56 protein-coding genes and 2 pseudogenes (2 of these 58 only partly in view) are annotated in these 56,749 nt (G+C 63.0%); 28 read left to right on the top strand and 30 right to left on the bottom strand.

Annotated features, from left to right (window positions below; translation table 11 throughout):
• Nucleotides 1-154 carry the 5' end (the start) of a response regulator transcription factor gene (locus V1280_RS46350; RefSeq protein ID WP_334538005.1) on the bottom strand. 527 nt of this gene lie to the left of the window's left edge, so 154 of the gene's 681 nt are visible here — the first part of the coding sequence; it begins with the start codon at nt 152-154; the stop codon falls past the left edge of the window.
• Between the two features lie 328 nt (nt 155-482).
• On the opposite strand from V1280_RS46350, the gene V1280_RS46345 reads away from it, so the two are divergent.
• From V1280_RS46345 to V1280_RS46330, 4 genes are all read left to right on the top strand, one after another.
• Nucleotides 483-1,031: a DUF2147 domain-containing protein gene (locus tag V1280_RS46345; RefSeq protein WP_334538627.1), complete on the top strand. Its 549-nt coding sequence runs from the start codon at nt 483-485 to the stop codon at nt 1,029-1,031.
• Between the two features lie 290 nt (nt 1,032-1,321).
• The gene (locus tag V1280_RS46340) at nt 1,322-2,221 is read left to right on the top strand and encodes a MipA/OmpV family protein (protein WP_334538004.1); all 900 of its coding nucleotides are present in this window, start codon (nt 1,322-1,324) and stop codon (nt 2,219-2,221) included.
• 6 nt (nt 2,222-2,227) lie between these two features.
• Nucleotides 2,228-2,992 (top strand): hypothetical protein, encoded by a 765-nt coding sequence (locus V1280_RS46335; protein WP_334538002.1) that lies wholly within the window; start codon nt 2,228-2,230, stop codon nt 2,990-2,992.
• Nucleotides 2,993-3,019: 27 nt separating this feature from the next.
• Nucleotides 3,020-3,397 carry a DUF2147 domain-containing protein gene (locus V1280_RS46330; protein WP_334538001.1) on the top strand — a complete coding sequence of 126 codons (378 nt, stop codon included), beginning with the start codon at nt 3,020-3,022 and terminating at the stop codon, nt 3,395-3,397.
• 95 nt (nt 3,398-3,492) lie between these two features.
• Here V1280_RS46330 and V1280_RS46325 read toward each other — a convergent pair whose 3' ends face one another.
• The 13 genes and pseudogenes from V1280_RS46325 to V1280_RS46275 all read right to left on the bottom strand — a co-directional run bounded on the left by V1280_RS46325 (nt 3,493) and on the right by V1280_RS46275 (nt 15,430).
• Entirely contained in the window at nt 3,493-3,792 is a 300-nt protein-coding gene (locus V1280_RS46325; RefSeq protein WP_334538000.1) for a PRC-barrel domain-containing protein, read from the bottom strand.
• 93 nt (nt 3,793-3,885) lie between these two features.
• The gene (locus tag V1280_RS47065; RefSeq protein ID WP_442895211.1) at nt 3,886-4,590 is read right to left on the bottom strand and encodes a TOTE conflict system archaeo-eukaryotic primase domain-containing protein; all 705 of its coding nucleotides are present in this window, start codon (nt 4,588-4,590) and stop codon (nt 3,886-3,888) included.
• On the bottom strand, nt 4,511-5,107 hold the full coding sequence (locus V1280_RS47060; RefSeq protein ID WP_442895210.1) for a TOTE conflict system archaeo-eukaryotic primase domain-containing protein: 597 nt from the start codon (nt 5,105-5,107) through the stop codon (nt 4,511-4,513). Before V1280_RS47060 ends, V1280_RS47065 begins: the two co-directional genes overlap by 80 nt.
• Nucleotides 5,108-5,292: 185 nt before the next feature.
• Nucleotides 5,293-6,054 (bottom strand): SDR family NAD(P)-dependent oxidoreductase, encoded by a 762-nt coding sequence (locus V1280_RS46320; protein WP_334537999.1) that lies wholly within the window; start codon nt 6,052-6,054, stop codon nt 5,293-5,295.
• 21 nt (nt 6,055-6,075) lie between these two features.
• Complete coding sequence (locus V1280_RS46315; RefSeq protein WP_334537998.1) at nt 6,076-7,815, bottom strand: nitrilase-related carbon-nitrogen hydrolase; 1,740 nt, start codon at nt 7,813-7,815, stop codon at nt 6,076-6,078.
• A 14-nt stretch (nt 7,816-7,829) separates the two neighbouring features.
• Nucleotides 7,830-8,820 (bottom strand): annotated as a pseudogene (locus tag V1280_RS46310) (acetamidase/formamidase family protein).
• A 31-nt stretch (nt 8,821-8,851) separates the two neighbouring features.
• Nucleotides 8,852-9,572, bottom strand: a pseudogene (locus V1280_RS46305) (ABC transporter ATP-binding protein).
• 1 nt (nt 9,573) lies between these two features.
• Nucleotides 9,574-10,290 carry an ABC transporter ATP-binding protein gene (locus V1280_RS46300; RefSeq protein WP_334537997.1) on the bottom strand — a complete coding sequence of 239 codons (717 nt, stop codon included), beginning with the start codon at nt 10,288-10,290 and terminating at the stop codon, nt 9,574-9,576.
• A complete protein-coding gene (locus V1280_RS46295; protein ID WP_334537996.1) occupies nt 10,290-11,354 on the bottom strand; it encodes a branched-chain amino acid ABC transporter permease in 1,065 nt (354 codons plus the stop codon). The genes V1280_RS46300 and V1280_RS46295 overlap by 1 nt, the downstream gene beginning before the upstream one ends.
• A gap of 15 nt (nt 11,355-11,369) precedes the next feature.
• Nucleotides 11,370-12,242 carry an ABC transporter permease subunit gene (locus tag V1280_RS46290; RefSeq protein WP_280710845.1) on the bottom strand — a complete coding sequence of 291 codons (873 nt, stop codon included), beginning with the start codon at nt 12,240-12,242 and terminating at the stop codon, nt 11,370-11,372.
• A gap of 113 nt (nt 12,243-12,355) precedes the next feature.
• On the bottom strand, nt 12,356-13,597 hold the full coding sequence (locus V1280_RS46285; RefSeq protein WP_148771648.1) for an urea ABC transporter substrate-binding protein: 1,242 nt from the start codon (nt 13,595-13,597) through the stop codon (nt 12,356-12,358).
• A gap of 10 nt (nt 13,598-13,607) precedes the next feature.
• On the bottom strand, nt 13,608-14,273 hold the full coding sequence (locus V1280_RS46280) for an ANTAR domain-containing response regulator (RefSeq protein WP_334537995.1): 666 nt from the start codon (nt 14,271-14,273) through the stop codon (nt 13,608-13,610).
• A complete protein-coding gene (locus tag V1280_RS46275; protein WP_334537994.1) occupies nt 14,270-15,430 on the bottom strand; it encodes a transporter substrate-binding domain-containing protein in 1,161 nt (386 codons plus the stop codon). The genes V1280_RS46280 and V1280_RS46275 overlap by 4 nt, the downstream gene beginning before the upstream one ends.
• On the opposite strand from V1280_RS46275, the gene V1280_RS46270 reads away from it, so the two are divergent.
• From V1280_RS46270 to V1280_RS46165, 22 genes are all read left to right on the top strand, one after another.
• Nucleotides 15,422-15,649 carry a hypothetical protein gene (locus V1280_RS46270; protein ID WP_334537993.1) on the top strand — a complete coding sequence of 76 codons (228 nt, stop codon included), beginning with the start codon at nt 15,422-15,424 and terminating at the stop codon, nt 15,647-15,649. The two genes, V1280_RS46275 and V1280_RS46270, sit on opposite strands and share 9 nt — an antisense overlap.
• A gap of 384 nt (nt 15,650-16,033) precedes the next feature.
• Nucleotides 16,034-16,810 (top strand): ABC transporter ATP-binding protein, encoded by a 777-nt coding sequence (locus V1280_RS46265; protein WP_334537992.1) that lies wholly within the window; start codon nt 16,034-16,036, stop codon nt 16,808-16,810.
• Nucleotides 16,807-17,529: an ABC transporter ATP-binding protein gene (locus tag V1280_RS46260; protein WP_334537991.1), complete on the top strand. Its 723-nt coding sequence runs from the start codon at nt 16,807-16,809 to the stop codon at nt 17,527-17,529. The genes V1280_RS46265 and V1280_RS46260 overlap by 4 nt, the downstream gene beginning before the upstream one ends.
• A gap of 2 nt (nt 17,530-17,531) precedes the next feature.
• Nucleotides 17,532-18,446, top strand: coding sequence for a branched-chain amino acid ABC transporter permease (locus V1280_RS46255; RefSeq protein ID WP_334537990.1), 915 nt, complete (start codon nt 17,532-17,534; stop codon nt 18,444-18,446).
• Between the two features lie 3 nt (nt 18,447-18,449).
• Entirely contained in the window at nt 18,450-19,523 is a 1,074-nt protein-coding gene (locus V1280_RS46250; protein WP_334537989.1) for a branched-chain amino acid ABC transporter permease, read from the top strand.
• Between the two features lie 28 nt (nt 19,524-19,551).
• On the top strand, nt 19,552-20,739 hold the full coding sequence (locus tag V1280_RS46245) for an ABC transporter substrate-binding protein (RefSeq protein WP_334537987.1): 1,188 nt from the start codon (nt 19,552-19,554) through the stop codon (nt 20,737-20,739).
• A 90-nt stretch (nt 20,740-20,829) separates the two neighbouring features.
• Nucleotides 20,830-21,558 carry a LamB/YcsF family protein gene (locus tag V1280_RS46240; protein WP_148771639.1) on the top strand — a complete coding sequence of 243 codons (729 nt, stop codon included), beginning with the start codon at nt 20,830-20,832 and terminating at the stop codon, nt 21,556-21,558.
• A 36-nt stretch (nt 21,559-21,594) separates the two neighbouring features.
• Nucleotides 21,595-21,837 carry an acetyl-CoA carboxylase gene (locus V1280_RS46235; protein WP_148771638.1) on the top strand — a complete coding sequence of 81 codons (243 nt, stop codon included), beginning with the start codon at nt 21,595-21,597 and terminating at the stop codon, nt 21,835-21,837.
• A 16-nt stretch (nt 21,838-21,853) separates the two neighbouring features.
• Nucleotides 21,854-23,254: an acetyl-CoA carboxylase biotin carboxylase subunit gene (locus V1280_RS46230; RefSeq protein ID WP_334537986.1), complete on the top strand. Its 1,401-nt coding sequence runs from the start codon at nt 21,854-21,856 to the stop codon at nt 23,252-23,254.
• Between the two features lie 43 nt (nt 23,255-23,297).
• Complete coding sequence (locus tag V1280_RS46225) at nt 23,298-24,173, top strand: 5-oxoprolinase subunit B family protein (protein ID WP_334537985.1); 876 nt, start codon at nt 23,298-23,300, stop codon at nt 24,171-24,173.
• Entirely contained in the window at nt 24,163-25,140 is a 978-nt protein-coding gene (locus V1280_RS46220) for a biotin-dependent carboxyltransferase family protein (protein ID WP_334537984.1), read from the top strand. Before V1280_RS46225 ends, V1280_RS46220 begins: the two co-directional genes overlap by 11 nt.
• A gap of 227 nt (nt 25,141-25,367) precedes the next feature.
• Nucleotides 25,368-26,333 (top strand): LysR family transcriptional regulator, encoded by a 966-nt coding sequence (locus tag V1280_RS46215; protein WP_334537983.1) that lies wholly within the window; start codon nt 25,368-25,370, stop codon nt 26,331-26,333.
• Nucleotides 26,334-26,461: 128 nt separating this feature from the next.
• Nucleotides 26,462-27,421, top strand: coding sequence for a helix-turn-helix domain-containing protein (locus tag V1280_RS46210; protein ID WP_334537982.1), 960 nt, complete (start codon nt 26,462-26,464; stop codon nt 27,419-27,421).
• A gap of 164 nt (nt 27,422-27,585) precedes the next feature.
• Complete coding sequence (locus V1280_RS46205) at nt 27,586-29,610, top strand: hydantoinase/oxoprolinase family protein (RefSeq protein ID WP_334538626.1); 2,025 nt, start codon at nt 27,586-27,588, stop codon at nt 29,608-29,610.
• A 3-nt stretch (nt 29,611-29,613) separates the two neighbouring features.
• Nucleotides 29,614-31,575: a hydantoinase B/oxoprolinase family protein gene (locus V1280_RS46200; RefSeq protein ID WP_334537981.1), complete on the top strand. Its 1,962-nt coding sequence runs from the start codon at nt 29,614-29,616 to the stop codon at nt 31,573-31,575.
• Nucleotides 31,576-31,601: 26 nt separating this feature from the next.
• Complete coding sequence (locus V1280_RS46195) at nt 31,602-32,456, top strand: FAD binding domain-containing protein (protein WP_334537979.1); 855 nt, start codon at nt 31,602-31,604, stop codon at nt 32,454-32,456.
• Between the two features lie 10 nt (nt 32,457-32,466).
• Nucleotides 32,467-32,931: a (2Fe-2S)-binding protein gene (locus tag V1280_RS46190; protein WP_334537978.1), complete on the top strand. Its 465-nt coding sequence runs from the start codon at nt 32,467-32,469 to the stop codon at nt 32,929-32,931.
• Between the two features lie 14 nt (nt 32,932-32,945).
• The gene (locus tag V1280_RS46185; RefSeq protein WP_334537977.1) at nt 32,946-35,315 is read left to right on the top strand and encodes a xanthine dehydrogenase family protein molybdopterin-binding subunit; all 2,370 of its coding nucleotides are present in this window, start codon (nt 32,946-32,948) and stop codon (nt 35,313-35,315) included.
• A 324-nt stretch (nt 35,316-35,639) separates the two neighbouring features.
• Nucleotides 35,640-36,896, top strand: a complete 1,257-nt coding sequence (locus V1280_RS46180) for a PQQ-dependent sugar dehydrogenase (RefSeq protein ID WP_334537976.1) — start codon at nt 35,640-35,642, stop codon at nt 36,894-36,896.
• Nucleotides 36,897-37,124: 228 nt separating this feature from the next.
• Nucleotides 37,125-37,697, top strand: coding sequence for a c-type cytochrome (locus V1280_RS46175; RefSeq protein ID WP_334537974.1), 573 nt, complete (start codon nt 37,125-37,127; stop codon nt 37,695-37,697).
• Between the two features lie 95 nt (nt 37,698-37,792).
• Entirely contained in the window at nt 37,793-38,641 is an 849-nt protein-coding gene (locus V1280_RS46170; RefSeq protein WP_334537973.1) for an amidohydrolase family protein, read from the top strand.
• Between the two features lie 208 nt (nt 38,642-38,849).
• Entirely contained in the window at nt 38,850-39,839 is a 990-nt protein-coding gene (locus tag V1280_RS46165; protein ID WP_334537972.1) for a helix-turn-helix transcriptional regulator, read from the top strand.
• Between the two features lie 207 nt (nt 39,840-40,046).
• Here the strand turns inward: V1280_RS46165 and pqqA are convergent, their stop codons facing one another.
• The 7 genes from pqqA to V1280_RS46130 all read right to left on the bottom strand — a co-directional run bounded on the left by pqqA (nt 40,047) and on the right by V1280_RS46130 (nt 46,151).
• Complete coding sequence (pqqA, locus tag V1280_RS46160) at nt 40,047-40,127, bottom strand: pyrroloquinoline quinone precursor peptide PqqA (RefSeq protein WP_009031067.1); 81 nt, start codon at nt 40,125-40,127, stop codon at nt 40,047-40,049.
• A gap of 346 nt (nt 40,128-40,473) precedes the next feature.
• On the bottom strand, nt 40,474-41,262 hold the full coding sequence (locus tag V1280_RS46155) for an enoyl-CoA hydratase/isomerase family protein (RefSeq protein WP_148771626.1): 789 nt from the start codon (nt 41,260-41,262) through the stop codon (nt 40,474-40,476).
• A 50-nt stretch (nt 41,263-41,312) separates the two neighbouring features.
• Nucleotides 41,313-42,650, bottom strand: coding sequence for an MFS transporter (locus V1280_RS46150; protein WP_334537970.1), 1,338 nt, complete (start codon nt 42,648-42,650; stop codon nt 41,313-41,315).
• A 33-nt stretch (nt 42,651-42,683) separates the two neighbouring features.
• A complete protein-coding gene (locus V1280_RS46145; RefSeq protein ID WP_334537969.1) occupies nt 42,684-43,583 on the bottom strand; it encodes an alpha/beta fold hydrolase in 900 nt (299 codons plus the stop codon).
• A gap of 3 nt (nt 43,584-43,586) precedes the next feature.
• Nucleotides 43,587-44,687 carry a flavin reductase gene (locus tag V1280_RS46140; protein ID WP_334537968.1) on the bottom strand — a complete coding sequence of 367 codons (1,101 nt, stop codon included), beginning with the start codon at nt 44,685-44,687 and terminating at the stop codon, nt 43,587-43,589.
• 33 nt (nt 44,688-44,720) lie between these two features.
• Nucleotides 44,721-45,749, bottom strand: a complete 1,029-nt coding sequence (locus V1280_RS46135) for an LLM class flavin-dependent oxidoreductase (protein WP_334537967.1) — start codon at nt 45,747-45,749, stop codon at nt 44,721-44,723.
• Nucleotides 45,750-45,794: 45 nt separating this feature from the next.
• On the bottom strand, nt 45,795-46,151 hold the full coding sequence (locus tag V1280_RS46130; RefSeq protein ID WP_334537966.1) for a VOC family protein: 357 nt from the start codon (nt 46,149-46,151) through the stop codon (nt 45,795-45,797).
• A 110-nt stretch (nt 46,152-46,261) separates the two neighbouring features.
• On the opposite strand from V1280_RS46130, the gene V1280_RS46125 reads away from it, so the two are divergent.
• Entirely contained in the window at nt 46,262-47,044 is a 783-nt protein-coding gene (locus V1280_RS46125; RefSeq protein WP_334537965.1) for an IclR family transcriptional regulator, read from the top strand.
• Nucleotides 47,045-47,082: 38 nt separating this feature from the next.
• Here V1280_RS46125 and V1280_RS46120 read toward each other — a convergent pair whose 3' ends face one another.
• Entirely contained in the window at nt 47,083-47,727 is a 645-nt protein-coding gene (locus tag V1280_RS46120; protein WP_334537964.1) for an NADPH-dependent F420 reductase, read from the bottom strand.
• A 129-nt stretch (nt 47,728-47,856) separates the two neighbouring features.
• Nucleotides 47,857-48,303: an Rrf2 family transcriptional regulator gene (locus V1280_RS46115; protein ID WP_334537963.1), complete on the bottom strand. Its 447-nt coding sequence runs from the start codon at nt 48,301-48,303 to the stop codon at nt 47,857-47,859.
• Between the two features lie 227 nt (nt 48,304-48,530).
• Here V1280_RS46115 and V1280_RS46110 point away from each other — a divergent pair, with 227 nt between their 5' ends.
• On the top strand, nt 48,531-48,995 hold the full coding sequence (locus V1280_RS46110) for a nuclear transport factor 2 family protein (RefSeq protein WP_334537962.1): 465 nt from the start codon (nt 48,531-48,533) through the stop codon (nt 48,993-48,995).
• Between the two features lie 21 nt (nt 48,996-49,016).
• Here V1280_RS46110 and V1280_RS46105 read toward each other — a convergent pair whose 3' ends face one another.
• The 7 genes in view from V1280_RS46105 to V1280_RS46075 are tightly spaced (at most 57 nt apart) and all read right to left on the bottom strand, a layout consistent with a single transcriptional unit that may run on beyond the window.
• Nucleotides 49,017-50,561, bottom strand: a complete 1,545-nt coding sequence (locus V1280_RS46105; protein ID WP_334537961.1) for an acetolactate synthase large subunit — start codon at nt 50,559-50,561, stop codon at nt 49,017-49,019.
• 57 nt (nt 50,562-50,618) lie between these two features.
• Nucleotides 50,619-51,836: an acyl-CoA dehydrogenase family protein gene (locus V1280_RS46100; RefSeq protein WP_334537960.1), complete on the bottom strand. Its 1,218-nt coding sequence runs from the start codon at nt 51,834-51,836 to the stop codon at nt 50,619-50,621.
• Between the two features lie 30 nt (nt 51,837-51,866).
• Nucleotides 51,867-52,295, bottom strand: a complete 429-nt coding sequence (locus tag V1280_RS46095; protein WP_334537959.1) for a phasin family protein — start codon at nt 52,293-52,295, stop codon at nt 51,867-51,869.
• A complete protein-coding gene (gene phaZ / locus V1280_RS46090; protein ID WP_334538625.1) occupies nt 52,292-53,212 on the bottom strand; it encodes a poly(3-hydroxyalkanoate) depolymerase in 921 nt (306 codons plus the stop codon). Before phaZ ends, V1280_RS46095 begins: the two co-directional genes overlap by 4 nt.
• 1 nt (nt 53,213) lies before the next feature.
• A complete protein-coding gene (locus V1280_RS46085) occupies nt 53,214-54,914 on the bottom strand; it encodes an alpha/beta fold hydrolase (protein WP_334537958.1) in 1,701 nt (566 codons plus the stop codon).
• Complete coding sequence (locus tag V1280_RS46080) at nt 54,911-55,390, bottom strand: MaoC family dehydratase (RefSeq protein ID WP_334537957.1); 480 nt, start codon at nt 55,388-55,390, stop codon at nt 54,911-54,913. Before V1280_RS46080 ends, V1280_RS46085 begins: the two co-directional genes overlap by 4 nt.
• A gap of 33 nt (nt 55,391-55,423) precedes the next feature.
• Nucleotides 55,424-56,749, bottom strand: partial view of a fatty acid--CoA ligase gene (locus V1280_RS46075; protein WP_334537956.1) — the 3' portion only. It continues 327 nt past the right edge of the window; 1,326 of the gene's 1,653 nt are visible here — the last part of the coding sequence; its start codon lies off the right edge, out of view; it ends in the stop codon at nt 55,424-55,426.

Genomic DNA, 56,749 nt, shown 5'->3' with positions numbered 1-56,749 from the left:
GGTCGACGATCGCGAGATCGTAATTGAAATTGCTGAGCGCTTGCTGGGCATCCGAAACGGACGCGACGACGTCAACGATTCCCTGCAACTGCCCGAGCAAACGAGCAAGATAGGCCCCAATCTGCGGTTCGTCTTCGATCACAAGGGAACGCATCGATCTTCCCTGCTGAGGCTGATGTTGCGGGATCGCGGCATTCCCCGCTTCGCTGGATTTGACACGTCGGTCCGCCCGGAGCTTCCCCCTTAGGGCAATTTATCCCGCCAACGCAAGTCGCGGAGGATCTGACCGGCTCATGCAAAGGTGAAGGCTACGGATTCGCCCCGAGGCAATCTTGGGGCAATGTTGGTGGATCATGCGTACCTCGAACTCATGAGCCATACGACCATGAGGTAAATCTCAAAGCCATGGAATATCAGCGCAGCTTTTGTACTCAGGAACCGCGATGACAATTTGCAAGATCTCAAAGCGGCTTCGGTTGGCTATGCTGCTGGTGGTCAGCATCGCGGAGCTCACGGCGTTGCCGCATTCAGCGAGAGCGGACGAACCCACGGCCACTGGCCTGTGGGAAAAAACTGCAGCTGGGAAGCCTGTCGTATGGGTGTTGATCTTCGAGCGCGGCGGCACCTATGAAGGGGCTATTGCAAAGAGATTTCCCAAGCCGGGAGACGATTCCGGCGCGGTCTGCACGAAATGCGTGGATGACCGCAGGAATGAGCCGCTATTGGGTCTTACCTTCATCAGGGGAATGAAACGGAACGGCTTGAAATACGAAGGTGGCGACATCCTCGATCCGCGCGACGGCAAGATTTACAGCGCGAACATGGCCGTCAATCCTGATGGACAAACTCTTACCCTCCACGGCTATGTCGGTCTCTTGATTTTTGGACACGACGAAGTCTGGAACCGTCTGCCCGATAGCGCAGTCCATAGCCTCGATGCCTCCGTTCTTGCAAAATACTTACCGGCTGCGATTCCAGCAACTTCAGCGATCTCGCCAAGGCCGTCCAAATATAATGATCGCGTGCGCTAGACTGGCGATTTCGCCGAACGCTAGCCGCATTCATGGCAAGACCGATCGCGCCTGAGGTTCGCAAACGTCGGCGCTCTCCAATCCGTGGGGAGCCCGCACGTCGGCCGTCAAGGCGGCACGCATACAATCTGGAAGACATTGCGGCGAACATCCGGCCCTGGAAGTTTTCGGGGGAGTTCCGGTTTGCCCCCACGGGGCAATCTTGAGGCAATGTAGGCGCATCACCTTGCCGCTCCCAACCACACGAGCCGACCCTGCCAAAAAGGCCCGGGGGTCAGAGGCCCCCTCCAATGAAGAATGCCGTCAAAGCCGGCCTCCACCCGTCAACGAGCCGGGGCGCCCGGCGAACGTTCTTGACTGCGCTGCTTATCGCACTCGGTAGCGGCGGCGCCGTCTCAAATTCCGCATCAGCGCAAACTCTGTTCACGTTGCCAGCTCCCCCTTTTGAGTTGCCCATGGTGCCTTCAGTGTCCGGCAACTGGACCGTCATGGTCGGGGTGGGCGGCGAATACAAACCCGATTTCGAGGGCGCGAACCGGAGCATGTTCAGCCCGGTCCCGATTTTTGCGATCCGTCGTGCCGGCACGACGGATCAGTTTCGTGGCCCGCGCGACAGCGCCAGCATCGCACTGATCGACTTCGGTGACCTTCGGGCAGGCCCAGCCGCCAAGTTCGTATCGTCGCGAAAGGCCAGCAGCTATTCCGAGCTGACTGGCCTCGGCGACGTCGGCACCACGGTCGAACTCGGCGGCTTCGTCGAATACTATCCGGTCGACTGGTTTCGGACGCGCGGCGAACTCCGCCAGGGCATCGGCGGCCACCACGGCGCCGTCGCCGATCTGTCGGCGGACTTTATCGTGCCGATCATTCAGCGTCTCACCCTGTCAGCCGGCCCGCGCTTCACTTGGGAAAGCACCAAAGCGACCACACCCTATTTCGGCATTGACGCCGCACAGGCGCTGGCGACAGGCCAGCCCGCCTTCGACGCCAAGGGCGGCGCGCACTCTTACGGACTAGGTGCACAGGTATCCTATCGGATCGATCCGAAATGGGAGGTTCACGCTTATGTCGAGTATGAGCGGCTGCTCGGCGACGCTGCGAACAGCCCTCTGGTGACCCTTCGCGGTTCGCCGAATCAGACGACCGTCGGCATTGGCGCCTCCTATTCATTCGACTTCAAAATTCGATAGAACGCCATGCGCCGCAGCAGTCGACACCTAAACTTCGCAACAGTACTTCTTGTTGCCATCAGCGTCAGTGCCTGCGCCATGTTCGAAACTGGCGAGACGAAACTGCAGGCGGTCAAGACCGTCGGCATCATCTCGGCAGTCGGCGGCGAGATGAGCTTTGCAAGGGCGGGGTTCACCGGGCTGAGCAACAACCCCAGTCAAAGCTTCCCGATCGGGTCATGGGGCCTCGACGATCTGATCGTTCAGCAAGCAACCACGGCATTGAACGGGCGGTTTCAGGTGCAGCCGATCCGTTACAACCGAGCTGCCTTTGCGGCGGTCAAGGATTCTCCGATTGCACCCGTAAACCTCGTTCGTGACGATCCATTCAAGAAGCTGGTTCGGACTGAAGTGTCCCCGCAAGGGCTCGACGCCTACATCGTGATCACCAAGGCAAAATCGAACTTCGGCCGCGGCGCCCTAAAGGTCGAAGGGATAGGCGTCGTTAGCTACGGGACGATGCTGGCATCTTACAACCAGATCCATGCACTCTACGAAATCAGAGTTTTCGACGGCAAGACGTTCGATGTTATCGAAAAAAAGAGCGCGCCGCCGCTCGACGATGCGGTAGAGGTGAGGCTTCCGGGTCCCACCAGGCAAGTCGACGACAGTTACTCACCAAGCACCGGCGAACCCGTGCGAAATGAAAACCTCCATAGAGCGATCACGGCGCTCATCGTACGGAGCCTTTCGACAACCTTGAGCGACATGCACCTCGCGGATGTTCGTTAATTGGAAGCAATAACCGAGGATGATGTGATGAACGTAGTGCGCCTAGGCCTAGCTTTGACGGTATTGCTGCTGAGCACGAGTTCCAGTCTCGCGGACGGTATCTTGGGGACCTGGTCACGCGATAATGGCGCTGTGCATGTCAAGTTTGACACGTGTGGCGACGGCATTTGCGGAAACATCGCGTGGTTAAAGCCCGGCGCGGAGACAAAAGCCAAAGTCGGGCAACGTCTGTTCTTCGACATGCGTCCCGATGGGGCGAACTCATGGACCGGAAAGGCCGTCAATCCTGACAACGGGTCAATCTATTCAGGCAAGATGCTCATTGAAGGATCTACCCTCAGCACCTCGGGCTGCATTGTCGGTGGATTGATCTGCAAGTCGGCGAATTGGAGAAGAGTACCTTAGCATCAGACTGACTGAAGCTTTTTTTGCCTTCGATGATAGCGACAGACCCGCGACCTTGATCACATTGGGCCCCGCACGCCGGCCGTCGACGTCGGTCAAAGCCCGTAACCGAAGGGCTCCTGAGGAAGCGAAGCAGCCTGCAACTGCCCCCGCGTGAGATCCACCCGATAGGCGGCGAGATGGCGGTCATAGTCGAGGTGATGCCAAGGAAGCATATACCGTGTCGTAACGAATCCGAATCGTGTGACGGCCATCACCACGTGCGAGAGGGAGCCACTCGTCCGGTCGATGGCGGCACTTTCGATCGATCCGATTCGATCGCCGTCCGGGCCCACCACAGCGGTGCCCTCCAGCTGAACAGACAAGAACTCGGATGCTTCGATGGAATTGTTCATGATCGTGTCCACTTCTGGTCATTTGAGGCGCTTCGTGTTTCGCCGGCCCCTCGCCCAGCTCACACTGCTTTGCACAATTGCCTTAGGACCGAGTTAGCCCTTCGTGAAGCTTTGCCGAAGAAACCGCGGCACGAAAAAGGCGTCGACGTGCGGGCGAGCGGAAGAGCCCACCGGACAAAACCAGGAATAGAGGGCGGGGAGCACTAGTACGTAAGCACCGTCGCACCTATCAGGCCACCGATGACGACGGTGAACCCGCAGTCCACGGACAGGCCGCAAGGTGCCGCGTGTCAACCCGCGCAGTGAATGGCGGCGGATTGAGGCGCCGCATCTGCGCATCGTTCCGGAAGAGCCTTGGCAGGAGACGACCGCGCCGCTATTCAAAGGCGGTGGCAGCGCGTGACGCGGGATGTATGCCTGATCCGCCCGCACGAGAGTGATTGCACTTGGCAGTGGCTCGCTGATTGCGATCGGAATCTGTCGACGCGACGGCGTGGCAAACCACGGTTCTTCGTCTTCATCGACGAGAGGGATACGCACGCCGAGAATCTTACCAGATGCACTTGCCTCCTCGACCAGACGTTCCGCCTTCGCCCTCGGCATAGGCCCAATCGCCGAAAGGAAGGCCCACTGATCCGGATATGGCGAACAAGACTCGTCGATGAACTCACTGTTGCCGCAACTTCGCGCGAGTCCCTGAAGCGGCAGGGCAATCAAGTTACCGAAGCCACCCGCAGGCATTGAATCCTGACTCGGGAAAAACCGATCGTAGGAACCGAAATCCGATATCGGGGACACGTTCCATCGTGTCGGTAATCACGAAGGCTCCAAGACGGCGCGCCAATGCAGCTGGAATCGGCTCATAAAAAAAGATCCAGGCGTGAGCACCGTTTCCGGATCGGGACCGCTCAATGGCAACAGGTATTCCGTGACGCTCGCAAGAGTCCCTAAAAGCGAAGGCATCTCTTCGCCATTCCCCTTCGTCGAAATCCGCGGCCAGGAACGAACAGGTGTTGTCCGCAAGCATCGGATAGACGCCCATCACGGACGGGGCGCCGTCCACGTCGGTCCCGCGTAGATGACGTTCGATTGACATGTCATCGACAAGCAGGAATGCCTGATTTGGACATGCCGAACATTTGACTCTCGGCTTCTCGCAAATCCCACGCCGCCATTCGTTAGCACAGGCGGGTGCGTAGCCGCTCCGCCCCATCATGCGATTCTCCCACCGGATGGGGAAAACATCTGAATTGTTTGGCCTCGATACTTTGGTCAATATGATCGGAGCTGCCGGCCTGCACGTCGAAATGCGCATCTCGGACGCAGCCTGATCAAAAGCTGCTTGCCGACGGCGTGGTACAGCATTTGGTACTGCACGGCTGACCTCGATCCCGCTTGAGTGCTGATGGTACTTTGCTCTTTCCCATCAGTCGGTCCAATCCATCATGGGCCAGTTTGAGCCAGCAAGGTCCAACGCGAGGCAAACGCCGTTACGTTTTCCTACAACTGCACCCCACGCGTGAGTGCGCCGTCGACGACAAGATTTGTGCCCGTGATGAAGCTGGCCGCGCGGCTGGCGAGAAACACCACGGCGTTGGCCATTTCTTGCGGCGTTCCCATCCGCCCTGTCGGGTTGAGGGCTAATGCAGTCTTGTAGAGCTCGGGATTGTTGTCCTTGATCATGTTCCAGACCCCGCCATCGAAATAGGTATTGCCCGGGGAGACCGAGTTCGCGCGAATACCCTTTCCTGCGAGCTGATTGGCCAGTCCCTGCGTGTAGTGGATGATCGCAGCTTTGAAGGTGCCGTAGGGACCCGCGGCGAAATCGACCTCGCGACCTGAGACGCTGGAAATGGTGACAATCGCGCCGGCGGCACTCTTCTCCAGATAGGGCATGGCCGCATTCACCAGCCGAACCGTACCCATCATATCGGTCGCAAACTCCTTCTCCCAGCTTTCGTCGTCCTGCCCGATGGCAAGCGCGCTGACATTGGCGACGACGACATCGATGCCACCGAGCTTGGCCGCCATATCGCCGACCCAGGCCTTCAGTGCTGCCGCATCGGAGACGTCGACCGCACCACCATAGGCCGCGATGCCATTGGCCTTGAGCGCGGCGGTCGTGCTCTCGACCTCGGCCAGATTGCGAGAGCACACCCCGATATTGGCGCCTTCGGCGGCAAATGTCTCGGCGATCGCGCGGCCGATTCCCTTGGTGCTTCCCGTGATGAGAACCTTGGCGCCCTTTAGTCCCAGATCCATGGTCGGATTCCTTTTCCTGGTTCAGTAATTGTTCGCAGTCACCTTCACCAATCCACGATAACTGTGCGGCATGCGCATCGAAACCAGATCCTTTCGACGCACGACATTGGTCGGATAGACGCTGTCCAGATTGGTCGTGTCGACCAGTGCGGTTGCAATGCCCGTGGCGTCGGCCGCGATCGCCTCCCGCCGCGGAAACGCGAACGTGTCCGGACCGAACACGCCGCTCAGCCCGGGATAGCCGCGTTGGGAATCGACGACATTGGCGAAGGCGAAGAACAGGTTGTTTTCACCCGCGCGAACGCGAAAATGATGCCAGTGATACTGATCCGGGCCGGTCGGAATCGGCTTTGGCTGCCCCACCTCTGTGCCGGCATGCGACGAACTGAAGCGCCCCTTGATCGCGGCGGGACACGCGATGATATCGCAGCCACGCAGCGCCAGCACCCGGCCAGATTCCGGGAAAGACGCGTCGTGACCGATCAGCAGCCCGATACGGCCGATCGGCGTGTCGACGACGGTCCAACCGTCACCGGCCGTGGCCCAGCTTCGTTCGTCGGCCGCCAGATGCGTCTTGCGATAGACGGAGATGCTTCCATCGGGCGCGACCAGGCAGGCACTGTTGTAGACCAGATCGTCGCTGCGCTCGGCGAGGCCGCAGACGAGATAGAGGCCGAGTTCCGCCGCAAGCTCGCCGAGGCTAGCAGTCGCCAGCCCCGGTATCGGCTGCGCCGACTTCGCGGGATCGGTCAGGCCCGTCACTGCCAGCTCCGGAAAGACGACAAGCTCCGCCCCCTCCTCTTTTGCCGCGCGCGCGTGCGCCTCGATCACCTTCAGATTTTGAGCAGCGTCATCACCAGGCGCAAATTGCGCGACGCTAACCTGCGACGTCTTGCCGACGGGCCAAGGCTCGTGGCCGTAGAGGCCGAAGAAGTCGCGCGGGTTCCAGCTGAAGGTATCGGTGAGCAACTCCGGATAAAGCTCCGGCCGTCGCTGCGCGAACACGGTCTCACCGAGCACGCGGCGCACGCGGGCGGCGTCGAGGTCGATCTCGGACAGCAGGACTCCATCGCCCTTATCGAGCACGGCCGTCACCTGCCCATCCGGCGCGATCACGCAGCTGCCGCCGCTGAATTGTACCGTGCGTTCGAGCCCCCATCGATTGCTCTCGATGACGTAGCAGCCGTTCTCGAAGGCGCGGCTGATCCAGTAAGGCGCAGGCGTCCGCTCGGCCAGCCAGTTGGAGATATGGCAGATGACGTCCGCGCCCCCGAGCGCCATCAGACGCGCGGTTTCCACGAAATGGATGTCCATACAGATCAGCAGTGCGATCCGACCGATCGGCGTCTCGAACACCTGGTTGTGCAGATCGCCCGCCGCCGCCCATTTTGGCTCGGAGATATAGGGATGCGTCTTGCGGTGGCGACCGACAACGCCGTCGGGGCCGATCAGGACGGCTGTGTTGAAGTAGATGCCGTCCTCATCGACCTCCGGCATGCCAACCACGATGTAACAGGCGTGCTTGCGCGCCAGCGCCGCGAAACGGTTTGTGGTCGGCCCCGGGATCGTTTCGACAAAAGGCGCGACCTCGGCACGGTCGAACCAGCAATAGCCCGTCGTTCCCATTTCCGGCGTGACGATCAGCTTGGCGCCGGCAGCCGCCGCCTGCTCGCAGAGGTCGAGCAGGCGCGCAATGTTGCGCTCCTTCTCGAACATGGTCGGCTCGAACTGGACGGCGGCGACTTTGTGCATGCGCGGCATGGCCTTGCCGGTCCTCAAGCGAGATAGGACTTCTTGATGGAGGCGCCGAGCGTATATTTGGGATCGACCATGTTGCCGACACGCATGCGTCCGGCCTGAGTTAGCAGCATGTAGGCGTCGATCTCGTCGAAGCCGTAGTCGGCCGCCATCCAGCGGCAGAGCTCGCGATAGGCGATGCGGGCGGGCATCCTCCATCGGCCGCGCCGAGCCAATGGTCATGATGAACTCCTTCGTCTCGAGCCGCGGCCACGCAATGGTCCAGCCCTTGATCAAGTCGATCTGGACCGTGGTCACGGTCGGATGCTCGATGGCGACGCCGCAGAGCTCGCCATCGCCTTGTGCCGCATGACAGTCGCCGAGATAAAGCAGCGCACCCTTGGTGTTGACCGGCAGGTAAATGACGGCGCCGACACCGACATCGGGAAGGTCCATGTTGCCACCATAATAGTCCGGAACCAGCGACGAGATCGCCTCAATCTCCGGCGAGGTGCCGATGGTGCCTATGAAGGGTTCATAGGGCAGCGTGATCTTGTCGTTCCACTTCGTTCCGGTCTTGGCATCGATCTCGAGCTTTTTAACGCGCTCGGGCAGCGCGGGATTGAGCAGCGCAGTTTGGCCAGTGCTGACCAGCCCTCCGAAATCCGGCATGACCACGGTGGTGCCGCACGGCTGCGGTCCCCGTGGCACGATGCTTTCGATATAAACGGCCAACACATCGCCTTTCTCGGCGCCATCGACATGGATCGGTCCGTTCTGCGGATTGAGGAACGGAAAGTTGAGGATCTTGGACGGGCTATCGGTCTCGTGCTTGATTGCGCCTTCGAACGCGTCATGCGTCTCGGCGGAGACGACGGCACCCGGATCGACCGTCAGCACCGGCTTCACATAGGGGCCGTAGACATAGTGGTACTTGCCTTGCTCGGTTTCGGTGATCGTGTATTCTTTGCCGCGCTCGCCCTTGGCGACCCCCTTGCGTGCCATAATCGAATCGTTTTGCCAGGCCATTGCTGTTCTCCTTGGTTATTGGCGTCGCTTTTTAAACCGCGAGGTGGCGGCGCATCTCCGCCTCATCGTCGAGCGCCGAGCGGTCGAGGCTTGCGACGATGCGGCCTTTGTCCATGACGTAGCAGCGCTGCGCCATGGCGCGGATCATGTCGAGATTCTGCTCGACCAGGATGATGGTCACACCGGTCCTTCGGTTGAGCTCGACCATGTTGCGCGCGATATCCTGGACGATGTTGGGCTGGATGCCCTCCGACGGTTCGTCCAGCAGGATGAGACTCGGATCGGCAATCAGGACTCGCCCGATCGCGAGTTGCTGTTGCTGGCCGCCGGACATGGTGCCCGCACGCTGGGTCCAGCGCTCGGCGAGAATCGGAAACGCCTCGACGATCTTGCGCCGACCCGCCTCGGGGATGCCGCTGCCCTTGATCGCGGCGCCGACGGCGACGTTCTCGCCGACGGTCAGCCGCGGGAACACGTCGCGCCCCTGCGGCACGTAACCCATGCCGAGGCGAGCCCGCTTGTACGCCGGGAGAGATTCCACCGCCTCGCCGCGATAGACGACCGAGCCGCTCATCGCAGGCACCAGCCCGATCAGGCTCTTCATCAGCGTCGACTTGCCGACACCGTTGCGTCCGATGACGGCGACGATCTCGCCTTCCCGCACCTCGATCTCGAGGCCCTTGCAGGACGGGTTTGCCGCCATAGCCGGCGCGCAGAGCCAGCGTCGAGAGGATCACTTCCTTACGCGGCATATCAAGCATGGGCCTGCCCCAGATAGATCGCCGCCACACGCTCGTCGGCCACGATCTCGTCGATCGAGCCTTGCGCAAAGACCTGGCCGAGATGCAACACGGTCACGCGCTGGGCAACCTGGCGTACGAAGGCCATGTCGTGCTCGATCGCCAGCACAGTCATGCCATCGGCATTGAGCCGCTGCACCATTTCACCCGTCATGTGAGTTTCTTCCGGAGACATGCCGGCGGTCGGCTCGTCGAGCAACAGAAGACTTGGTTTCAAGCTGATCGCCATGCCGATCTCAAGCCACTGCTTCTGGCCGTGGCTAAGATTGCCGGCCGTCTGCGCCTGCTCGCTCGCCAGTCCGAGGAAGACGAGCAGTTTGTCGATCTCCGCTTCGAGTTCCCTACCGCGATGTCGGCTCTGCAAGGCGATCTCGAGGTTCTGGCGGACGGATAGGCCCTTGAAGACTCCAGGCACCTGGAACTTGACCGACAGTCCCCGGCGAATCCGCGCAAAGGACTTCAGCGCCGTGATGTTCTCTCCCGCGAAGAGGACATCGCCGCTGCCGGGATGGTGCTCGCCGAGGATCAGGCGAAACAGCGTGCTCTTGCCGGCACCGTTCGGGCCAATCAGGCAGTGGATCTCACCCGCCTCCAACGTGAGGTTAACGGCATTGGTGACGTGCAGGCCACCGAAATGCTTGTTCAGTTTGCGAAGCTCGAGCAACGACATCAGCCGGCCCTTTGGGTAATGCGGGCGGCGAGCCGTCCGAGCCAGTTCATCGTCCCGAGCACGAGACCGTTCGGGGCGATCAGGACGGTCAGCACCAGCAGCACACCCGTGAAGACGAGCGCATACTGGCTGCCGTAAATCGTGAGCGCCTGGAATGCCGCCAGGACGACCAGCGTGCCGACCACGGTCGAGGTCAGATCACTGCGGCCGCCGACGGCAACCCAGATCAGCGGCAGCGCCGCTGCCGTCATACCCATGCTCGACGGCGTGATATATTGTCCCCACGCCGTGTAGAGCACGCCCGATATCCCCGCGAGCACGGCGCCGATGACGAAAGTGATGAGCTGGTACTTGCGCACATCGTAGCCCAGCATCTCCGCCCGTTCCGGGTTCTCGCGAATCGCGACGATCACGTTGCCGAACGACGAGTTCATCAGGATGCGCAAGGCCAGGTAGACGAAGACCAAGAGGCCAAGCACGAAATAATAGAGCCCAACATCGGCGAATAGGACGATCGGCTCGCCCGGCCACGGGATGGTCAGAGGCGGCATCGCGCTCATGCCGTTGAAGCCGTTGAGCCGCGCGCTACCAATGTGCCACTCCGGCCCCGCGGTCTGCGCCATGAAGCGCTCCAGCATCAGGGTCACGGCGAGCGTGACGATGCCGAGGAACACGCCGGCGATGCGACCGAAGAACATGAAGTAGCCGAGCAAGGCCGCAAAGAACGCCGCAATCGCGACCGACGCCACCAGCGCCACCAATGTGAATCCATAGGCCGAACCGAAATTGAGGGTCAGGACGCCGTAGCCGTAACCCGCGATGCCGAAGAACGCGGTCTGACCGAAGGAGAGCGAGCCGCCATAGCCCCAGATCAGGCAGAGGCTGAGAGCGATGAACACCCAGACGAAGAAGTAGACGGTGTTGCCGACCGTGTAGCCATCGCTGAACAGCGGATAGGCGAGCGCGATCATCATCACGACGGCAAACAGGCTCCAGAAGGCCGGACCATGACCGACGGTCTGCGGGCCTTCGAGACGACGAAAGAAAGAGACGAAACCGCTCACGACGCCATCACTCCGTCAGGTGCGTTCGCGCAGCACGAAGCCGGAGATGCCCTTCGGCAGCACCCGGACCACAATGATGACGGCGACCAAAAGACCGATCTGACCGAATAACTGCCCTTGCCAGGACGTCATCCCCGACTTCACGATCGCAAGCAGGCCGCCGGCAGGCGCCGTGCCAAGGAAGACATCGGCGCCTCCGATCACCACGGTGACGAATGCCTCCATGATGAAGGTCGCGCCCATGGTGGGCACCAGCGTCATGGTCGGCGCATAGAGGCCACCGGCAAGGCCGGCGAGTCCCGCCCCGCAGGCGAAGGTGAGGCTGTAGATCAGGCGGGTGTCGACCCCGAGCGCGGCGGCCATATGCGGGACCTGAATGGTGGCGCGCGCCAGCACGCCGAAGCGGGTCCAGTTGAACAGCGCGTAGAGCCCGGCCAGCACGCCGAGCGCGGCGCAGAACAGCACGATGCGATAGATCGAATAGGAATAGTCACCAACTTGAAAGCTGCCGAACGGCGTGCCAACGCCGGCCATGGTCGATCCGACCATGATCAGCGTGCCCTGCGTGGCGATCAGGCTGAGGCCCCAGGTCGCGACGATGGTGTCGAGCGGCCGGTCGTAGAGATGGCGGATGACCGCAAGCTCGACCAGGACGCCGACGAGCGCGGATACGACCGTGCCTGCCAGGATGCCCAGCGGCAGCGGCAAGCCCGCATGCACGGTCGCGGCCGTCACATACGCACCGCACATGATGAACTCGCCATGGGCGAGATTGATCACGCCCATCATGCCGAAGATCACCGCGAGCCCGCAGGCCGAGAGCACTAGGAACGCGAAGGCGTCACCGAATTGATAGAGCGCCGAAAAGACGTGGGTCGCGATATCCATAAACCAACCAGTCTGTAGGAAGACGCGGCGTCACCACCGCAGATGTCCGTGATCGCCCCGGCCCGCCGGCACGCCGGGGCGTGCCCGGAGGGCCGGAGCGATCAGCCGCCGGGTCAGGGTTTCGGCGGCGGATTCGACGGCGTGTACTGGGCCATCGGATCCTTCTTGGTGAGATCGCAGCCGGCCTCACCCAACCAGTATGGCTTGATGTCCTCCCAGGTCTTCGGGAAGGAGATCGAATGATCGGCACCCACCTTGGCCAGATAGATCGTGTGCGACATATGCTGGCTCTTGGGGTCGATGCAGACCTTGCCCTCCGGCGCATCCATGCAGACATCTCCCATCGCGATCACCTTTCGGATGTCCTCCCGCTTGGTCGATTTCGCCCGCTCCACCATCTGCTTGTAGAGGTAGACGGCGAGATAGGAGTTTTCCGCCTCCTGGTTCACGTAGGGCTCGCTCGGGAATTTCGCCTTGAACTTGGCGTAGAACGCCTTGCTCTTCGGCGAGTCGATCTCCTCGATGTAGTTGGTGGTGACGTACATGTCCTTCAGGCTCGGCGGCTTGAAGCGCTTGTGTTCGTAGCCCTGGCCGACGTTGACGGAGGAGGCCATCGGCAGGTTGACGTTGGCAGAAGCCGCCTGCTCGTAATAGGAGGCCTGTGCGGTGCCGACCAGCAGCGTGACCACGAAGTCGGGCTTGGCCTTCTGGATGTTCTGGATGCTCTGGGAGAATTGCGACACGCCGAGCGGAATGAATTCCTCGCCGGCCATCTTGCCACCGTTCTCCTTGACGATCTTGCGCACCCACTCCGCCGAGATCTGGCCGAAATTGTAATCGGCCGCCAGCGTGTAGACGTTCTTGCCGTACTTCTCCATCATGTAGGGGATCAGCGTGGAGAACTGCTGCTCGGGCACCGCGCCGGTGACGATCATGTGGCCGTCGCAGACGCCGCCTTCATATTGATTGTTGTAGAAGGCGAAGCCGTTGAACTGATCGACGATCGGGCGATAGGCCTCGCGCGAAGCCGAAGAGAAGCCGGCAAACACGACGTCGACTTTGTCGCGCTGGAGCACCCGCCGCATGAACTCCTGGTAGCGGGTGTTGTCGGATTGGGTGTCGTAAGGAACGAGCTCAAGCGGCCGACCCATGATGCCGCCGGCCTTGTTGATTTCCTCGGCGGCGAGCTCGATGGCGTGGACCTTGCCGATGGTGGCCGCGGCAAAGTCGCCGGACTGGTCCTCCAGCACGCCGAGCTTGATCGGGTTCTCGGCCGCTTGTGCCAGGGTGGATCCGAGGACAAGCGTCCCCGTGAGGGCTGCGGCACGCAGCCCCCGCAATACAGACTTGCTCATTTTGCTTCTCCTAGATGGCTTGCTTGTCGCCGCCTTGCAGCATGATGCCGGTCGTGCGGCCCGTCGTATCGGGCGGCTTCGCCCGCTTGTTCAGAAACTCCTCGCAATAGAGTTCCATGTTCTGCCGCGCGCGCATGCTTTCGCGACGGAGCCGGGAATAGGCACCCTCCTCGTCAAAGCCGTCCTGCTGCATCAGCAGGATGACGGCCCGGATCACCGCGCGGCGACCGCGACGGCGTTCCTCGAGGTCTTGCAGGCGCTCAAACATTTCGGCGCGCAGCAGGAACTGGTTGATGCCCATGAAAAGCGACGTATAGACCGCGCCGCCATGCACCGGCTTGCGCAGGAATGAGGTGGCACCGAGATTAACCAGCGCCTTGAGCCGGCTTGGCGCCTCGACGCCGACGAGCCCGATCACCGGCACCGGCGGCAGCCGCGAGGCCGGGTTGACCTCGATCGCAACCGCGCCTTCGAGATCGCCATCGACGAACAGGATGTCCCGATCGACCTGGAAGCTCGCAACGTCGATCTGCGCGTGGCCATCGATGATCTCCGGATATTCAGTGGAGACCCCGAGCTTGGCGAGCGTCGTTTCGAGCGTGCTTTCCCATCCGCCTCGCCGGGTGACGACGATGGCGCGGCCGCCCTTGAAGTTCTGCAGCAGTCGGGAGCTCATGATTGCACCACCTTCAACAGCGGAGAGCGCATCGCGCTGGCAAAGCGCGGCGACGACTGAACAAGATACGGATCGGGCGCGATCGGCTCGCGGGATTCCAGCAGCACCTCGAACTGGCCGTCGGCGGCCGAGCGACCGATCCGTGGCGTGAGCCAGGCGTGAAAGGTCTGCCGGTCGATGCGGACTTCTCCTTGCGGGGCGCGCAGTCGTTGATCGGCCACGGCGGCGCGCACCGTGCGGGCGTCGTCGGTCCCGGCCTGTGACAATGCCGCTGCGAGCAGCTTGACGGCGATGTAGGAGGATTCGGCATCTGCCGACGAGACCGGTCCGTTCGGAAAGGACGTCGTGTAGGCGCGAATGAACGCAGCATTTTCCGGAGAATTTAACGAAGAGAAATAGACACTCGAGGACAAATGTCCGTCGACCGCGTCCGGGCCGATCTCAGGCAATTCCGGCTCCGACAGCGTGCAGCTCGCAACCGGAATTTCGGCGGCCTGGTCGATGCCGCGGGCGCGGCAGGCGGCACGGAACGCGCGGAAGAAGGCATAGGCACTGGTGCCGATCAGATTGTTGAAGACGAAATCCGGCCGCTGATCGATGATGGCCGCGATCACCTGATCGACCTCGGTATCGCCGACCGAGAGATAGCGCTCGGCGAGCACGGCACCGCCGCGCGCTATCAGCGCCTCGCGAAAGATGCGGTTGTTCTCCCAGGCCCAGATGTAGTTGGAGCCCACACAGAAGGCGCGAGAGCCGACCCGGGATGCCAGGTAATCGACCAACGGCAGCACGTGCTGGTTCGGTGCGGCGCCGGTGTAGATGACGTTATCGGAGCTCTCGAAACCCTCGTAGTGGGACGGATACCACAGCAGTCCATCGAACTTCTCGAAGCACGGGATCACCTCCTTGCGGCTCGACGAGGTGTAGCAGCCGACCACCTGGCGAATGCCGGACCCCAGGAGTTCGAGGCTGAGCGAACGATAACGAGCGAGGTCGCCGGAGGGATTGACCACGACCGGCTCCAACACGATGTCGCCACCGCTCGCATTGACCTCCTGGAAGGCCAGCAATGCGCCATTGAGGATCGAGCGCGCGACGACGCTGTAGGAGCCCGTCGTCGAGAACATCACGCCAATTCGATACCGCTTTTGCGTCATCACTCGATCCAAAACAAAAAAGCGCCCGTCGGCTGTGAAGCCGAGGGCGCCCTCGCCGCCAACCGAACACGCGATGAAAGCGTGGCGTTGGAAATGGTTGAACTCACCGCGTTGATGGGCCGTCTTGCCCTACGCTTGCACGATACGGTCGTTGAGATCGGATATTATGTCAAGCGCGTTGTTGCAGCGGAAATTGCCGCAATTCGTGCCGGCCTGTAGCAAAACTGTGCAAGGTGGAGGCGTAGCTCGAGTTCGTCCGCCGCGACGATTGCAGCTTCTCCTGGTTCTTCTACGACTTTGCAGCCGCCGTCAGCTTCATGGAGCACGAGCCCGCCGTGGCTGAGCTCCAGGCATCCTGGCTCGATGGGTATCGCGCGATCACGTCGGCTTCGCACGAAGATGAAGTCATGCTGACCATTTTCGTGATGGAGTCTTGCGGCGGCTCCAGAGCGCCACGACCGGCGCTGCGCCGCCACGACGAATTCAGGGAACGTCAACGTCATCACAATTTCCGATATCGGCGAACGATATTTCGAATTTTACAAGCGTCTCCCGCAACGCAAAACTCCGCTTGTGATTGGCGGCGAGTGAGAAGGCGTTGAGATGACTTCCGGTGGCTTGGAGTTGGGCGCTCGCGACGTCAGCGTCCAATTCGAAGGCTTGAAAGCGCTGTCCAAAGTTACGCTTACGGTACCGCGGGGACGCATCACGGGACTGATCGGCCCCAACGGTGCCGGGAAAACGACACTTATCAACGTGCTGACAGGGTTCCAGCCGGTCGGCACAGGGACCGTCGAGCTGGAAGGCGAGATGCTCAACGGCATCGCGGCCCACAAGCTGCGACGCAAGGGTGTCGCGCGCACGTTTCAGTCCGGCCGACTTTTCCGCGACCTGCCGGTCGTGGACAATCTCGAGGTCACGGGCGTGGGGATGGGCCAGACGCGGCGCGAGGCGATCACGGAGGCCGAGCGCGTGATGACCTGGCTTGGCATATCGCATCTCGGCAGCACGATCGCGGGCGCCCTGCCCTATACCGACGAGCGCCGTGTCGCCATCGGCCGCGCCATCATGTGCACGCCGCGATATCTGCTGCTCGACGAACCTGCGGCCGGCATGTCCGAACATGAAAGCCACGACCTCGCCGTCATCATCAGGCGGATCGCCGCCGAGCTCGGCGTCGGCGTGCTGCTGATCGAGCACAACATCGGCCTCGTGCTCGAACTCTGCGAGCGCATCTTCGTGCTCGATTCCGGCGAGATCATCGAAGTCGGCGCGCCTGCGCAGATCCGCGACAGCGACGCGGTCCGGCACGCCTATATGGGCACGCAGCGCGACGAATTGATTCCGGCGCTCGCGGCCGAGATGGGCGCTGCATCATGACGCTGCTCGCCGTCGACGACATCACCGTCAGCTACGGGCGCCTCACGGCCTTGCGCGGCGTCACGCTGAAGATCGCCGAAGGCGAGGTTCTGTTCGTGACAGGCCCCAACGGCGCAGGCAAGTCGACCCTGCTGAACGCGATCGCCGGCGTCGTGCCGGCGGGCTCGGGCTCCATCACCATGGACGGTGCGAAAGTGACGGGCGCCTCGCCGGAGGACATTGCCCGGCGCGGATTTTCGCTGGTGCCGGAAGGCCGCAACGTCTTCGGCGCACTGAGCATCGAGGAAAATCTGAAGGTCGGCACCGGTATGCGGCGCGACAGGCACAAGATCGCCGGCGACCTCGAATCCGTCTACGCCGAATTCCCGATGCTGGCCGATCGCCGCCACACTGCGGCCGGCATGCTCTCCGGCGGCCAGCAACAGATGCTCGTCATCGGCCGTGCGTTGATGACGGCTCCGCGCATCATGGCCATCGACGAGCCTTCGCTCGGACTTGCACCCAAGATCATCGATCAGGTTTACGAGATCCTCGTGCGGCTACGGGCGCAGCGCAAGCTGACGCTGCTGATCGTCGAGCAGAGCTCGACGCGCGCCATGATGACCGGCGGACGCATGATCCTGATCCGCGGCGGCCGTATCGTCCTCGAGGGCGCCGCCGCCGACATGATCAAGGACGTACGTCTGAAGCAGGCCTATTTCGGCTTCGGAGACCACTGAGAATGACGGCGGTTCTGCAGATCATCTTCGATGCACTGAGCCTCGGCAGTCTCTATGCCCTGGGTGCGCTCGGCATCGCGCTGATCTTCGGCGTCATGCGGCTCGTCAACTTCGCCCATGGCGACTTCATCGCCTTCTGCGTGTTCGCAATGCTCTGGCCGTCGATCGATGCGACAGCGGTCGTTTTCGCCGGCTTGCTGCCGTTCTATCTCCTGATTCCGCTCTTGCTGATCATCGGCGCGGCACTGTCGATCCTGTCGGAGATCATCGTATTCCGCCGTTTCCGCAACACCAATCCGGCGACGATGATGATCGCGTCCTTCGCGCTCGGCTTCGTTATCCGGCACTTAATGCTGATGCTCTATTCGAGCCGACCGAAGTCGATCACACTGTGGCCAAGCCTCAGCCTCCCGGTCGATTTTCTCGGCGCCCACATCCCGATGCTGCAAGTCGTGACCATCGTCATCACGCTGGCCGCACTCGCTGTGCTGGTGCTGTTCCTCAAGCGCACGCGCTATGGCCTCGAAATGCGCGCTGCGGCCGAAAACTTCACCATGGCGCGCATGCTCGGGGTCCGCGCCAACGGCGTCATCCTGCTCGCCTTTGCCATCAGCGGCATGCTGGCGGCGGCGATCGGATTAATCCTGGCCACCATCTCCGGCACCGCCGACATCAACATGGGCGCCAACGTCATGCTGATCGCCTTCATCGCCACGGTGATCGGCGGTCTCGGCAGTGTGCCCGGCGCCGTCGCCGGCGGCTTCATCATTGGCGCGGCCAGCGTCGTCTTCCAGGCAACGTTGCCGCACGACGCGCGCGTCTTTCGCGATGCCTTCGTCTATGGCGCGGTGATCGTCGTCCTGCTGGTGCGGCCGCAAGGCCTGTTTGCACCGAAATCCGCCAAGCAGAGGGTCTGATCGATGTCAAAGCGGCCGTCTGTCATCCGGCAAACGATGCTGACGCCGATCATCCTGATCGTCGTGCTGCTCGTCATGGCGGCGTTGAGCTATCAGTTCGGCACCCGCGCGTTCAACCGAACCGCCGTCGAGATGTTCATCAACATCATGGTGGTCGTCGGCCTCTACGTCTTTGTCGGCAATTCGGGCCTGCTGTCGTTCGGTCACATCAGCTTCATGTGCCTCGGCGCCTACATGACCGCCTGGCTCGCGATTCCGCCCGTGATGAAGTCGATCACGCTCAAGGGGCTGCCGAGTTGGCTGCTGCACACGCAATTGCCGATGTGGGTCGCCACACCCATCTCCGGCGTGTTCGCCGCCCTGTTCGCGCTCATCGTCGGGCGCGTCATCATGCGCCTGTCGGGGATTGCAGCTTCAATCGCGACCTTCGGACTGCTCGGCGTCGTCAACAATGTTTACTCGAACTGGGATTCAGTCACGGGCGGACAAGGTTCGATCGTCGGCATACCGCCGACCATGAACGTATGGATCGGCTGGCTCGGTGCGGCTGTTGCGATTCTGATCGCCTACCTCTACGCGATTTCCCGCTCCGGGCTCGCCCTTCGCGCCACACGCGATGAGTCCGTTGCCGCCAGCGCCTCGGGCATCGACATTGTCCGCGAACGGCTGATCGCGTTCGTGGTCAGCGCGTTCATCATCGGCATCGCCGGTGCGCTCTACGCGCACTTCCTGAGCATCGTCAACCCCGGTGCCTTCTATCTGCGGACGACCTTCATCACCCTGTCGATGTTGGTCGTCGGCGGCATGTACAGCCTCAGCGGCGCCGTCACCGGCGTCGTCACGATCTCGGTGCTGATCGAATTGTTTCGCAATCTCGAAAAGGGCATCAGCCTTGGCGCATTCAAGGTCGCACTGCCGAACGGGGTCCAGGAGATCGCGATCGGCATCATCACCATCGTCATCCTGATGTACCTGCCGACCGGCCTCACCCGCAACCAGGAGTTCTCCTGGCGCGGCTGGCCGATGCTGCGACGTTTGTCACGCCCGGTGCGGACCGCGATGAAGGAACTGAACTGAATTTCACTGCACAACTGGAGGAATGGTTATGCGTCTTACGAGAATACTGGGCATCCTGACTGGAGTGTCCGCACTCTGGTTCACACCGGCCAAGGCGGCCGACGAGATCGTCATCGGATTTGCGACCGCAGCTTCGGGCTTCATGCAGGCCTATGACAAGCCGGCACAAGATGCGGCAATGATCCGCATCGACGAGATCAACAAGGCGGGCGGCTTGCTCGGCAAGAAGATCAAGGCCGTTTTTGCCGATACCAAGACCGATCAGGCTGAAGGTGCGAAGGCCGGTCTCGCGGTGCTCGATCAGGGCGCGGATCTCGTGGTCGTCTCCTGCGATTACGATTTCGGCGCGCCGGCGGCACTCCAGGCGCAAGCGGCCGGCAAGGTCTCGTTCTTCCTCTGTGCCGAATCGATCAAGGCCGGCATTCCCGGCGTCGGCCCCTACTCGTTCTCCGGCTCCGTTCTGGCGGCCGTGCAGGGCGCGACCATGGCGGAATGGGCCTACAACAAGAAGAATGCGCGCAGCTTCTACCGGCTGCTCGACAGCTGGACCGTCTACAACAAGGGTATCTGCGACGGCTTCGATTGGATGATGCCGAAGCTGAAGGACGCAACGCTGTCCGGAAGCGACACCTTCAAGAATGATGATGCTTCAATCGCGTCGCAGATCACGCGCATCAAGAGCCTGCCGAAGGAGCCCGACGCCATCATGGTCTGCACGATGATGCCGGGCGCGGTGTCGGCCATCAAGCAGATCCGGGCCGCCGGCATCAAATCGATGATCCTCAACGGCTCGAGCATGGACGGCAGCTACTGGCTGAACGCCATTCCGGATCTGTCGAACTTCTACGTTCCGGTGCAGGGCTCGATCTACGGCGACGATCCCAATCCGAAGGTCAACGAGTTCAACAAGAAGTACAAGGACGTGACGGGCGGCGATCCGTCCAGCCAGTACGTCTATCCCGGGTATGTCCTGATCGACGTCTGGGCCAAGGCGGTCGAGCGTGCCAAGACCACCGATGCTCCGGCTGTCGTCGCGGAACTGGAAAAGATGAACAGCGAGGCCACGCTGTTCGGGCCGCGTACCTTCAACAAGGACATCCACCATCAGAACCAGGGCCGCTACCTGATCATCGACACCGAGGCCGGCAAGCCGAAGATGGTCGATCAGTGGACCATCTCGGAGAAGATCCCGGTCGACTATCTGGTGTCGAAGTAAGCCGGCAATGCGCCGCCCGCGGTGCCTGGCGCACCTGCGGGCGGCCGTACCCCTTGGACTGAACGCAAGCCGTTGAGAGGAAACAGGAGAATGGTCGTGATTAATTGCGACATGGGCGAGGCCTATGGCCTCTACAAGATGGGCGACGACAAGGCTCTGATGCCCCACATCGATGTCGCCAACGTGGCTTGCGGCTTCCATGCATCCGACTTCAATCACATGCGGAAAACGGTGCAACTCGCCAAGCAATTCGGCGTCAAGGTCGGCGCCCATCCGTCACTGCCGGACTTGCAGGGTTTTGGACGGCGGGAGATGAAGATCGACCGCGAGGAGTTGACGAACTGCCTGCTTTATCAGATCGGCGCGCTCAAGGCATTCCTGGATGCCGAGGGCCTGCCGCTCAATCACATCAAGCCGCACGGTGCCCTCTATGGCATGGCCGCGCGCAGCGAGAACATCGCGGAGGCCGTCGCGGATGCCGCTGACGTCTACAAGGTACCGCTCCTCGGCATGAAAGGTACGCTGCATCAGATGGTCTACGAGCGGCGCGGCCACACCTTCGTCGCCGAATACTACGCCGACCTCGACTACAATGCCGACGGCAGCCTCATCATCACGCGGGAGCACGAGGCCAAGGATCCGGCCGATGCGGCGTCGCGGTGCACGCGAGCCGTGAATGAAGGCAAGACCCGGTCGGTGGCCGGAAACGACGTGCTGGTCGGAGCCGACTCGATCTGCATCCACTCCGACACCCCCAATGCCGTCGCGATCGCGCACGCCGTTCGCGAGGCCGTCCGACCCTATCTCACCGCGCGGTGAGAACGGCCCGAAGAAACGAACGACCAGGAGGACCTCATGGCAACACAGCAGATATTCTCGCCGCTGCCGGGCATATTCTATCGCAAGCCCGCGCCCGACAAGCCGGACTACAAGTCCGACGGAGACACGATCACGGAGCACGACACGATCGGGCTCATCGAGGTGATGAAATCATTCAACGAGGTGAAGGCCGGCGCGGCGGGCAAGATCTTGCGCTTCCTGGCCGAGAACGAGGAGGCCGTGATGGCCGGCCAGCCAATTGCCGAGATTGACGTTTGAGACGGTTCGCGCGTCCATGACGATCCAGAAGCTCCTCATCGCCAATCGCGGCGAGATCGCCGTCCGCATCATTCGTGCGGCGCGCGAACTCGGCATCGCGACCGTCCAGGTCTACAGCAAGGCCGACAAGGACTCGCTCGCCGTCCGGCTTGCCGACGAGTCGATCGAGATCGGTCCGCCGCAGGCTTCAAAGTCATATCTCAACCAGGCGACGATCCTCGCCGCCGCCAGAACGACCGGCGCCGACGCCATTCATCCCGGCTACGGCTTCCTGGCCGAGAACGCCGAATTTGCAGCCGCCGTCGAGGCGGCCGGACTGATCTTCGTCGGCCCGACGGCGCAATCGATCAGGCTGATGGGCGACAAGGTCGCGGCCCGGGAGGCTGCGGCTGCGGCCGGCGTGCCGACCGTCCCCGGCAGCGCCGGACGCCTGGAATCCGCCGATGCAGCCTTCGCGCTGGTCGAGAAGACCGGCTTTCCCGTGATGATCAAGGCCGCGGCCGGCGGTGGCGGACGCGGCATCCGCATCGCGCGTTCGGCCGAGGAATTCCATCATCTGATGCCGCAGGCGCAGGCGGAAGCACTCGCCGCCTTCGGCGATGGCGGGCTCTATGTCGAGAAGCTGATCGAAGGCGCGCGGCACATCGAGGTGCAGATCCTCGGCGACGGGCGCGACGTCATCCATTGCTTCGAGCGCGAGTGCTCGCTGCAGCGACGCCGCCAGAAGGTCTGGGAGGAAGCTCCCTCGCCTTCGCTGACACCGGCGGTTCGTGACAGACTGTGTTCGTCGGCGGTTGCGCTCGCCAGGGCCGTCGACTATCGCGGCGCCGGAACGCTGGAATATCTCTATGACGACCGCAGCCACGAATTCTACTTCCTGGAGATGAACACGCGCATCCAGGTCGAGCATCCCGTCACCGAGATGGTCACCGGCATCGACCTCGTATGCGAAATGATCCGGATTGCCGGCGGCGAGCGGCTTCGCATCCGCCAGGATCAGGTTCGCGTCCGCGGTCATTCGATCGAAGTCCGCATCAACGCCGAGGATCCTGCAAAAGGCTTTCTCCCGAGCCCCGGCACAATCAGCGCGCTCAGCGTGCCTGCCGGTGAAGGCGTGCGCTTCGACAGCATGCTCTATCAGGGCTACACGGTACCGCCGTTCTACGACAGCCTGCTCGGCAAGCTGATCGTGCACGACAAGGACAGGCCAAGCGCGATCCAGCGGCTCGCGCGCGCTCTTGCCGAGCTCAGCGTCGAGGGCCTGGCGACGACAAAACCCCTGCATCAGGCGCTCGCGCGCGATCCCGACGTTCAGGCCGCGCGCTTTCATACAGCCTGGCTCGAGCCATGGCTGGAAACCCATGCGGCGTCGCTCGGCACCGCAGCGCCGTCACCGACCGCCAAGGTCGCGCAATGACCGCGAGAGAACCCGCCCCGTCAGCAAAAGGAGGCCGCTAGTCATGCAAACCCGATTTTCCTACGGCGGCGATGAGCACATCTTCGCCGAGGTCGCTGAGTCCATGTCACTGGAGGCGTTCTTCAAGGGCCTTTTCGTCACCAATGCGGTGCGCGACGCTGGGATCAAGGGCGTGACCGAGATCTGCCCGGCCAACGCGTCCTATCAGGTCAAGTTCGATCCGGATCAGATCAAGCCCGACGACCTGCTTGCCGAGCTGAAACAGCTGGATTCCGCATCTGAAACATCCGCACCGGTCATCAAGACGCGGATCATCGAAATCCCCGTGCTCTACAATGACCCCTGGACGCACGAGACCTTGATGCGCTTCCGGGAGCGCCATCAGGATCCGAACGGCACCGATCTCGAATATGCTGCGCGCATCAACGGGCTCGACGGGGTCGACGCCTTCATCAAAGCGCACTCCAGCGCGCCATGGTTCGTCTCGATGGTCGGCTTCGTCGCAGGCCTGCCGTTCCTCTACCAGATGGTGGAGCGCCAGCGGCAGATCCAGGCTCCGAAATATCTGCGCCCGCGCACGGACACGCCGAAGCTCACCGTCGGGCACGGCGGATGCTTCAGCTGCATCTACTCGGTACGCGGCGCCGGCGGCTATCAGATGTTCGGCATCACGCCGATGCCGATCTACGACCCCAACCAGAAGATCAGCTATTTGCGCGACTTCATGTGCCTGTTCAAGCCGGGCGACATCGTGAAATGGAAACCGATCGACCGACCCGCCTATGACGCTGCCGTAGCCGATGTCGATGCGGGCCGTTTCGCGCCGATCATCCGCGATGTCTCGTTTTCGCTGACCGAGTTCAACAACGACATCGACGCTTACAATCGCAAGCTCGAGGGGGTTCTCCATGGCAATTAAAGTCTTGAAGCCCGGCCTTGCCACAACCGTGCAGGACCTGGGGCGTCCCGGCTACTATCACATCGGCATCCCGCTCTCCGGCGGCATGGACCGTCACGCGCTTGCTGCTGCAAACCTGCTCGTGGGCAACGAGGAAGGCGCTGCGGTCCTCGAAGCCGTATTCATGGGGCCGGAGCTCGAATTCACCGATGACGCCCTGGTCGCAATCACGGGCGCCGAGCTGCCGCCGAAGCTCGATGGCGAGCCGCGCGAGACCTGGACGAGCTTCAAGGTAAAGCGCGGCCAAAAGCTCTCCTTCGATTTCCTCAAGCAGGGCGCACGCGGCTACATTGCAATCGCTGGCGGCATCGACGTGCCGCTTGTTCTGGGCTCGCGTTCCACCTACGCGCTCGGCGCACTCGGCGGCTTCAAGGGTCGAAAACTCGAGGCGGGCGACGAACTTCCCATCGGCAAGGCCGGCGCACCCGTCAAGGATGGCCGCACAGTCGCGAAGGAGCTGCGCGCCCTGCCGGCAGGGATGCCGACGGAACTGCGCGTGATGCCCGGGCTTTACTGGCATCGCATCACCGAGACGGCCGGCGTGGGTTTTTTCGGCGACACCTGGAAGGTCGCGCCGGAAGCCGACCGGATCGGCTACCGCTTCAAGGGCGGCAAGCCGCTCGAATTCGTGCCGCGCGAGCCGCCCTTCGGGGCAGGTTCCGACCCTTCCAACATCACCGATGCCTGCTATCCCTACGGATCGATCCAGGTCCCCGGCGGCACCGAGCCGATCGTGCTGCACCGTGACGCGGTCTCGGGCGGCGGCTATTTCATGGTCGGCACGGTCATCGCAGCGGACATGGATTTGATCGGCCAGCTCCAGCCCAACACGCCGGTGAAGTTCGTCAAGGTCGGGATGGATGAGGCTCTTGCGGCGCGCAAAAGCCGGGCCGGGTTGCTGGGCAAGCTTCGCGGTGCTTTGGCGTAACCGCCTTGCAGCTTCCGCGCCGAAGGGTGCAGTATTTGGCCTCGCCTCGGCCGCCAAGCGCCGATGCTACGGCGCTTGGTCATTCTGACCCGCCGTTCCACTAATTTTGTTCCCCCAGTTGCCCGCACGCCCGTTGGGCACGAGAGTTGCATCGAAAGCTTTCGCGCCGAGAAGCAGCGCTCAACCGATCGTGAGCTAGGTAAAATCAAAATATCGGATCGACCGCGATGTCCGTTTCTCTGAAACAAATCCGCTATTTCGTCGCCGCCGCGGAAACTGGACGTATCAGCCAGGCGGCCATCGACCTGAATGTCTCGCAATCCGCGGTCACCGCCGCGATCCAGCAACTCGAAGCCATCGTCTGCGCCCGCCTGCTGGAACGCACGCCGACCGGCGTGACCGTCACCATGGAGGGCAGCCGGTTCCTGTCGCAAGGGCGCCAGATCCTTGCTTCGGTCGCCGAAGCCGTCCGCGGGACGCATATGTCCGCCGGTCCGCTGTTCGGAACGGTGCGCATTGGCGTCACCTATACCGTATCCGGCTATTTTCTGCCGCGGCATCAGATGCGTTTCCAGGCAAGCTTTCCCGGGATCACGGTCGAACTGTTCGAGGCGCCGCGTGACGTGCTCGAACGGGCCGTCGTCGACGGTGCGCTCGATCTCGCGGTCATGCTGGTCTCGAACCTGCACAACAACGCCATGCTTGCGAGCGAGACGCTGTTGCGGTCGCCGCGCCGGTTGTGGCTTGCTGCCGATCATCCACTGACACGCGCCGAGCGCGTCCATCTCGCTGAGATCGCGACCTACCCTTACGTCATGCTCACCGTCGACGAAGCCAGCCACACGTCGATGCGCTACTGGAACGCCTTGTCGCTCGAACCGCGAACGATCTTCCGCACCTCCTCCGTCGAAGCCGTCCGGTCCATGGTCGCGGGCGGAATGGGCATTACGATCCTGTCCGATCTCGTCTACCGGCCCTGGTCGCTCGAGGGCCAGCGGATCGAGACCCGCGTCATCGAGAACGAAGTGCCCAGCATGGACGTTGGACTGGCCTGGCGCCGTGACACCCAATTTTCCGAGGCCGCGAAGGCGTATCGCGACTTCATGCGCTTTGCCGTGGCGGGCGTTGGTCCGGCACGTCCTCCTGTCGGCATCGACCACCGGCAACGATCGGACGAGGCCATCGAAATCTGAGATACCGGCACCCGCTTATTTCGATTTGACGCCGTCAGGTCGTCCTCGCCAAGCTTGGACCGATCACAGCGGTCGGCGCAATGAAGAGCGCAAGGCCCGAACGGGCGACGGCAGCGACGGAGTGCGGCATGCAGGCCACTTATGCGACCAGCGATGTTCCCTCGCAAAGTCGGCGGCATTTCTGGCAGGACGTTGTCTCGAAGACTTACTTCCCGCTCGATCTCGTCTTTCCCGGCGGTCGCGACTTCCACGCGAGCCTGGGCGCCTGGTCCATGGGTCCGCTCTCAGTATCCCGCAATGTCTCGAATGGCCTGCTCTACAGGCGCCGCGAACGGCACCTCGTGAACGAGCGGGAAGAATGTTTCCTCATCACGGTCCCGGAGCTCGCCGAAATCCGTTTCGAGCAGGACGGCAAGGACGTCCGGTGCCGGCCCGGCGCATTCGTGATCGAGCGAAGCCATCTTCCCTATGAATTCAGCCACGATGATCCGGCAGCGCTCTGGGTGCTGAAGATTCCAAGCGCCGTCCTGCGCGCCCGGATATCCCGCCCCGAACGCCTCGCAACCATGCAATTCGACGCCAGCCGCAGCGTGGGTGCACTGTTCGTCGACACTCTGCGGCTTGCCGGCGAACGGATCGCGGACATGGACGAGGCAGCCCGGGCTGTGATGGGCAAGCATCTCATCGATCTCCTGGCGATGGTGATCGAGTCGGACGACCGCGTGTTGGTGGGCCACTCCTCGTCCGTTCGCAACGGCCACCTCCATCGCTGCGAGCAGTTCATTCGCACGCGCCTCAACGATATGCGGCTTACGCCGCAAATGGTCGCGGACGGCTGTGGCATCTCGCTCAGATATCTGCATCAGGTTTTTGAGGGAGAAGGCATCACCGTTTGCGCCTATATCCGGAACCAACGCCTGTCGATGTCCGACGCCATGCTGCGCGATCCCGGCTGCCGCAAGAGCATCTCGGAAATCGCCTATCAATGGGGGTTCGGCGACCAGGCGCAGTTCAGCCGGAATTACCGCAGCCGGTTCGGCTGCACCCCGAGCGAGGCGCGCGCCGCGGCGCGCACCGCTCTTCCCTGAAGGCTCATTCGCCCGCCTGACCGACCTTTAGGCATCCGGCAGCCGGCGCCGGTGCGGCGGTCGTGGGTGCTCTCTCGCACAAATCTTCCTGCGCTCAGCGTCAAGAATTGCCGCCCCCGATCCGCATATGATCGGTGATCGCAATTCGATGAGGAAGTCGCATGGTGCAGAACCTTCGCGTGGCCGTCGACGTCGGCGGCACCTTTACCGATATCTGCATCATGGACGAGGCAACCGGCCTCATCCGCATCGAGAAGACGGCGTCGACCCCCGATCCCATCGACGGGATCATGGGCGGTGTGTCCAAGGCCGGTGTCGATCTCGCCGAAGTGGCGCTGTTCTCCCACGGCACGACGGTTGCGACCAACGCGCTCATCACGCGCCGCCTGCCCCGCACGGCCGTGGTCACGACCAAGGGGTTTCGCGACGTCATCGAGATCCGGCGCGCCAACAAGGAAGACCTCTGGGATACCTACAAGGATGTCGTCAAGCCTTACGTCCCGCGGCGCGACCGCCTGACCGTGCCGGAACGGGTCGACGCCGGCGGCATCGTGCTCGAGCCGCTCGATGTCGAGGCCGCGCGCAACGTCGCGCGCATTCTCAAGCGTCGCGGCGTTGCCGCGGTCGCGGTCTGCTTCATGAACGCCTATCTCAACGGGGCAAACGAGCGCGCCATGCGTGATATCCTCGTCGAGGAAATGCCCGACATCCCCGTCTCGATCTCCTCGCAGGTGCTCCCCGAAATCTTCGAGCACGAGCGGTTCTCGACCACGGTCGCGAACGCCGTCGTGAGCCCGGTCGTGGTCAGCTACACGAGCCGGCTCGGCGAGCGTCTCGCCGATGAGGGCTATACCCGCGATCTCCTGCTGCTGCACACCGGCGGCGGCGTCATGACGCCGGCCAGCGTCAAGGATTTCGCTGCGCGCCTTGCCGGTTCCGGAATTGCTGCCGGCGCTATCGCCAGCCGCTACATCGCCGGCCTCTGCGGCTTTCCCAATTCGATCGGCCTCGACATGGGCGGCACATCGACCGACGTCTCGCTCGCCTATGAGGGGCAGTCGCGCATCACCAAGGACTGGTACATCGAGTTCGGCTATCCGATCCGCTTTGCGTCCATCGAGGTCCTCACCATCGGAGCCGGCGGCGGATCGCTGGCCTGGACCGACTCGGCCGGCTCCCTGCGCAACGGCCCGCAATCGGCCGGCGCCTTTCCGGGCCCAGCCTGCTACAGCAACGGCAACACGCAGCCGACCAATACGGACGCCAACGTCACGCTGGGCCGGCTCGGCACAAGTCTCGCCGGCGGCAAGGTGAAGCTCGACCCCGCGCTGGCACGCCAGGCGGTCGAGGATGGCGTCGCAAAGCCGTTCGGTCTCGGCCTGCACGAGGCTGCCGACGCGATCGTCAAGGTTGCCAACGCCAACATATCGGATGCGGTACGGCTGATCTCGATCAGCCGCGGCTACGATCCGCGCGACTTTGCCCTGGTGGCTTTTGGCGGCGCCGGCGCGCTACACGGGGTCGATGTTGCCCGAGAGCTTGCGATCCCGGTCGTGATCGTGCCGCCCAATCCCGGCGTGACCTCCGCGCTTGGCTGTCTCCTGGTCGACATGCAGCACGATTTCTCGCAGAGCTGCATGGTCGGCGCCGACGAGGCCGATGCGGCCGACATCGAGGCGCAGTTCACGGCGCTTGAGAAGGACGCACTCGCCCGACTCACCCACGAAGGCATCGCGGCACAGGACATCGTGCTCCAGCGATCGATCGACATGATGTATCGGGGCCAATGGCGGTCGCTCGCGGTCCATGCGCCCAGTCCGATCGGCGCGATCGCCGACCTCGTCCAGAGCTTCCATTCCGAGCACAAGCGTGAGTACAATTTCCGCCGCGACAGCGCCCCGGTCAGCTTCTTCCGCCTCAATCTGAAGGCGGTCGGCGTCGTCCCCAAGGCGGAGTTCGCCGTCCACGAACCGACCGGTGTGATCCCTGAGCCGGTTGGCCGCCGCAGGGTGTGGTTCGAAGGCAACGGGTTGGACACGCCCGTCTACGAGCGCGACGACCTGCCCTGCGGCTTCTCCTTTCAAGGCCCCGCGATCATCGAGCAGGTCGACGCGACGACCGTCGTGCCGCCAGGCGCCAGCGCCGAGGTCGACAAATATCTCAACATCATCATCCGCGTGAAGGAGTGAACCATGGCCGGAGATCTCCCGCTCGACCCCGTGACCTTCGAGGTTCTCAAGAACTCCTTCATCACTAGCGTCGACCAGATGGGCGAGCAGGTGCTTCGGACCTGCTACTCCTTCGTCATCTACAACCGCGATTTTTCCAGCGCCCTGCATGACGCCCACGGCGAATGCGCCGCGCAAGGCAATCAGGACATCGCGGTCCATGTCGGCACGTTGCATTTCACCTGCAAGGACATCATGCGCTTCTTCGACGGCGACATACATGAAGGCGACGTCTTCGCCATCAACGACCCCTACGCCGGCGGCACGCACTTCCCGGATGTCCGCCTGATCCGGCCGATCTTCGCCGGCGGCAAGATCATCGCCTTCAGCCAGTCGAACGGCCATTGGTCGGATGTCGGCGGCAGCGTGCCGGGATCGTTCGACGTCGCCGCGCGCGAAATGTTCCGAGAGGGGCTGCGCATCACGCCGATACGCCTGTTCGACAAGGGCCGCTTCTGCAAGGACGTCGCGCATCTGATCGCCTCGAACACGCGCGACCCGGTCTCGATCATCGGCGATATCCAGGCGCAGTCCCAGGCCACCCAGGTCTGCGAGCGCGAGATCCTGCGCCTCGTCAACAAATATGGCCGCGACACGGTCGAGACCGGCCTTGCCGCCGTGCAGGACTATGTCGAACGTTCGGTGCGGCAACGCATCGCGGCCCTGCCCGATGGCGAATGGGAGACGGTCGACTTCATCGACCGTGATCCCGCCGGCGGCGAAGGCATGATCCCGATCCGGATCAAGCTGACGATCAAGGGCGACCGCGCGATTTACGACTTCACCGGCAGCCATCCGACCATCGGCTCGATCTACAATTCAGCCTTCGGTACGACCTTCTCGGCCGTTGCAGCCGGCATGAAGACTTTCTTCCCGGATCTCCCGCTCAATTCCGGATTCTACCGCTGCTTTGAAATCATCGCGCCGGAAGGCTCGATCGTCGATGCGAAATGGCCGATCGCGGTCACCGGATTCCTGATGCCGTTCGAGAAGATCATGAACTCGATCTACGAAATGTGGTCGAAGCTGATGCCGGAGCGCGCGCTCGCCTGCGCCTTCAATCTCGAATATCTGCTCACCGGCGGCCTCGACGCCCGCAGCCCGGACAAGCCCATCTTCATGTTCTACGACTGGCTGCCGGGCGGCTGGGGCGGACGCAACGGCAAGGACGGCAGCAATGTCACGACGGCTTGCTTCGGCACCGGCCTGATGTCGCAACCGGTCGAAGGCCAGGAGCGCGCCAATCCGATCCTGACCACGGAATGCGAAATCCTCAAGGACTCGCCCGGTCCGGGCAAATGGCGCGGCGGCGCGGGGGTCGTGAAGACCTCCCGCATGCTGCAGGCAGAGAAAACCGTGATCTCCTACATCTGCGACCGCGAGCGTGCCGTGGTGTGGGGCATCGAGGGCGGCTTGCCATCCATGCCGCACGGGCTGACGTTGACCCGCGCCGACGGCAAAGGCGAAGAGCGGCTCGGCTCGATCTTCTCCGATGTCCCGATCGGCGAAGGCGATATCTTCTCGCGCCCGACAGCCGGCGGCGGCGGGTTCGGCGATCCGCTCGAACGTGACCCGGCCCTCGTGATCGAGGACATCAAGGACGACTATGTCTCGGTTGAGCGCGCTGCGAAGGATTATGGCGTTGTCGTACATACCGTTGACGCCGAGCTGTGCGAATATGAGGTCGACAAGGCGGCGACCGCGGCGCTTCGCGCCAAAATCAGGGCCGAGCGCGTCGCCAATGTGCGGCTCGATCCCGAGATCGTGGCGGAAAATTATCGCAACGGCGCGATCGGCGCGCTCGACGTGATCCGCCAGCATGCCGTGATCCTCGACTGGGGTACCGGCGCCCTGCTTCCAAAATCCACAAGTCAGTTTCGCGAGGTGTTCGAGCGACGCTCGGTGGCGAAATGGAGCACAGGCTGACCGATCGAACCGAGAGCTCCGACACCATGAATACGCCCACCTCGGGATCGGTCTACGTCGCCCCCTCGCTGCAGGCGGCGCTCGATGCGCTCGACGAAGGCGGCTCTGAAGCCGCGCCTTTCGCCGGCGGCACCTGGATCATGCGCGCCCCAATCCGGCACGAGCCGCTCAAGCCCCGTTACGTCGCAATCGGGAAAATTCCGGAGCTCCATGCGATCGAGGTCGATGCCGATGTGGTCGAGATCGGCGCGGCGGTCACGCACGCCGCGCTGGCCGCAGCGCTGGCGGAGCTTCCCGAGTTTGACGTGCTCACAGCGGCGGCCGGCCGCTCCGCCAATCCGGCCATCCGCACAATGGCGACCATCGGCGGCAATCTCGCAACGACAGCATTCGCCGCGGCCGATTGCGTGCCCGCACTGCTCTGCCTCGATGCCGAAGTCGAGATCGCAAGCCGAGGCGGCCGGGAGCGGATCGATCTTGAGCAATTTCTGACAATGAGATCGACGCTTGCACCCGGGTGGCTGGTCCAACGCATCATCGTACCTCGGCGCGGTCGCAAGACAGCTCACGCCCGCCTGCCGCTGCGACAGGCCGGAGACTATCCAACCGCCATCGTCAGTCTTGCCGTGAGCCTTGACGATGCCGGACATGTTCAGACGGCACGTGTTGCCGTCGGTTCAGTCGAGCCGGTCGCGCGCCGATGGGAGCGCCTCGAGGACGCTCTCGTCGGACATCCGCTGAACGCGGCGATGGCTGCGGATGCAGCGGCTGAGCTGGCGGATGAATTTACGGGGCGCGACAGTGCCGACGTACCTGCCTGGTACCGGGTGCGCGTCCTGCCCGGCCTCGTCCGCCGTGCCGCCGCCGCGCTTGGCTCTTGAACCGTCGGGGATGAACATGGGCCTTAGCCTGACCGTCAACGGCGATCACCTCACCTCCATTGCCGATCCCATCACGCCTCTCGTCGACGTCCTGCGCGAAGAGTTTCATCTAACAGGAGCCAAGCCGGTATGTCGCGAGGGCTTTTGCGGCGCCTGCATGGTGTTGATCGACGGCAATCCCACCCCGTCGTGCCTGATGCCGGCCGTGCTCGCCGCGGGCCGCGATATCCGCACCGTCGAGGGCCTTGCCGTCAATGGCGGATTGAACCCGATCCAGGTCGCGCTCGAGGCCTGCGACGCGGTCCAATGCGGCATGTGCTTTCCCGGCATGGTCGTGAGCCTGACACATCTCCTGACGACCCGCCCCGAGGCAGCGCGCGACGACATTCGTGCCGCCCTCACGGGCAACATCTGCCGTTGCACCGGATATGAACGCATCGTCGAGGCCGCGCTGCTGGCGCTTGCGACGACATGACGGGAGACGCAGAAGTGTCCGACGCATCCGCAACCATGAATTTCGCGCGACGCGACGCAGCGGACAAGCTGCGCGGCCGCACGCGCTACACCATCGATCGCTACCTGCCCGGCATGCTGCACGCGGCGATATTGCGCGCCGGCGTGCCGTCAGGCCGAATCACCCGTCTCGACATCACCAAGGCTGCCCGCATGCCCGGTGTGCGCGCCGTCGTGACCGCCGCCGATGCGCCCGGCATGATCGGGATCGGCATCGCCGACCACCCGCTCTTTGCCCGCGACGTGATCCGCTACGACGGCGAGCCGATCGCCGCGATCGCGGCGGACACGCTGATGCAGGCTCACGCCGCGCTTGCTGCAATTGACGTCGAGATTGAACCGCTGCCCGTGGTTCTTACCATGGCAGATGCGCTTGCTCCGGATGCTCCGCTCATCCATCCCGACTGGCGCAACTACGAGGTTCTGCTCGAAGGCGGTGCCCGCGGGGGCAACATTGCCTGGGAGGCGACCGTCGTTCGCGGCGACGTCGACGCTGCGTTTGCCCGGCCCGATGTCGAGATCATCGAAAGCTGCTTCCGGGTCGGTCGCCAGAACCATGTCGCCTTCGAGCCGCGCGCGGTGGTCGCGAATTATGAAGACGGGCGCTTCCATATCGAGACGTCGACCCAGGTTCCCTGGACCATCCGCAATGCAACCGCGCGCCTGCTGGGCGTGCCGGCCTCCCAGGTTCGCGTCACCGTGCCGCCCGTCGGCGGCGGTTTCGGCCTCAAATTCGATCTCGCGATCGAGCCCTTTGCTGCCTTGCTCGCTCGGGCGAGCGGACGGCCGGTCCGGCTGGTCAATTCGCGCGAGGAAGAAATGCTCACCTGTCTCTTTCGCGAAAACGCCGAAATCCGCATACGCTCGGCGGTGACACGCGATGGCGAAATCGCCGGACGCGAAGCCGTGGTCCTGATGGATTGCGGCGCATATGGTGGCGAACAGATTTTCCTGACGACGATGACCGCTCACACGCTCGGCGGAAATTATTCCCTTGGCGCGGTGCGGCTGGTCTCGCGCGCGGTCTATACCAACACCGCCCCGAACGGCGCTTTCCGCGCCTGCAACGGTGTCTACAACACCTTTGCGCTCGAGCGGCACACCGACGAAATCGCAGGCAAGATCGGCATGGATGCCCTCGCCTTCCGCCGCCGCAATGTGCTCGGCGAGGGCGATCTCGGCGCCACCGGCCAGGTGTTCGAGGGTGACGTGCTTGGCCCGATGCTTGACCGGATGGATACGATGCGAGATGCCGCCGCGACGCCGCCCGGGCGTGCCGACGGCCGGCTCTATGGACGCGCGACCGTTGTCGGCACATGGTTCGTCTTCGTCGGTCCTTCGGCCGCGGCCGTGAACATGAATGCCGACGGAACGGCAACACTCGTGACATCGGGCGTCGAGATCGGGTCAGGCTCCATGATGCAAGCTCTGCCTCAGATCGTGGCCGGCACGCTCGGCCTCAACCCTGGCAACGTGATCGTCCGCGCAGCCGACACGGATGCCGCCGGCTACGATGTCGGCGTCGGAGGCGGCCGAACCACTGTCTCGCTCGGTGCCGCCAGCTTGTCGGCGGCGCAAGAGGTGCGAACAAAGCTGCTGAAAGTCGCCTCCGAGATGATCGAGGCCGCGCCCGAGGACCTGGTCATGCGCGCCGGGCGAATTGAAATTGCCGGAGCGCCCGGCTCCGGCCGCCTGATCTCCGAAGTTGCGGCCCGCGCCCAGGCGCAGATCGGCCCGATCTCCGGCACCGGCGCCTTCACAGGAGCCGGTGTGCCTGCGATGCCCGGCTGCGTCGCCGGCCATTTCATCGACGCGATCGACATCCCCGTCTTCGCCGTCCATGATTGCGAGGTGGCCGTCGACACTGAGACAGGACACGTCGAGGTGTTGAGCTATCGCGTCGTCCAGGACGTTGGCCGCGCGCTGAACCCGCGCGCGATCCATGGCCAAATCCAGGGCGGTGTTGTGCAGGGATTGGGCTATGCCCTGCATGAGGAAGTGACGATCGGCAGCAATGGCCGCGTCCGTCAAAATGGCTTCGAGACCTACCGCGTGCCGCTGGCCCTCGATGTCGTGCCGGTCGAGATCAATCTGTACGAAGGTGCGCCGTCGATTGGTCCGCTCGGGACGAAGGGCGCCGGCGAAGTTCCGATCCTGAATGTCGCAGCCGCCGTGGCTTGTGCCGTCGCCGACGCAACCGGAAAACCGATCCGGGAGCTGCCACTAACTCCGCCGCAGGTGCTCGCGCTTCTCGTCGACCAAAAGCCTGCCCTCTCCCTGCCCCACATTGCCGAGGCATGGACAGACAATCTGCTGCGCCCGCACGGCGCTGGCGGGTCGAATTGAACGACCAAGGGCGACAAGATCCAGCTTGGATTTTCTGCCCCTAAGACGAGCGCGCAAGCGACCTGCAAGATCTGGTTGCGGTTCAAAGATCATTTTCGCGTTGTGCGCCCGGAGCGCGCCTCTCGGCCGGCGTACCATCATCTGCGTCCTGGGTTGCGTAGTTTGAATAGTCACTTCGCAAATTGAATAGGACTCGCCTTTTAAATCGAGCACGCTCGATCGTGGGCTCGTTTCCGCGTGGTATAAGAGCGGCGCCTCATCATAGGCCAACGAAAATCGCTCGATCGAACAACAAAAGCGGTTTTATCCTCCAGGAGTGAAACGATGGCTTCAAGTCTAACTCGCATTGTGCAGACGCTCGCATTTGTGTCGTTGGTTGCGGCGGGTGGCCCGCTACGCGCTGACGAGCTCAAACACTACGATTCCGGCACCAAGGAATTCTGGACCCATCCGCCGGATGACTGGTACCTCGGCGACGAGAACGCCCAGCAGAAAGGTCTCGTGCCGCCATCCGGCCCGCCGACCGGTGCGTCGGAGGCCGAGCTCGCCAACATCGTGAAGAAGATCAAGCTGCCGGAGGGCTTCAAGATCGAGGTCTACGCCAGCGGCGTGCTAGCCGCGCGGCAGATGGCCTGGGGTGACAAGGGCACGCTGTTCGCCGGCTCGTTCGGCCTCGGCAACGTCTATGCCATCAAGGACAACAACGGAAAGAAAGAGGTCAAGACCATCCTCAAGGGGCTGAACATGCCCACGGGTCTGGCCGTCAAGGACGGTGCGCTCTACGTCATCGCGGTCGACAAGCTGATCCGCTACGACGACATCGAAGCCAAGCTCGACAATCCCGGCGAGGGCAAGGTCGTCTATGACGACATGCCGTCCTATGCCGCACATGGCTGGAAGTACATCGCAGTCGATAAGGATGGCTGGTTCTTTTTGCCGTTCGGACCTCCCTTCAACGTCGGCATTCCGCCGACCAGCGTCGCGCAGATCCGCCGCGTCGATCCCAAGACCGGCAACGCGGAAGTTTACGCCCTCGGCGTCCGCAACTCGGTCGGCGGCGACGTCGATCCGCGCAGCGGCAATTACTGGTTCACCGAAAACGCCCGCGACTGGCTCAGCGATGAGCTGCCCAGCGACAAGCTGAATATGATCTCGAAGATGGGCGAGCATTTCGGCTACCCCTACTGCCACCAGGGCGATACACCGGATCCGAAATTCGCGATGGGTCACAAGTGCTCGGAGTTCACACCCCCGGTGCTGAATCTCGGTGCCCATATCGCCCCGCTCGGCATGAAGTTCTATACCGGCGATCAATTCCCGGCCGAGTACAAGAACAACATCCTGATCGCCGAGCATGGCTCCTGGAACAGGCACAAGTACCAGGGCGCACGCATCGTGCGCGTGATCGTCGGGCCCGACGGCAAGAACCCCAAGGAGGAAGTGTTTGCCTCCGGCTGGCTCGAAGGCGACCAGGGCTATCTCGGCCGTCCTAACGACGTCATCCTTGCCAAGGATGGCTCGATCCTCGTTGCCGACGATTGGGCCGGTGCGATCTATCGCATCAGCTACAGCAAGAAGTAGCGTGTCGTGAAACGGGAGGCTGCGATTGCCCAACCGGCGACCGCAGCCTCCTTGCGTGATGCGATACAGCCAACAAGCCGCATTCGCCATGTCCGGACTTGATCCGGGCATCCATCCCAACGAAAAATCTTTTGCAAAACGCGATGGATTGCCGGCCTTCGCCACGCTGAAGGGGCTTCGGCCCCGCAGGCGAGTCGAGCCCGGCGATGACGGTCGGAGAGAGTAGTGATGCGTACCGCTTCGTTCGGAATTCTGTCGACAATTCTCCTGGTCACGTCGTTTGCGCACGCTGCCGACGTCAAGGAGAAAGCGGCGATCTGCGCCGGCTGTCACGGCGAGAATGGCATCTCGCAGACCGAGAATATACCGTCACTCGCGGGCCAGCCTGATCAGTTCCTCCAGTGGCAGCTCGTGTTCTTCCGCGCCGGCTCGCGCAAGAACGAGCAGATGTCACCGATTGCCGCCGATCTCAGCAATGACGACATTCGCAATCTTGCCGCCTATTTCGCATCGCTGCCGCCGCCAGGCCCCCCATCCGATGACGACCCCGCGCTGAACGACGCCGGAGCTAAGATTGCCGCGCGGAGCCACTGCGCCTCATGCCACACCGACAATTTCGCGGGCGCAAAGGCGGTTGCGCGCATCGCGCACCAGCGAGAGGACTATCTGCTGAAGGCGTTGACCGACTTCAAGACCAGTGTCCGTTCCGGCGGCGGCCAGGCCGTCATGGCCGACGTCGCCTATCCATTGACCGAAGACCAGATCAAAGCACTCGCGCACTATCTCGCATATTTCAAATGATCGCGGGCACAAGGCCCCGCCAGGTGGAGGAACCAATGCAGCCCCTGACAATGGACCCGGCAGATCTGATTCCTCTCGGTTAGGAGAAAAATGCCATGCCTGCAGCTCAACCACGACTGATCGCTCCGCCCGAAGCCTGCGACAGCCATATTCATATCTTTGACCCGACCAAGCCTGTGGCCCCGACCGCGACGGGTCCCGGCCCGGCCTGGGCGAGCGTCGCGGCCTACATCGACGCCGTGCAGCGCCGCCTCGGCTTGACCCGTGCGGTGGTCGTGCAGCCAACTGCCTATGGCACCGACAACAGCTGTACCGTCGAGGCGATCGCGGCCCTCGGGCTCGACCGGACTCGCGGCGTCGCGATCGTCGGGCCGGATGTCGGCGATGCCGAGTTGCAGCAGCTGACCGACGCCGGCATTCGCGGCGCGCGTTTCCAGATGCTGCCGGGCGGTCCGTTGCCTTGGGACGCGCTAGAGCCGGTCGCGTCCCGCATCACCACCTTCGGCTGGTTCATCCAATTACAGATGGATGGCCGTCTGCTGTCAGAACGTGAGGCGATGTTGAAGCGGCTGCCTTGCAGGCTGATCATCGACCATGTCGGCAAGTTCCTGGAGCCGGTGCCGGTCGAGCATCCCGGTTTCCGGACCATCCTTCATCTGATCGACCGTGGCCGGACCTGGCTGAAGCTGGCGGGCGCCTATGAGACCTCGAAGGCCGGCGCCCCACTCTATCCAGACGTAGGCGCGCTGGCGACAGTTGCTATCAGAGCTGTGCCGGAGCGCATGATCTGGGCCAGCAATTGGCCACACGTTTCCGTCCAGGATCCGCCGGACGATGCGGCGCTGCTCGACCTCCTGTTCGATTGGGCTCCGGACGAGGCCGTCCGCCAGCGCATCCTGGTCGAGAATCCGGCAGAGCTCTATGGCTTCTCGCCATCCAGCTGAACTCGACCTTCCGGTCGGGTCGGCCAAGCCGTGGAAGGGGATTCTTGGAGTTGCGTCCAGCCGCCGGCCTGCGTAATTTGAATAGGCCTTGCGTAAACCGGATAGACCGGTCTTCCAAAAGCCTCAATCCAATGCGGCGATCGCTTGAAATGCCGGTTTAGGCGTGCGGAAACTGTAACTAGCTAGTCAGCTCAGCGAGCAAATCATCTTGCAACACAATCCCTTCTACGCACCCGCCGCCCTTTCCGGCACCGCGTTCGAAGATTTACTCGCAACCTTTCATTCGCAAGTTCCGACGTTCAAGGCGTCACCACCAAGTCCGCGCCAAAGCTTTCGCTGGAAATCCGATGTCGCAGCTTGGCCCGGAGTCGGCGTGTTTCGAAGGAACAGATACACTGCCGATTGGGCCGTGACAAAGAGGGCGAACGATGAACATCTCAGCATCATCCTGCCAATTGCCGGAGTTGCTGACGCGACAATAGGAACGAGGGCATCGACGGCGCCGCCACTCACTGCATTGCTCGCACCCACGTCCCTGTCGCACCACATCAAGCTGCGCTGCGTCGACGGCGAGTACGCTAGCGTCACACTGATGTTTGACGTCGAAGTCGTGTCCAGGGTGCTTTCGGCAACATTCGACGTCGCGAAATTGAGCAAGCTTGATCTGACACCGATCCTGGATCTTTCGACCGGCGCAGGTGCGACCTTCAATCTGCTTGCGCAAACCATCGCATCGGGCGTGCTCGATGCACGACTCTTCGAGCGTTCACCTTTGGCGATGTCGCTCCTCGTTGAATCGGCTTTGCGATTGATCTTCGAGCACGTGCCGCATCGCCTGAGCTTCCGGTTGAACCGCGACCGGCTTCAGCCGGCCCCCCGGTATGTCAGGCGGGCCGTCGACTTCATGCACGCCAACATGCATCAGCCGCTGACCATGATTGACATCGCCGAGGCTGCAGGCATCAGCGTGCGCTCATTGCAAGCGGGATTCCGGAAGTTCAAAGACACAACGCCCGCAGCATATTTGCGCCAGATCCGACTAGACGCGGTCCACGCGGAATTGTCTCTGTCGGAGAACAGACTGCCGGTCGGCGAAGTGGCACTCAAATGGGGCTTCACGCAAATGGGGCGCTTCGCCGCGCAATATCATGCGCGGTTTGGCCACTATCCCTCCGAGATGCTCATGCGGACGCGCTAAGATTCGTTTGACCAGCAGTCCGAAAGACCGACCTGGGGTCGCCTCCCGCTGCAGCTCCGAGAACGATCGCGCGAAGCATGGGATCGACGCCGGGCAGCGGATGGATCAATCAATACAAAAAAGGCGGAAGGACCGTTGCCGACAGGACGAGCCTGTCAGAGCAAACGACCAACTTCCACCCTTTCAGAGTTGGGACACGGGCGGTGGTTACTTTCGCGCCGCACATGCGTACATGTTGATTTCCATTCCCACGGGCACTTCGACGATTTTTGGCGTTTTCCAGGCGATCATGAAAGTCTCCACACGCTTCAACGAGGATACGGCGCGATTGCCGTGCCTCTAACATACACCAAGGGTCGCGCCGCGGATCGCCTGAGATTCTGAACTTGCGTGATTTGAATAGTCCCTTCGTAAGCTGCACAGATCTGGCCTTCCGGAGAGCGCAATATTGCAGGAGTGGGCTTCATCGTCGAGCACCAGCCGACATTCAATTTCGAATTCACCTTTTGCCAGCAGACTGTCCCGCTTCAGGGCTCCGTCCGGCAGCAGGTACCGCCCGCGCTGGTCGGGCTTGTGAAAGACGACAGGCGGCTCGATGCCGCCGTTTCTCTCCCGCGTTCTCCGAGACGTTCCATCATCGGCCGGTGAAGACGATCTTCGGCGGCTCGATCCCCTTCTTGATGGCCTCGGCCCGCGCCGTGCGTCCACGTCTCGCATCCTCGGAGCTGTGGAGCGCCATGGTGATATCCAGGATCATCGCATCGGCGGACGGTATGCCGCCGCCCGACCAGGCCTTGAGCAGGGTTCGTATGGCCGCATATGAGCGCGTTGGACCGGTCGACAAATCCTGCGCGAACTTGAGCGCAGCCGCTTCGACGTCATCCGCAGGCTTCACCATGATCGCGATACCCAATTCGCCGGCGGTGACACCCGACATCGGTTCGCAAAGCATCGCGTATCGGGCCGCGCGCGAACGGCCGATCCGCTCCGCCAATCGCTGCACTGCGCCGGCGACGGGCGCAGATCCCACCGAAGCCTCGATACAGCGAAACACCGCGTCTTCGGCCGCAACGATGAAGTCGCAGGCGAGCGCGAGCTCGAAGGCACCGCCGAATGCGGATCCACGCACGGCCGCGACGGTCGGAATCGGCAAGGCTTCGATGGCGCGGAACGACTGATTGCATTCGGCGATGAAGGTCCGGAACTGGCTGGCATTCTTCTCCAGGAAATCGAGCACATCGCCGCCCTGGCTGAAATGGGGCCCTTCCGCCCTCACCAGCAATGCCCTGATGTCAGCCTCGCCGGCTTCGTGGACGGCCTGCTTGAGCGAGTCCGAGAAGTCCGATGCGATGAGATTTTTCGGCGGATTGGCGAGTACGATATGACCGACCGAGTCTTTCTGTTCGAACCTGATCACTTGCATTTTCGACCTCCCTTCAACATGTTGATATTGTGATTCCAGAAACGGTCCCCTCATCGCGCGCGCTCGGGAACAAGCGATGGCACGTCACGGCCGGGACGCATCTGCCAATAGACAGCGAGAAGACACAGCCCGCCAGCTATGGCCAGCCCACCGCCGACAGTCGATAGCGCGGAGCCGAGAGCGCTCTGCGTTCCCTCAAATAGTCGATCGGCGATCACAGCAACGAGCGTCGGCGCGACCGCCGTTCCCGTGATGCCGACCCACGCGAAATGAACGGCCGTGATTTTCCCGATCACCGAGCCTGGCGACAGATGCACGATCGTCGAGGTGCCGATGGTGAAAAGGCTCGCGGCCAGGAGATTGAAAGCGGCCAGCAGAAACCAGGTCGCGGAGATAGAACCGGCGGCAGGCGCCAAGACGGCCGGCACGAAGATCAACGCGCAAATCGCAATTCCGAGCGCCGGGACACCGGCTAGGCCATACCGCCGGTAGACCCAGTCGACGAGAAAACCCGCACTGAGTTGGCTCGTGGTGCTGAGCAGCAGCACGATGAGACCATAAGTCAGGCCGATCTCGCCTGCCGGGATCTTCCACACCCGCCCGAGAAATGCGGGAATCCAGGACGAATAGGCCACCGACAGCATGATCGTCAAAGCATTGGCCAGAAAGAGCAGCGAAAAGACCAGCCATCGACCACGGATCGCCTCGAGAGCTTCCTTGAACGCGACAGATTTGCTTGAGCCGGCTGATCGTCTTGCCGGCTCCGGGAACGTGAAAACGAGCAGGGCAACGGGCAGCGCAATCACGCCACAGGCGATCATGACGAGCTGCCACGAGCGAATTGAGATCCCGAGGACGGGCACGACATAGGCCCCGTTCTCGCCGACCAGATGAAGAATGGCTCCTCCGGCAAGAAGTGCGATCCCGCCGCCGATGCTTGCCCCCATCGCCCAGATCGCAACGGCACGCCCGCGGAAGCGCGTATCAAACGCATCTTTCACGAGCGACATGCTCGCCGGCCCACATGTTGCCTCGCCCGCACCAACTCCGCAGCGGCCCAGGAATAGACCTGCATAGGTCGTGGCGGAGCCGCACAGGATCGTCGACACTCCCCAGGCTGCGATCCCGATGCCAAGAATGCGTCTGCGGGAGATCCGATCGACAAGCACGCCGACAAGCCAGCCTCCGATGGCGTAGGTGATGATGAAGGCAGCTCCAATCAGAAGGCTCATCATCGTGTCCGATATCCCGAGATCACGCTTGATGGGTTGAACCAGGAGCGGTAGCGCCGCACGATCGATGAATGCGACCGCATTCACCAGGCAAAGGACGCTGACCATCCACCAATGAGTTGAAGTGGGCCGCTCTGCTTCCTGTTCGATCTTCATCCTTGGTTTCCTCGCGTGTCGGCTTTTTGTGTACTATTTCGCTATCGAAGCTTCGCTCCAGGTTTCGGCCGCCATTTGCCGGATGATCGCGTTGAATTTCGCGGGCGCCTCGAGCTTGAGCATGTGACCGCAAGCCTCGAACGGATACGACGTCGCGGAAGGCGCCGCAGCGAGCAGCCGCGCCGCGTGATCCCGATGTGGCGCGACCTGGTCGAGAGTGCCGGAGAGAATGGCAATCGGGCACCGCACTGCGGAGATGATGTCCGGCGTGGAGATGGTGAAAAGCGATCGTATCGCCTGTCGCCAGCCCTCGGTCGCCATGGCGTCGCGCAAACGCTCGACATGCTGCCTGACCAGCGGTGGCGCGTCTGGCGCCAGCAACTTGTCCGCGATGGCCGCGCGTGAAACCGGAATGTCGATATCCGCCGTGCGAAGCCAAGCGTTGAGCTCGGCCGCGCGGGCGTCGCCGACGAGATGACCTCTGGCGACGTTGGGGGCTGAAAGAACGAGGCTGTCGACGAGCGCTGGAAAGCGCCGTGCGAAGGCCAGCGCCACGACGCTCCCCCAGGAGCTGCCGGCCAGGACGGCAAGCCGCCGCACCCGGAGCGCACACAGCAGCCCTTCCACGGCGTCCGCGTAGTCGTCGATGCCTGCGTCCTGCCCCGAGATGGGCGAACTGCCGCCGAAGCCCGGCGCATTCCAGGCGATCACATGAAAATCCCGCGACAGCCCGGCAAGCTGGGCGCGGTATCCGGCCGAGCTGGAGCCGAGCCCGTGAAGCATCAGCACTGCGGGATTGCGCGCATCTCCGGCGACGCGATATTCGATCTGCCCCCGTTCTCCGGAATAGATCGGCGACGCAACGGCCACCTGCGCAAGCCCGGGCAAGTCCTGCGTAAGAAGTTCGGTGTCGAGGACGGATAATGCTGCCATCGATCAAGCTCCAGCAGCCAGCTCCAGCCGCCTGGCCGGCTCGAGCGCATTGTCCGAGCGGTAGCCGAGGCGGCGAGACAGATCTTCTGCGCTCTGCCGAAGGGCGCGGGCGAACGCGCCGTCGAGATCAGCGCGAAACCGGCTCGCCTCGCCGACCGCGGTCAGAGCCAGCACCGCCTGGCCGCTCGCATCGCGCACCGGAGCACTGAGTGCATTGATCACGGTCTCGCTACGGTAGAAGGTTTCCAGTCCCTGTCTCGCGAGTCCCGACCGCCGGACGTCATCGAGACGCTGCTCCCAATCGCCCGCGTCGGACATCGCAGGCTCGCCGGGCCAGTCCGTCTGCGCGATGGCCGCGAGCGGAAGATGCGCGGCGAATGCCAGGCCGGTTGCGGTCGAGGTGACCGGCAATATCAATCCGACGGGAAGCGCGTCGCTGACGGGAGCGGACGCCGGCTCCCAATGGGTGATGGTTGGACCGTGGGTGCCCCAGACCGCGAGCGCCATGGTCTCGTCGAATTGGTGCGCAAGGCGCGCGATCGCGCGGGTGCCGAGCCGCATCGCGGCGAGCTGCGCCTGCTTGCGGTCGGGCGACACTGCGCCGTCAGCCATATCGTGAGGATCAGCCAGCAGATATTGGCCGTTGCCGAAGACAAGCGGCTTGCGTTCGGCACGGTCGATCGCAAGCACCTCGCCGACATAGATGGTGTGGTCACCGCCCGGCACCCGCGACACGACCCGGCACTCGAGCCTGGCGCTGCAATCGCGGAGCAGCGGCACGCCACTGGCGCCGATATCGACGTCGATGCCGACGAACTTGTCATGAGACGATTTTGCGAACCGCTGTGACAACTCGATCTGATCCTCGGCGAGGATGTTCACGGCAAAGCGTTCAGCCGCGAAGAACGCCGGGTGGCTGTGACTTTTGACTGCCTGGCTCCAGAGCACCAGCGGAGGATCAAGCGACACCGAGCTGAAGGAATTGGCGGTGACGCCATGGAATCTGCCTTCGTCATCGGTCGTGGTCACCACGGTCACGCCGGTGACAAAGGTTCCGAGCACGCGCCGCAGGTCGCGGCTGTCGAACAGTGGAGCATCAGCCATTTCCGCCTCCTTGCGTTCACCCGTTTCGGGCACTCAAGCAGCGACCGCTTCGGCCGCCTTCACCGCAGGCATCACCTGTTCGGCGAAGCGGCGGATCGAGGCCGCTGCTTCCGCGTGCGGCATGGTTCCGAACATGAAGCTGCCGATCACGTAGTTCAGCCCGCCAAGCGCGACCTGGTCGGACAGGATTTGCGCGACCGTCCGGGCGGAGCCGGCGATCGCATGGCCGGATTCGACGAGTTGGTCGAACGCGGGCGGCAGTTTTGCGTTAACCGGCTGCGTCCCGTGCTTGCGCCAGAGCTTGATGAAATTTTCGTAGAACGCCGGCCAGGCCTTTCGACCCAGCTCGTGGGCATCGCGGTCGCTCTCGCCGACGATGATGTAGCGATTGACGCCGATGAGGGGAGAGGCTTTGCCCTGTAGACCGGCGGCAGCCATCTCCTCGCGATAGCGGTCCGAAATCGCGCGCACGCGGGAGACCTGCCCACCGCAGACCACATTCATGCCGTTGCGCGCCGGCCAGACCACGGAATCGGGCGAGCCAACCGCGTACCACATCGGCGGATGCGGGCGCTGAAGTGGCTTCATTTCCACCGCGTAGTCGTTCAAGCTCCAGAACTCGCCTGTCGTCGTGACCGAGTCCTGCGCGAAGCAGCGCTGGATCGCTTCGAAGGCCTCCGCGTACATCTTCGCCGCCTTCGCGGATTCGATCCCGAGCGCGTCGAGCTCGTGCGGCGAGGCGCCGCGGCCAATTCCGAATTCGAACCGGCCGCCGCTCAGATGATCGAGCATGCAGATCTCTTCATAGAGGCGCGCGGGATTGTAGGTCGGCAACAGATAGACCAGCGGACATAGCCGCAATCTCCTGGTCCGCTGCGACAGAGCCGCCATCCATACGCTGGGCGACGGCGTCGTGCTCAGCGGCGTGCCGTGGTGCTCGCTCATGTGAAAGCAGTGAAAGCCGAGCCGATCATAGAGCTCGGCGAGCGCAAGCCGGTTCTCGTACTGCTCTGCCAGCGGCAGACCGGAGCGGTCGTTCTGATCGAAGACGCCGAACTTCATGATGAATATCCTTTCTCGGGTGGCACGGTTGATACGCGGCCGCAGCTAGGTGCTTTGCCGGACGTGGATCTGGAACAGATTGTTTTCGGGGTCGGTGAACGTCGCGACGCTGCCGTGCGAGCCCATGTCGCGGCTCGACAGGTGCAGCCCACCGAGCCGCTCGATCCGCTGCGCTAATTGAGCCACGTCGGTCGCGCCGAACACGACCACACTCCCGCGCGCGCCCGTAGCCGCTTCGGATGGTGAGCTCAGCGCGAACGCCAACTGTCCGACCTTGAACTGGCACCACTGGTCGCGATCCCGAAATGCCAGCGGAAGCTCCAGCGCCTCTGCGTAGAAGGCCTGCATGAGATCCATGTCGTTGGCGACCGTGTAGACGCTGCGGATGGCACCAATGGGCATTTTCGCTTCCTCCGTATTCAATATTGTTGAATACATATTTTATTGTTGTATAGTGCTCGCGACTTTCGTTTGTGTCAATCTCGATTCGCTGAACCGGTCGAAGGAAGCAGATGCAGGAGAAGAAACCGCGCCGCGGCATTCAGTCGGTGGAAATTGCCTTTCGGATTCTGAATGTTATGCAGGGCAGTCAGCAGGCGATGGCCCTGAAGGACATCGCGCCGCTGGCGGGCCTGACGACCAGCGCCGCCAATAACTATCTCGTGAGCCTCGTCAGGATCGGGCTCGCCGCGGCGGACGAGAAGCCGGGCAACTATCGCCTCGGGCCTGCGGCGCTCTCGCTCGGCGTCAGCGCAATCCAGCAGATCGACGGCTTCGAGATCGTCCGCCGCGAGGTCACCAATCTGCGCGACATCACGCGGCGAAGCGCGGCCGTCACCACATGGACCGACGACGGCCCTCTCAGCCTGTTCAAACAGGACGGGGATCAGCGCGGCGCGTTCGAATTTCGCACCGGACTGATCCCGATGCTGAGTTCTGCAGCGGGGAAGATCTACGCCGCCCGGCTGCCGCCAAACCTGACGGCGCATCTGATCACGCAGGAATGGGAGGCCGTGTTCGGCGGTAAAGTCGATGCCGGAAAATTCAGGGAAGATGCGGCGCGCGAGCTGAAGCGAAAGGGTTACACGACGATCGTCCGATCCGACCTCACCGGCTATGTCTCCATCGCGGCGCCGATCGTGGATTGGAACGGCGATATTCGTTTCACGCTCAGCCTCGCCGGCACCCGGGCCTCGATGAAGGTCGAGCCGTCGAGCGATCAGGTGAAGGCGCTGCTCGCCAGCGCCGCCAGCGCGACGCAGGCGCTGGGCGGAAAGATCGAAAGCCGCGACTAGCTGCTTGCCGAAGCGGCTCTGGCGAGACTCATCGAATGTCAGGTCTTGATGAAACTGACGGCCGCGAGCGAACCGAACGGCAGCGAGGCCAGAGGTCCGCCCGCATCGAGCGCGCCGAGGTCGACCGGGAAACAACCAACCTGTTCGATGATCTTGCGAACCGCGGCCTTCGCTCCGGCATCGTCGCCCGAGTAGAAAAGGGTGCGCTGCCCGCCCGACACCACCGGCTCCGTCAGCACGCGCGCGTCGAGATGGTTGAAGGCCTTGACGACGCGTGCGCCCGGAACGTATCCGCGGAACACCTCGCTGGAGTGCTTGCCGTCGAGATCGATCGCCTTGATGCCATAGGCGGCGAGCGGGTTGTTCGGGTCCCTGGCATCGGGGGAGTCCGGATCGAGGAACTCGACGGGATTGGTCGCGTCGATGACGGTACGGCCATTCCAGGCGGGCACACGTTCCAGCGCTCTTTCGAGATCGACCCAACGCACAGCCACCGCGACGATATCGGCGCCGGCGGCTTCCCTGGCGGTACCGGCCTTGATCGACGGACCAAGCTCCGCGACCAGATCTTTCAGCGACTCCGGGCCCCGGCTGTTTGCGATCGTCGCCGCAATCCCGCCTCTTGCCAGCAGTCGGGCCACGCTGGAACCGAGGGCGCCCGCCCCGATAATGCCAATGCTCATTGTTTGCTCCTGTTGATGAACGGGGCGGAATGACTCCGGAACGGCAGCGCCCCTATGCAGCCGATCCCAACGCGGCACGCATTAAACTGTGTGTCAGTGACATGATTACATTTAACGACAAAAAGAGCATCACCACTCCAGCGGAATGCTGAATTTCCCGAGGCGCGCGACCTCGGCAGCGATGCCGGCGATCGTGACCTTTGCCAGCTCGTTCTCGAGTGCTTTGCGCGCGCGCATCAGTGTCGGCTCCATCGCCTCCAGGATGTTGCCTCCAACCGCACAGCTCTCGCAGGGCGGCGTCCGATGCAAGGAGAACAGCTCGGTGTCCTCGACGGCCTCATAGACGTCGAGCAGTCGAATTTTGGCCGCGGGTTTCGCCAGCAGCGCCCCACCGCCCGTCCCGAGCTGCGAGCGGGTCAGACCTGCCTCGCTCAGGCGCGACAACAGGCTGCGGATCACGACAGGACTGGTATTGGCGGAATAGGCCAGATCCTCAGACCGCATCGGCTTGCCGTCGCTGACCGCGAGCGCGGCGAGCGTATGAACGGCGACAGCGAAACGTGTACTGGTTGGCACGGCCGACTCCAAAAGTGTGTCATCGCCACTATTACACACGTAACGGCATGTCAAGGGCCAGGATGACGCCTGCCGGCGCCCGACGAGGATCCGCCGGCCGCGCCCACCGCCGAAGGCAGCTCCGGCAGGAGCAGTTTTGTCCAAGACTTTGTCCAAGACCACGCTCGCAAATGCGGCAGTTTGACCAGCCCGACCTGATTGCCCCCTGACTCAAAGGATATCTGCCCATGAGCAAGCACGTTGCCATCTCCCCCGGCGAAGCGGCGGATCGCCTCGCCATACGGGAGCTCGTCGAAGCCTATGCGCACTGCGCCGACCGTCGCGATGCGACGGGGCAAATGTCCCTCTTCACCGAAGACACCCATTTCGTGGTGTACATGAACGCCAAGGATCCGGCACCCTCGCAGGAGCTGCACGCTCGCGCAGAACTCGCTCCGGTCTTCGCGGAGCTGAACAAGTACGATGCCACGACGCACTTCCTCGGGCAGAGCACGCTCTTCACGCTGACGAGCGAACGTGGCATAGGGGAGACGTATTGCCTGGCGCATCACGTCATCGTCGACGGCGGACAACGCCGATTGATGGTCGCCTCGCTCCGCTACCTCGATACGTTCGTGAAGATGGACGGCGCGTGGCTGTTTGCAGAGCGTCGGCTCTACGTCGATTGGATCGAGCAGCGCGCGCTCGCATGAGAGCGATCGCGTTCCGGCGAGCTAAAGCACGACCTCGATCAGGCGAGGACCGCGATTGTTCATGGCGCTGCCGAACCGGCTCGCGAATTCGCCAACCGAGGTCGCGCGGCTCGCCTCCACGCCCATGCCGGACGCGAGCTTGACCCAATCAAGCTCGGGATTGTGCAGATCCAGCATCGAAAAGGCCTTCGGCCCCGGATCTCCGGCGCCGACCCGCGCAAGCTCGATGTTGAGAATCGCATAGGAACGGTTGGCAAAGATCACCGTGGTGACGTCGAGCGATTCCCGCGCCTGCGTCCAGAGCGCCTGCAGCGTGTACATCGCCCCGCCATCACCATGGAGGCAGACGATCTTGCGGTCCGGACAGGCCACCGCGGCGCCGGTGGCGACCGGAATGCCCTGCCCGATCGCGCCGCCCGTCAAGGCAAGATGGTCGTGCGGTGCGATCGTCGCCGCAAATCGATGCACACCTCCGCCTGCCGTCGCGCCCTCGTCGGAGGTGATGGCGCCTTCGGGAAGGAAATGAGCGATGACCTGCCCGGCCGTCTGCGGATTGAGCGGTCCGGCCGGAATATCGGGCCGGCTCAGTGGACCGACATGCAACGCCTGCCTGGCCGCCTTCATAGATTCGGCGAGAGCCTCGAGGGCCGCCGGACCATCCTCGTGAGCATGCGCAAGATAGATGATTTTGCAGTCCTCGGGCGTGCACCAGGACGGCTTGTTCGGATATGCGAAGAAGCTCACAGGCGGGCTCGCGCCGACCAGGATCAGTTCCTCCGTTCCTTTCATGAATTCGACGATCTGCTCGGCGAAATACGGGATTCGCTCGACCGCCACGCGCCCGGCGCCGCGCTGGCAGCGTGGCGCGAAAGTATCGCATGCGATCCGCGCGCCGGTCGCCGCGGCGATACGGCCCGCGGCGCTCAGTCCGCGCTCCCTGAGTGCGGCTCCACGGATCAGCAGCATGGTCTTGCGACCTGACTTGAGCGCCGCGGCAGCCTGGTCAATCGCCTCGGTGGAAACCACAGTCGGCACGGGCCTCGGCAAAGCTGGCGCCGGCCGATCGGCCTCCATCCAGGCCGTGTCAGCCGGCAGGATCAACGTCGCGATCTGACCGGGACATTGCAGCGCGGCCTGCACCGCCCGCGCTCCATCCGCAGCGACGGTCCTGGCGCTCGCCGACGAGTGCACCCAGCCGGAGACCGGCCGGGCAAATCCGTGAACGTCCGATGCGAGCGGCGCGTCGTATTGCGCGTGATAGGTGGCGTGGTCGCCCACGACATTGACGATCGGCGTTGCCGCGCGACGCGCGTTGTGCAGATTGGCAAGACCATTGGCGAGTCCCGGCCCGAGGTGGAGCAGAGTCGCGGCCGGCTTCTCCGCCATGCGGCCATAGCCATCGGCCATGCCGGTCACCGCACCTTCGAACAGGCCGAGCACGGCCCGCATGCCCTCGACCCTGTCGAGCGCAGCGACGAAGTGCATTTCCGAGGTGCCGGGGTTGCCGAAACAGACCTCGACGCCCGATCCGACCAGTGTACGCAAGAGACTTTCCGCGCCATTCATGCAGCTTCCCCGTCTGTTGATCGCCCCTGCTATGATGCCCCCCAGATTTCCGTCCGGTCAGACGAACGCACTCAGCCCGGTGATCGCCTTGCCGACGATCAGCGTATTCATCTCCCTGGTGCCCTCATAGGAATAGATCGCCTCGGCGTCGGCCACGAACCGCCCGATATGGTTCTCGAGCAGGATGCCGTTGCCGCCGAGCAGTTCGCGTGCATAGCCGACCGTCTCGCGACACTTGACGGTGCAGAATGCCTTCGCCAGCGAGGCATGCTCGTCGCGCATCACGCCTTCGTCCTGGAGCTGGGCGAGGCGCAGCATCATCGCCTGGGTCGATGTGACATTGCCGAGCATACGCACCAGGAGATCCTGCACGAGCTGGAAGCCGCCGATCGGCCGTCCGAACTGGATCCGCTCGGTCGCGTAACGCAGCGCGTGCTCGTAGGCACCCATCTGGCAGCCGACCGCGAACCATGCCACCCCGGTGCGCGTCATGCGCAGGACCTTGGCGGTGTCCTTGAAGGTGTTGGCATTCTGGAGACGATCTGCCTCCGGCACACTGCAGTCCTTCAGGGTGATCAACCCATTCTGCACGACGCGAAGCGCCATCTTGGTCCTGATCTTCTCGACCGAGAAGCGCGGATTGTCCTTGCCGACGACAAAGCCCTTGACTTCGTTCGTCCCCTCCTCGCGCGCCCAGATCACGTTGATCTCGGCGAAGGTGGCGTTGCCGATCCATTTCTTCTGGCCGTTGAGGATCCAGACGTCGCCCTCGCGGCGGCAGGTCGTCAGCATGCCGCCCGATGTGGCGGAGCCGACCAAAGGCTCCGTCAGCCCGAACGAGCCGATCTTCTCGAAGCGCATCATCGGCGGCAGCCAGCGCTGCTTCTGCTGTTCGTCACCGCACAGATAGATCGAGCCTGCCGACAGGCCGGTGTGCACGCCCCAGAACGTCGCGACCGACGCATCGACCCGGGCCAGCTCCATCGCGACAAGGCCATTCAACAGCCAGCTCCCGCCCGCCGCACCATAGCCCTCGTAGCCGACACCACCGATGCCGATCTCGGCCATCTTCGGAACGATCGCGAACGGGAATTCGTCGCGCCCCCAATACTCCTCGATCACGGGCGCGACCGCGCCTTCCGTGAACGCGCGAACGCGCCGGAGCAGCGCGCGCTCGCTCTCGCTCATCACGTTCGCAATTCCGTAGAAGTCACCGTCGATCGGCGGTGGCACATAGTCCGGCCGTCCCGTTCGTGTCGCCTGTGGGTTCGCCATGGTTCCCTCCCAGCTGCGCGGATGGTGGCGTCAGGCCGACTTGTTCGGGCGAACGCTGGCGCGGATCTCCTCCAGGCTCTGCTTGACGCGGTCCTGGATGATCTTCACCGCGTCTGTCGTCGATTGCCGCGCGGTCGATGCGCTCTCCCGCGCGCCTTCGACGGCGATCTCGAACACTTTTCGCGCGAATTCGGTCTGCAACGCGACGTTCTCGTGTATCTGGCCGAGCGGTTTGTATTGGCGCGCGAGTGTTTCGGCTTCCCTGAGGCCCGCCTCCAGCACCTCGCGCTGCTTCTGCGCCACCGACTGCGCGCCTTGCGCGGCCACCTTCGCGCTTTCACCGAGAGCGTCGATATTCTTCTTCTGCGCCTGGAGCAGCTCATCCACGTTCAGCTTGGGCAGACCGAGATCGCTGCCGAACTTCCTCAGCATGTCGATGTATGAGGCCGTATCCGTCATGATGTCCTCCCTTGTTGCTCTGCCTTGGAATGGTTGCGCCCGTCTTCCGATGCCGGAACGAGATCTGCGATGCCGCCGGCCAGAAAATCCTCGATCAATGCCGCGGTCTCCGCCGGCCGCGTCACCATGAACAGGTGTCCGTCATCGATCATGCGGAGCTCGGCGTTCGGGATCAGGCTCGCCAGGATATGGCCGTTGATCGGAGGGACCAGGGGATCGTCGCTGCCCGTCAGCACGAGCGTCGGTTGTCGCAGCGACCAAAGCCATGGCAGGCTGGTCCAGCCGGCCATCGCGAGGAGCTGATACAAATAGCCGAGATTTCGCGCACCATGCATCGCTCCGGCGTGTCGGCCGATCAGCGATGGATCGTCGCGAAATGCGCCACCATAGATGTCCGCGGCGATCCTGTTCATGTAGCTCTTGTCGGTGTACCGCCGCGGCGTCGCCATCTTCCACAGCACCGCCGGGCTCGCCGGCACCATGGTGAAACCTGGCGCCGTCGCGGCCAGCACCAGCCGCCGGCACAGCTTCGGATATTGATGCGCGAATTGCTGCGCGATCCCGCCGCCCCAGGACACGCCCGCGACGTCGATCTGCTTGTACCCCAACTCGGCGACAAGGCCCGCGGCCAACCGCGCCAGCGTCGAAGGGCGATACGGAAGGCGTGGTCTCGGCGAAGCACCGACGCCCGGCACGTCGAAGATGATCGCCGTCGTGCGCGTAAGCGCCTCGAGCAGCGGCTTCGTCAATTCCCAATTGGCGCCGATCCCGTTGAACAGCAACAGCGGCGGTTGCGGCTCGCGGCCATGCCTGATGGCGACCCGAAGCGATTGCCCGTCGATCGCGATTTGCCGCACCTCGATCTCGCCCGGCGTCCCGGTCGCGGCGTCCTTGGCAGGTCGCGCTTCTGTGGTCATGTCACTCAAAGACGTATGTCCCCGGGGCTGGAGCAAGGACGGGATGGCGCCCGCTGCCGAGCGAGGCCGGTGCATCGACCTCGTCGCCTGAGCGGGCGTGGAGCCAGTCCCGCCAGTCGAGCCACCAGCTTCCCTTCCGCTTCTCGCAGGCGGCCATGAATGCTTCTGGTCCGGCCGGATTGACGGAGCCGATCATGAACGACGCCTTCGGATTGGTTGGCGGATTGAGCAGGCTCTGGAGATGACCGCTGTTCGACAGCACGAAGGTGGTGTTCGGACCCATGATCTGGGCCGTCCTGTGCACACCCTTCCACGGCGTGATGTGGTCGGTCACGCCGGCCACGACGTAGCAGTCGGCCTTGACCTCGCCCATGTCGATCGTCCTGCCGTTCAGCGTGAGCTTTCCGGCATTGACGAACGGGTTGGTGAAATACAGGTCGAGGTAGTCACCGTGCAAACGCGCCGGCAGCCGGGTCGTATCGGCGTTCCAGTACAGGATATCGAAGGCCGGCGGTTGATTGCCGAGCAGATAGTTGTTGACCCAGTAATTCCAGATCAGATCGTTCGGCCTCATCCAGGCGAACATCCGCGCCAGCTCGTGACCATCGACCATCCCGCGGAGCCGCGAGGTCTCCTTGGCGGCCCGCATCGTGTCCGGCGTCATCAGGCAGCCGAATGCACTCTCGTCGGCCGTGTTCGGGTCGAGCAGGCAGACGGCCAGAACCATGTTCCTGATCTTCTCGGCAGCATTACCGAGCGTCGCGAAATACGCCGTCGAGGTGATGCCCCCGGAGCAGGAACCCATCATGGAGATGTCGTCGCTGCCGCTCACCTCGCGCGCGACGTCGACGGCCTCGTCGAGCGCCGCGACGTAGCTGTCGAGGCCGAGGTCGCGATCGGCGGCGGTCGGATTGCGCCAGCTCACGCAGAACACCTGAATGCCGCTCTCGAGCAGGAAGCGCACCATGCTCTTGTCCGGCGAGAGGTCGAGCGCGTAGTACTTGTTGATCTGCGGCGGCGTAATCAGCAGCGGCCGTTTCCAGACCTTCGGCGTCGTCGGCGTATACTGGATCAGCTCCAGCAGCTCGTTGCGAAGGACCACCGCGCCCGGCGTGGTCGCGAGATTCTCGCCGACCTTGAAGGCGCTGCGGTCGACCATCGACGGCATGCCGCCGTTCCGGGTGAGATCGTCGACATAGTTCTTCAGTCCTTGCCAGACGCTGCGGCCGCCGGTGTCGACGAATTTGCGCATCGCCGCCGGATTGGTCAGCATCGCGTTGGTGGGCGCGACGGCGTCGATCAGGATTTCCGTGACGAGATGCGCGCGCGCCTTGTCGACGTCGCTCAGGCTCGTCTTGTCGACGAAGCCGCTGACGGCGTCGCCCCAGGCCAGATAGGCCTTGAGCAAGCCGTCGTGCAGCGAGCTCTCCTTCCAGGAGGCATCGGAAAATCTCCGATCGCCGGTCCGCGGCGCCCGCTCCGACTTGCCGGCTGCGATGGAGCCGAGCTCACCGAGAAAGGACAGCCATTGCTCCGCCGCCACCTTCGGCTCGTTGACGACAGCCTTGAACAGGACACCCGCGCTCTCCAGGAGATCCTCGCTCCGAAGTCCGACGAGAGGATTGAGCGCAAGCGTATTGCGCGACGCATCTTCAGAGATGCCTTCGGCAGGTGGAACTTGCGGGCGGTTTTCGGCATTCATTGTCGTCGTGCCCCCGCCGCCGGGATCAGAAGCGACAGCGTCTCGGCAACCAGAGCCGGCTTCTCCGCCCCCTCGACCTCCAGCGTATTCCGCGTTCGCATGATCACCTGACCGCCGTCCTTCGGTTCGAGCCCCGCGAGCACGACGCGCAGCCGCACGCGCGCGCCGGCCGGCACCGGCGCGAGGAAGCGAACCTTGTCGATCCCGTAGTTCAGTCCGGCCGCGGCATCGCGCGGAATGATGCCGATCTCCATGGCGAGCGGGGCCACCATCGCGAGCGTCAGATAGCCGTGCGCGACCGGGCCACGGAAAGGGCTCTCGCGCTTCGCCCGCGCGACGTCGACATGAATCCATTGATGATCGCCGGTACATGCTGCAAAATTGTCAATGCGCGCCTGATCGATCATAGCCCAACCGGAAAGGCCGAGCTCCTGCCCGACCCTTTCGTTCAGGCCCGCGAGAGTGAGGTTGCTCAATTTTTCCTCCTCGTTCGTGGCTGCGGCGGACGCCTATATGTTCCCGTAGCGCTCGCGCAGCAGCTTCTTGTTGATCTTGCCGACGCTGGTCTTGGGGATCGTTTCGATGAAGAGGATCTGCTCCGGAATGCCGTATTTCGAGATGACGCCCTTGTCCGCGAAGACTTTGAGATGATCCTTGATGATCGTGGCGCTGACGTAGTTCGTCTCCGACTCCTGCTTGACCACGAGCGCCAGCGGGCGCTCGCCCCATTTGTCGTCCTTGACGCCGATGACGGCCGCATCGGATACGCCGGCGCATTGCGAGATCAGGTCCTCGATCTGCAAGGACGACACCCATTCGCCGCCAGTCTTGATGACGTCCTTCATGCGATCGGTGATGTGCACGTAGCCGTCCGGGCTGACCACCGCGATGTCGCTGGTGTGCAAATAGCCTCCGGTCCAGAGCTGCTCCGAGCTCTCGGGATTGTTGAAGTAGCCTTGCGTGAGCCAGGGCGCGCGCAGGACGATCTCTCCGGAGGACTTGCCGTCATGCGGTACATTCTTCATGTCGTCGTCGACGATGCGCAGATCGACCAGCGGCCCTGCCATGCCAGCGCGAGTGCGGAACTCAACCTCCCCCTCCGAGTCGCCGGAGAGGTCCTTTGATCTGACATGGGATACGGCTGCCAGGGGGCCGGTCTCCGACATCCCGTAACCTGCGAAGATGTCGATGCCTGCGGCCAGCGCCTGTTTCGCCAGCGCCTTCGGCAAGGCCGAGCCTCCGATCACCATCTTGAGACCCTTCAGATCGACATTCGCCTTGGCAGCGGCCTCGAGCAACATCCTCAAAATGGTCGGCACGCCGTGGGTGAAGGTCACGCCTTCATCCTTGATCAACTTGACCAGCATCGCCGGCTCGTAGCGCCCGGGATAGACCTGCTTGGCCCCGGCGAGTGTCGCCGACCAGGGGAAACCCCAGGCGTGGACGTGGAACATCGGCGTGATCGGCATGTAGACGTCGTCACGCGAGAAGCGGCCCTGCGTTCCCGCGATCCCGAACATCGCAAGCCCGGCCAGCGTATGGAGCACGAGCTGGCGGTGGCTGTAATAGACCCCCTTCGGCAATCCGGTCGTTCCGGTCGTGTAGAAGGTGGTCGCCTGCGTATTCTCGTCGAAATCGGGAAAGTCGTAGTCGGGCGAAGACGCCGATAGCAGGCTCTCATATTCGCCGATGAAGGACAGGTTGCCGGCTTGCGGCGCCGGGCCGTCCGACATCACGATCAGCCGCTTGACCTTGGGCAATTGCGACTTCAATCCCTCCAGCAGTTCGACGAACTCGTCGTTCACGAGAAGCGTCGACGACCCGGCATGATCGAT

This window comes from Bradyrhizobium sp. AZCC 2230 (assembly GCF_036924495.1).
GTDB classification, from domain to species: domain Bacteria; phylum Pseudomonadota; class Alphaproteobacteria; order Rhizobiales; family Xanthobacteraceae; genus Bradyrhizobium; species Bradyrhizobium rifense.
Note: the sequence above shows the minus strand (reverse complement) of the source record. Positions and strands in the feature narration are given on the sequence as shown.

What these genes read in the sequence shown, in the direction of transcription:
- V1280_RS46345 (WP_334538627.1), top strand. Translation starts at nt 483, where the DNA reads ATGCTGCTGGTGGTCAGCATCGCGGAGCTCACGGCGTTGCCGCATTCA.
- V1280_RS46340 (WP_334538004.1), top strand. Translation starts at nt 1,322, where the DNA reads ATGAAGAATGCCGTCAAAGCCGGCCTCCACCCGTCAACGAGCCGGGGC.
- V1280_RS46335 (WP_334538002.1), top strand. Translation starts at nt 2,228, where the DNA reads ATGCGCCGCAGCAGTCGACACCTAAACTTCGCAACAGTACTTCTTGTT.
- V1280_RS46330 (WP_334538001.1), top strand. Translation starts at nt 3,020, where the DNA reads ATGAACGTAGTGCGCCTAGGCCTAGCTTTGACGGTATTGCTGCTGAGC.
- V1280_RS46325 (WP_334538000.1), bottom strand. Translation starts at nt 3,792, where the DNA reads ATGAACAATTCCATCGAAGCATCCGAGTTCTTGTCTGTTCAGCTGGAG.
- V1280_RS47060 (WP_442895210.1), bottom strand. Translation starts at nt 5,107, where the DNA reads ATGCGCATTTCGACGTGCAGGCCGGCAGCTCCGATCATATTGACCAAA.
- V1280_RS46320 (WP_334537999.1), bottom strand. Translation starts at nt 6,054, where the DNA reads ATGGATCTGGGACTAAAGGGCGCCAAGGTTCTCATCACGGGAAGCACC.
- V1280_RS46315 (WP_334537998.1), bottom strand. Translation starts at nt 7,815, where the DNA reads ATGCCGCGCATGCACAAAGTCGCCGCCGTCCAGTTCGAGCCGACCATG.
- V1280_RS46300 (WP_334537997.1), bottom strand. Translation starts at nt 10,290, where the DNA reads ATGTCGTTGCTCGAGCTTCGCAAACTGAACAAGCATTTCGGTGGCCTG.
- V1280_RS46290 (WP_280710845.1), bottom strand. Translation starts at nt 12,242, where the DNA reads ATGGATATCGCGACCCACGTCTTTTCGGCGCTCTATCAATTCGGTGAC.
- V1280_RS46285 (WP_148771648.1), bottom strand. Translation starts at nt 13,597, where the DNA reads ATGAGCAAGTCTGTATTGCGGGGGCTGCGTGCCGCAGCCCTCACGGGG.
- V1280_RS46280 (WP_334537995.1), bottom strand. Translation starts at nt 14,273, where the DNA reads ATGAGCTCCCGACTGCTGCAGAACTTCAAGGGCGGCCGCGCCATCGTC.
- V1280_RS46275 (WP_334537994.1), bottom strand. Translation starts at nt 15,430, where the DNA reads ATGACGCAAAAGCGGTATCGAATTGGCGTGATGTTCTCGACGACGGGC.
- V1280_RS46265 (WP_334537992.1), top strand. Translation starts at nt 16,034, where the DNA reads ATGACTTCCGGTGGCTTGGAGTTGGGCGCTCGCGACGTCAGCGTCCAA.
- V1280_RS46260 (WP_334537991.1), top strand. Translation starts at nt 16,807, where the DNA reads ATGACGCTGCTCGCCGTCGACGACATCACCGTCAGCTACGGGCGCCTC.
- V1280_RS46255 (WP_334537990.1), top strand. Translation starts at nt 17,532, where the DNA reads ATGACGGCGGTTCTGCAGATCATCTTCGATGCACTGAGCCTCGGCAGT.
- V1280_RS46250 (WP_334537989.1), top strand. Translation starts at nt 18,450, where the DNA reads ATGTCAAAGCGGCCGTCTGTCATCCGGCAAACGATGCTGACGCCGATC.
- V1280_RS46245 (WP_334537987.1), top strand. Translation starts at nt 19,552, where the DNA reads ATGCGTCTTACGAGAATACTGGGCATCCTGACTGGAGTGTCCGCACTC.
- V1280_RS46240 (WP_148771639.1), top strand. Translation starts at nt 20,830, where the DNA reads ATGGTCGTGATTAATTGCGACATGGGCGAGGCCTATGGCCTCTACAAG.
- V1280_RS46235 (WP_148771638.1), top strand. Translation starts at nt 21,595, where the DNA reads ATGGCAACACAGCAGATATTCTCGCCGCTGCCGGGCATATTCTATCGC.
- V1280_RS46230 (WP_334537986.1), top strand. Translation starts at nt 21,854, where the DNA reads ATGACGATCCAGAAGCTCCTCATCGCCAATCGCGGCGAGATCGCCGTC.
- V1280_RS46225 (WP_334537985.1), top strand. Translation starts at nt 23,298, where the DNA reads ATGCAAACCCGATTTTCCTACGGCGGCGATGAGCACATCTTCGCCGAG.
- V1280_RS46220 (WP_334537984.1), top strand. Translation starts at nt 24,163, where the DNA reads ATGGCAATTAAAGTCTTGAAGCCCGGCCTTGCCACAACCGTGCAGGAC.
- V1280_RS46215 (WP_334537983.1), top strand. Translation starts at nt 25,368, where the DNA reads ATGTCCGTTTCTCTGAAACAAATCCGCTATTTCGTCGCCGCCGCGGAA.
- V1280_RS46210 (WP_334537982.1), top strand. Translation starts at nt 26,462, where the DNA reads ATGCAGGCCACTTATGCGACCAGCGATGTTCCCTCGCAAAGTCGGCGG.
- V1280_RS46200 (WP_334537981.1), top strand. Translation starts at nt 29,614, where the DNA reads ATGGCCGGAGATCTCCCGCTCGACCCCGTGACCTTCGAGGTTCTCAAG.
- V1280_RS46195 (WP_334537979.1), top strand. Translation starts at nt 31,602, where the DNA reads ATGAATACGCCCACCTCGGGATCGGTCTACGTCGCCCCCTCGCTGCAG.
- V1280_RS46190 (WP_334537978.1), top strand. Translation starts at nt 32,467, where the DNA reads ATGAACATGGGCCTTAGCCTGACCGTCAACGGCGATCACCTCACCTCC.
- V1280_RS46180 (WP_334537976.1), top strand. Translation starts at nt 35,640, where the DNA reads ATGGCTTCAAGTCTAACTCGCATTGTGCAGACGCTCGCATTTGTGTCG.
- V1280_RS46175 (WP_334537974.1), top strand. Translation starts at nt 37,125, where the DNA reads ATGCGTACCGCTTCGTTCGGAATTCTGTCGACAATTCTCCTGGTCACG.
- V1280_RS46170 (WP_334537973.1), top strand. Translation starts at nt 37,793, where the DNA reads ATGCCTGCAGCTCAACCACGACTGATCGCTCCGCCCGAAGCCTGCGAC.
- V1280_RS46155 (WP_148771626.1), bottom strand. Translation starts at nt 41,262, where the DNA reads ATGCAAGTGATCAGGTTCGAACAGAAAGACTCGGTCGGTCATATCGTA.
- V1280_RS46150 (WP_334537970.1), bottom strand. Translation starts at nt 42,650, where the DNA reads ATGAAGATCGAACAGGAAGCAGAGCGGCCCACTTCAACTCATTGGTGG.
- V1280_RS46145 (WP_334537969.1), bottom strand. Translation starts at nt 43,583, where the DNA reads ATGGCAGCATTATCCGTCCTCGACACCGAACTTCTTACGCAGGACTTG.
- V1280_RS46140 (WP_334537968.1), bottom strand. Translation starts at nt 44,687, where the DNA reads ATGGCTGATGCTCCACTGTTCGACAGCCGCGACCTGCGGCGCGTGCTC.
- V1280_RS46135 (WP_334537967.1), bottom strand. Translation starts at nt 45,749, where the DNA reads ATGAAGTTCGGCGTCTTCGATCAGAACGACCGCTCCGGTCTGCCGCTG.
- V1280_RS46130 (WP_334537966.1), bottom strand. Translation starts at nt 46,151, where the DNA reads ATGCCCATTGGTGCCATCCGCAGCGTCTACACGGTCGCCAACGACATG.
- V1280_RS46125 (WP_334537965.1), top strand. Translation starts at nt 46,262, where the DNA reads ATGCAGGAGAAGAAACCGCGCCGCGGCATTCAGTCGGTGGAAATTGCC.
- V1280_RS46120 (WP_334537964.1), bottom strand. Translation starts at nt 47,727, where the DNA reads ATGAGCATTGGCATTATCGGGGCGGGCGCCCTCGGTTCCAGCGTGGCC.
- V1280_RS46110 (WP_334537962.1), top strand. Translation starts at nt 48,531, where the DNA reads ATGAGCAAGCACGTTGCCATCTCCCCCGGCGAAGCGGCGGATCGCCTC.
- V1280_RS46105 (WP_334537961.1), bottom strand. Translation starts at nt 50,561, where the DNA reads ATGAATGGCGCGGAAAGTCTCTTGCGTACACTGGTCGGATCGGGCGTC.
- V1280_RS46100 (WP_334537960.1), bottom strand. Translation starts at nt 51,836, where the DNA reads ATGGCGAACCCACAGGCGACACGAACGGGACGGCCGGACTATGTGCCA.
- V1280_RS46095 (WP_334537959.1), bottom strand. Translation starts at nt 52,295, where the DNA reads ATGACGGATACGGCCTCATACATCGACATGCTGAGGAAGTTCGGCAGC.
- phaZ (WP_334538625.1), bottom strand. Translation starts at nt 53,212, where the DNA reads ATGACCACAGAAGCGCGACCTGCCAAGGACGCCGCGACCGGGACGCCG.
- V1280_RS46085 (WP_334537958.1), bottom strand. Translation starts at nt 54,914, where the DNA reads ATGAATGCCGAAAACCGCCCGCAAGTTCCACCTGCCGAAGGCATCTCT.